General features: G+C 46.6%; 51 protein-coding genes and 2 pseudogenes (1 of these 53 running past the window's edge). 13 read left to right on the top strand and 40 right to left on the bottom strand.

Annotated features, from left to right (window positions below; translation table 11 throughout):
• From BM329_RS05530 to BM329_RS05505, 7 genes and pseudogenes are all read right to left on the bottom strand, one after another.
• Nucleotides 1-22, bottom strand: the start of a protein-coding gene (locus BM329_RS05530) for a hypothetical protein (protein ID WP_245759016.1). 395 nt of this gene lie to the left of the window's left edge; the window shows 22 of its 417 coding nt (coding positions 1-22); the start codon lies at nt 20-22; its stop codon lies off the left edge, out of view.
• A gap of 238 nt (nt 23-260) precedes the next feature.
• Entirely contained in the window at nt 261-614 is a 354-nt protein-coding gene (locus tag BM329_RS05525; RefSeq protein WP_281245137.1) for an antirestriction protein, read from the bottom strand.
• A gap of 732 nt (nt 615-1,346) precedes the next feature.
• A complete protein-coding gene (locus BM329_RS05520) occupies nt 1,347-2,870 on the bottom strand; it encodes a hypothetical protein (RefSeq protein ID WP_013185168.1) in 1,524 nt (507 codons plus the stop codon).
• Nucleotides 2,867-7,897, bottom strand: coding sequence for an AAA domain-containing protein (locus tag BM329_RS05515; RefSeq protein WP_092550075.1), 5,031 nt, complete (start codon nt 7,895-7,897; stop codon nt 2,867-2,869). Before BM329_RS05515 ends, BM329_RS05520 begins: the two co-directional genes overlap by 4 nt.
• A gap of 162 nt (nt 7,898-8,059) precedes the next feature.
• Nucleotides 8,060-8,974: an integrase domain-containing protein gene (locus BM329_RS05510; protein WP_092550072.1), complete on the bottom strand. Its 915-nt coding sequence runs from the start codon at nt 8,972-8,974 to the stop codon at nt 8,060-8,062.
• A gap of 839 nt (nt 8,975-9,813) precedes the next feature.
• Nucleotides 9,814-9,948 carry a hypothetical protein gene (locus BM329_RS15190; RefSeq protein WP_281245132.1) on the bottom strand — a complete coding sequence of 45 codons (135 nt, stop codon included), beginning with the start codon at nt 9,946-9,948 and terminating at the stop codon, nt 9,814-9,816.
• 303 nt (nt 9,949-10,251) lie between these two features.
• Nucleotides 10,252-11,293 (bottom strand): annotated as a pseudogene (locus BM329_RS05505) (IS110 family RNA-guided transposase).
• A 295-nt stretch (nt 11,294-11,588) separates the two neighbouring features.
• On the opposite strand from BM329_RS05505, the gene BM329_RS05500 reads away from it, so the two are divergent.
• Nucleotides 11,589-12,233, top strand: coding sequence for a pentapeptide repeat-containing protein (locus BM329_RS05500; RefSeq protein WP_092550069.1), 645 nt, complete (start codon nt 11,589-11,591; stop codon nt 12,231-12,233).
• Here BM329_RS05500 and BM329_RS05495 read toward each other — a convergent pair.
• The 7 genes from BM329_RS05495 to BM329_RS05465 form a co-directional block, all read right to left on the bottom strand.
• Nucleotides 12,213-13,427, bottom strand: coding sequence for an MFS transporter (locus tag BM329_RS05495; protein ID WP_177216195.1), 1,215 nt, complete (start codon nt 13,425-13,427; stop codon nt 12,213-12,215). The genes BM329_RS05500 and BM329_RS05495 overlap by 21 nt on opposite strands.
• Nucleotides 13,428-13,444: 17 nt before the next feature.
• Entirely contained in the window at nt 13,445-14,467 is a 1,023-nt protein-coding gene (locus BM329_RS05490; protein WP_092550063.1) for an alpha-ketoacid dehydrogenase subunit beta, read from the bottom strand.
• Entirely contained in the window at nt 14,468-15,427 is a 960-nt protein-coding gene (locus BM329_RS05485; RefSeq protein WP_092550060.1) for a thiamine pyrophosphate-dependent dehydrogenase E1 component subunit alpha, read from the bottom strand.
• Nucleotides 15,424-16,302 (bottom strand): hypothetical protein, encoded by an 879-nt coding sequence (locus tag BM329_RS05480; protein ID WP_092550057.1) that lies wholly within the window; start codon nt 16,300-16,302, stop codon nt 15,424-15,426. The genes BM329_RS05485 and BM329_RS05480 overlap by 4 nt, the downstream gene beginning before the upstream one ends.
• Nucleotides 16,299-16,604: a hypothetical protein gene (locus BM329_RS05475; RefSeq protein ID WP_092550054.1), complete on the bottom strand. Its 306-nt coding sequence runs from the start codon at nt 16,602-16,604 to the stop codon at nt 16,299-16,301. The genes BM329_RS05480 and BM329_RS05475 overlap by 4 nt, the downstream gene beginning before the upstream one ends.
• Nucleotides 16,582-17,781 (bottom strand): radical SAM/SPASM domain-containing protein, encoded by a 1,200-nt coding sequence (locus BM329_RS05470; protein WP_092550051.1) that lies wholly within the window; start codon nt 17,779-17,781, stop codon nt 16,582-16,584. Before BM329_RS05470 ends, BM329_RS05475 begins: the two co-directional genes overlap by 23 nt.
• 109 nt (nt 17,782-17,890) lie before the next feature.
• Nucleotides 17,891-18,085 carry a hypothetical protein gene (locus tag BM329_RS05465; protein WP_092550048.1) on the bottom strand — a complete coding sequence of 65 codons (195 nt, stop codon included), beginning with the start codon at nt 18,083-18,085 and terminating at the stop codon, nt 17,891-17,893.
• Nucleotides 18,086-18,422: 337 nt separating this feature from the next.
• Between BM329_RS05465 and BM329_RS05460 the strand changes: the two genes are divergently transcribed.
• Complete coding sequence (locus tag BM329_RS05460) at nt 18,423-19,238, top strand: aldo/keto reductase family protein (protein WP_092550045.1); 816 nt, start codon at nt 18,423-18,425, stop codon at nt 19,236-19,238.
• Nucleotides 19,239-19,473: 235 nt separating this feature from the next.
• Here BM329_RS05460 and BM329_RS05455 read toward each other — a convergent pair whose 3' ends face one another.
• Genes BM329_RS05455 through BM329_RS05435 form a run of 5 tightly spaced genes read right to left on the bottom strand, consistent with a single transcriptional unit; the run spans nt 19,474 to nt 24,148 of the window.
• Entirely contained in the window at nt 19,474-20,988 is a 1,515-nt protein-coding gene (locus tag BM329_RS05455; RefSeq protein ID WP_092550042.1) for a conjugal transfer protein TraG N-terminal domain-containing protein, read from the bottom strand.
• Nucleotides 20,985-21,329, bottom strand: a complete 345-nt coding sequence (locus BM329_RS05450; protein WP_092550111.1) for a hypothetical protein — start codon at nt 21,327-21,329, stop codon at nt 20,985-20,987. Before BM329_RS05450 ends, BM329_RS05455 begins: the two co-directional genes overlap by 4 nt.
• A gap of 3 nt (nt 21,330-21,332) precedes the next feature.
• The gene (locus BM329_RS05445) at nt 21,333-22,772 is read right to left on the bottom strand and encodes an integrating conjugative element protein (protein WP_092550039.1); all 1,440 of its coding nucleotides are present in this window, start codon (nt 22,770-22,772) and stop codon (nt 21,333-21,335) included.
• Nucleotides 22,773-22,784: 12 nt separating this feature from the next.
• Entirely contained in the window at nt 22,785-23,753 is a 969-nt protein-coding gene (locus BM329_RS05440) for a TIGR03756 family integrating conjugative element protein (protein ID WP_092550036.1), read from the bottom strand.
• A complete protein-coding gene (locus tag BM329_RS05435; RefSeq protein ID WP_092550033.1) occupies nt 23,750-24,148 on the bottom strand; it encodes a TIGR03757 family integrating conjugative element protein in 399 nt (132 codons plus the stop codon). Before BM329_RS05435 ends, BM329_RS05440 begins: the two co-directional genes overlap by 4 nt.
• Before the next feature lie 313 nt (nt 24,149-24,461).
• On the opposite strand from BM329_RS05435, the gene BM329_RS05430 reads away from it, so the two are divergent.
• The 5 genes from BM329_RS05430 to BM329_RS05410 all read left to right on the top strand — a co-directional run bounded on the left by BM329_RS05430 (nt 24,462) and on the right by BM329_RS05410 (nt 28,387).
• Complete coding sequence (locus tag BM329_RS05430) at nt 24,462-26,219, top strand: type VI secretion system baseplate subunit TssF (protein WP_092550030.1); 1,758 nt, start codon at nt 24,462-24,464, stop codon at nt 26,217-26,219.
• A 36-nt stretch (nt 26,220-26,255) separates the two neighbouring features.
• On the top strand, nt 26,256-26,804 hold the full coding sequence (locus tag BM329_RS05425) for a contractile injection system protein, VgrG/Pvc8 family (RefSeq protein WP_245759014.1): 549 nt from the start codon (nt 26,256-26,258) through the stop codon (nt 26,802-26,804).
• Nucleotides 26,804-27,439, top strand: a complete 636-nt coding sequence (locus BM329_RS05420; RefSeq protein ID WP_092550027.1) for a GAD-like domain-containing protein — start codon at nt 26,804-26,806, stop codon at nt 27,437-27,439. The genes BM329_RS05425 and BM329_RS05420 overlap by 1 nt, the downstream gene beginning before the upstream one ends.
• 99 nt (nt 27,440-27,538) lie before the next feature.
• Entirely contained in the window at nt 27,539-28,174 is a 636-nt protein-coding gene (locus BM329_RS05415) for a GAD-like domain-containing protein (RefSeq protein WP_092550024.1), read from the top strand.
• 72 nt (nt 28,175-28,246) lie between these two features.
• Nucleotides 28,247-28,387, top strand: a complete 141-nt coding sequence (locus tag BM329_RS05410; protein ID WP_092550021.1) for a GAD-like domain-containing protein — start codon at nt 28,247-28,249, stop codon at nt 28,385-28,387.
• A 111-nt stretch (nt 28,388-28,498) separates the two neighbouring features.
• On the opposite strand, the gene BM329_RS05405 is transcribed toward BM329_RS05410, so the two are convergent.
• Entirely contained in the window at nt 28,499-31,762 is a 3,264-nt protein-coding gene (locus BM329_RS05405; RefSeq protein WP_092550018.1) for an Ig-like domain-containing protein, read from the bottom strand.
• A 460-nt stretch (nt 31,763-32,222) separates the two neighbouring features.
• On the opposite strand from BM329_RS05405, the gene BM329_RS05400 reads away from it, so the two are divergent.
• The 3 genes from BM329_RS05400 to BM329_RS05390 are packed head-to-tail and all read left to right on the top strand — an operon-like array spanning nt 32,223 to nt 38,495.
• On the top strand, nt 32,223-32,516 hold the full coding sequence (locus BM329_RS05400; protein ID WP_218153255.1) for a hypothetical protein: 294 nt from the start codon (nt 32,223-32,225) through the stop codon (nt 32,514-32,516).
• A gap of 40 nt (nt 32,517-32,556) precedes the next feature.
• Entirely contained in the window at nt 32,557-38,154 is a 5,598-nt protein-coding gene (locus BM329_RS05395) for a two-partner secretion domain-containing protein (RefSeq protein WP_245759013.1), read from the top strand.
• Nucleotides 38,154-38,495, top strand: a complete 342-nt coding sequence (locus BM329_RS05390; protein WP_092550012.1) for a hypothetical protein — start codon at nt 38,154-38,156, stop codon at nt 38,493-38,495. Before BM329_RS05395 ends, BM329_RS05390 begins: the two co-directional genes overlap by 1 nt.
• A 38-nt stretch (nt 38,496-38,533) precedes the next feature.
• On the opposite strand, the gene BM329_RS05385 is transcribed toward BM329_RS05390, so the two are convergent.
• The 10 genes from BM329_RS05385 to BM329_RS05340 are packed head-to-tail and all read right to left on the bottom strand — an operon-like array spanning nt 38,534 to nt 46,322.
• Nucleotides 38,534-41,320, bottom strand: a complete 2,787-nt coding sequence (locus BM329_RS05385) for a conjugative transfer ATPase (RefSeq protein ID WP_092550009.1) — start codon at nt 41,318-41,320, stop codon at nt 38,534-38,536.
• Nucleotides 41,320-41,721: a TIGR03751 family conjugal transfer lipoprotein gene (locus BM329_RS05380; RefSeq protein ID WP_092550006.1), complete on the bottom strand. Its 402-nt coding sequence runs from the start codon at nt 41,719-41,721 to the stop codon at nt 41,320-41,322. Before BM329_RS05380 ends, BM329_RS05385 begins: the two co-directional genes overlap by 1 nt.
• On the bottom strand, nt 41,709-42,065 hold the full coding sequence (locus tag BM329_RS05375; RefSeq protein WP_092550003.1) for a hypothetical protein: 357 nt from the start codon (nt 42,063-42,065) through the stop codon (nt 41,709-41,711). Before BM329_RS05375 ends, BM329_RS05380 begins: the two co-directional genes overlap by 13 nt.
• Entirely contained in the window at nt 42,065-43,486 is a 1,422-nt protein-coding gene (locus tag BM329_RS05370; RefSeq protein ID WP_092550000.1) for a TIGR03752 family integrating conjugative element protein, read from the bottom strand. The genes BM329_RS05375 and BM329_RS05370 overlap by 1 nt, the downstream gene beginning before the upstream one ends.
• On the bottom strand, nt 43,476-44,312 hold the full coding sequence (locus BM329_RS05365) for a TIGR03749 family integrating conjugative element protein (protein WP_092549997.1): 837 nt from the start codon (nt 44,310-44,312) through the stop codon (nt 43,476-43,478). Before BM329_RS05365 ends, BM329_RS05370 begins: the two co-directional genes overlap by 11 nt.
• The gene (locus tag BM329_RS05360; protein ID WP_092549994.1) at nt 44,309-44,965 is read right to left on the bottom strand and encodes a PFL_4703 family integrating conjugative element protein; all 657 of its coding nucleotides are present in this window, start codon (nt 44,963-44,965) and stop codon (nt 44,309-44,311) included. The genes BM329_RS05365 and BM329_RS05360 overlap by 4 nt, the downstream gene beginning before the upstream one ends.
• Entirely contained in the window at nt 44,962-45,336 is a 375-nt protein-coding gene (locus BM329_RS05355; RefSeq protein WP_092549991.1) for a TIGR03750 family conjugal transfer protein, read from the bottom strand. Before BM329_RS05355 ends, BM329_RS05360 begins: the two co-directional genes overlap by 4 nt.
• A 10-nt stretch (nt 45,337-45,346) precedes the next feature.
• Nucleotides 45,347-45,724 carry a TIGR03745 family integrating conjugative element membrane protein gene (locus BM329_RS05350; protein WP_092549988.1) on the bottom strand — a complete coding sequence of 126 codons (378 nt, stop codon included), beginning with the start codon at nt 45,722-45,724 and terminating at the stop codon, nt 45,347-45,349.
• A 35-nt stretch (nt 45,725-45,759) separates the two neighbouring features.
• Nucleotides 45,760-45,996, bottom strand: a complete 237-nt coding sequence (locus tag BM329_RS05345) for a TIGR03758 family integrating conjugative element protein (protein WP_012989740.1) — start codon at nt 45,994-45,996, stop codon at nt 45,760-45,762.
• Nucleotides 45,993-46,322, bottom strand: coding sequence for an integrative conjugative element protein, RAQPRD family (locus tag BM329_RS05340; protein ID WP_092549985.1), 330 nt, complete (start codon nt 46,320-46,322; stop codon nt 45,993-45,995). The genes BM329_RS05345 and BM329_RS05340 overlap by 4 nt, the downstream gene beginning before the upstream one ends.
• A gap of 148 nt (nt 46,323-46,470) precedes the next feature.
• Here BM329_RS05340 and BM329_RS05335 point away from each other — a divergent pair, with 148 nt between their 5' ends.
• Nucleotides 46,471-47,163, top strand: coding sequence for a DUF5710 domain-containing protein (locus tag BM329_RS05335; RefSeq protein ID WP_092549982.1), 693 nt, complete (start codon nt 46,471-46,473; stop codon nt 47,161-47,163).
• Nucleotides 47,164-47,251: 88 nt separating this feature from the next.
• Here the strand turns inward: BM329_RS05335 and BM329_RS05330 are convergent, their stop codons facing one another.
• The 7 genes from BM329_RS05330 to BM329_RS05300 form a co-directional block, all read right to left on the bottom strand.
• On the bottom strand, nt 47,252-48,010 hold the full coding sequence (locus BM329_RS05330) for a TIGR03747 family integrating conjugative element membrane protein (protein WP_092549979.1): 759 nt from the start codon (nt 48,008-48,010) through the stop codon (nt 47,252-47,254).
• Between the two features lie 9 nt (nt 48,011-48,019).
• Nucleotides 48,020-50,083 (bottom strand): type IV conjugative transfer system coupling protein TraD, encoded by a 2,064-nt coding sequence (traD, locus tag BM329_RS05325; RefSeq protein ID WP_092549976.1) that lies wholly within the window; start codon nt 50,081-50,083, stop codon nt 48,020-48,022.
• Nucleotides 50,080-50,622, bottom strand: a complete 543-nt coding sequence (locus BM329_RS05320) for an integrating conjugative element protein (RefSeq protein ID WP_092549973.1) — start codon at nt 50,620-50,622, stop codon at nt 50,080-50,082. The genes traD and BM329_RS05320 overlap by 4 nt, the downstream gene beginning before the upstream one ends.
• The gene (locus tag BM329_RS05315) at nt 50,598-51,299 is read right to left on the bottom strand and encodes a TIGR03759 family integrating conjugative element protein (RefSeq protein ID WP_092549970.1); all 702 of its coding nucleotides are present in this window, start codon (nt 51,297-51,299) and stop codon (nt 50,598-50,600) included. Before BM329_RS05315 ends, BM329_RS05320 begins: the two co-directional genes overlap by 25 nt.
• Complete coding sequence (gene pilL2, locus BM329_RS05310; RefSeq protein WP_092549967.1) at nt 51,296-51,823, bottom strand: PFGI-1 class ICE element type IV pilus protein PilL2; 528 nt, start codon at nt 51,821-51,823, stop codon at nt 51,296-51,298. Before pilL2 ends, BM329_RS05315 begins: the two co-directional genes overlap by 4 nt.
• Nucleotides 51,824-51,931: 108 nt before the next feature.
• Nucleotides 51,932-52,216 carry a helix-turn-helix domain-containing protein gene (locus BM329_RS05305; RefSeq protein ID WP_092549964.1) on the bottom strand — a complete coding sequence of 95 codons (285 nt, stop codon included), beginning with the start codon at nt 52,214-52,216 and terminating at the stop codon, nt 51,932-51,934.
• 277 nt (nt 52,217-52,493) lie between these two features.
• A complete protein-coding gene (locus BM329_RS05300; protein ID WP_092549961.1) occupies nt 52,494-53,363 on the bottom strand; it encodes an aminoglycoside 6-adenylyltransferase in 870 nt (289 codons plus the stop codon).
• A gap of 327 nt (nt 53,364-53,690) precedes the next feature.
• Between BM329_RS05300 and BM329_RS05295 the strand changes: the two genes are divergently transcribed.
• Both BM329_RS05295 and BM329_RS05290 read left to right on the top strand, forming a co-directional pair.
• Nucleotides 53,691-54,782: an AAA family ATPase gene (locus tag BM329_RS05295; RefSeq protein ID WP_092549958.1), complete on the top strand. Its 1,092-nt coding sequence runs from the start codon at nt 53,691-53,693 to the stop codon at nt 54,780-54,782.
• On the top strand, nt 54,779-55,492 hold the full coding sequence (locus tag BM329_RS05290) for a DUF4276 family protein (RefSeq protein ID WP_092549955.1): 714 nt from the start codon (nt 54,779-54,781) through the stop codon (nt 55,490-55,492). Before BM329_RS05295 ends, BM329_RS05290 begins: the two co-directional genes overlap by 4 nt.
• Here BM329_RS05290 and BM329_RS05285 read toward each other — a convergent pair.
• The 3 genes and pseudogenes from BM329_RS05285 to BM329_RS05270 form a co-directional block, all read right to left on the bottom strand.
• Nucleotides 55,449-56,417, bottom strand: coding sequence for an IS110 family RNA-guided transposase (locus BM329_RS05285; protein ID WP_092549952.1), 969 nt, complete (start codon nt 56,415-56,417; stop codon nt 55,449-55,451). The two genes, BM329_RS05290 and BM329_RS05285, sit on opposite strands and share 44 nt — an antisense overlap.
• A 199-nt stretch (nt 56,418-56,616) precedes the next feature.
• Nucleotides 56,617-56,727, bottom strand: a pseudogene (locus tag BM329_RS14385) (IS630 family transposase); the annotation flags it as partial.
• Between the two features lie 313 nt (nt 56,728-57,040).
• On the bottom strand, nt 57,041-57,517 hold the full coding sequence (locus BM329_RS05270) for a PhzA/PhzB family protein (RefSeq protein ID WP_092549943.1): 477 nt from the start codon (nt 57,515-57,517) through the stop codon (nt 57,041-57,043).
• Nucleotides 57,518-57,671 lie beyond the last annotated feature (154 nt).

Below are 57,671 nucleotides of genomic sequence, written 5' to 3'. Positions count from 1 at the left end.
TGGCGGCGCTGCAAACGGACACGGTTTCCTCACGCAGCGGGAGCGCTTCCCCTGCTGCCGGGTTCGGGTATTCAGACAGGCCGGTGACCTGCACGGTAAAAGCAGTCTCTTCTGCCACGGGTAAAAAAATCGGATCCACGGTGTTATTCCTTGATTTAACGTCAATAAAAAAACACCCGCCCAGTGTCGGGAAGGTGTTTTCGGCTCCCCGGTCAGGCGCTTAAGAAAAGGGTTAACAGCAGCATCAATGTGCTGACAGTTCAGTTGTAGTTATTATTTGTACTGCGGGTCAGTGGTGTCTCAGACTCTTCATTAAAGTCACCGATATCCAGTATCCGGTGTATCAGGTCTTTCTCCGGATGTTGCAACGCGTATTTCCGCAGTTCACCGTACCGGTAAACCTCTTCATCCCGTTCATCAATCACCACGAGATGGGCAAAAACCGCTATCGTCACCACCAGCCCAAACGCATCCGCAGAGAGCGTGACTGTCAGACTTTTGCCCGGCAGGTACACCGCATAGTTTTCTGCTGCGGTGGGCACCATATAGGTCAGCGGCTCAGACATCCCCCGCTTTTCCCACTGCTCATACCGGCAATCACTACATAACTGCATGGCGGTCCGGGTAAGCAGAAAACTCAGGCACATCCGCTCCAGCGGGGTTCTGTGGGGAAACGTGGCGGACAGCGAGAGGCTGTTCAGCATGGTAAGTACATCTTTTGACATGATATTCTCCGATAAAAAAGACGGAGAACACCTTGCCCGACGGGAAACGTGTTCCCCGTCCGGGTGACTGGCCGGTTGGCCATGATGGATAAGATTAAACAACCTTCATCGCCATCAGACTGACGATATCTGCTTCCAAAGGTGTGCAGATGTACCACACGGTGGTGTACTCCCTTGCAGGCTACAGGAGTGTTGCTGTCGCTGCCCGAAGGTGATCCTCACAAGCGACCGGATCATTCGCAAACTTTTCCACGCTAATAAACGGAAAGTATAAGGTCAATGGGTAATTCATTTTCTGGGGCAGAAGATAATGTCAGGAAGACGATGAGCTTTAGGTTAGTAGGGAAGAAGGCTATCAATTCTCATTTCGCGCGTTGGCTCGGTAGTTCTCTCGAAAAATCGTAGTGTTCATAAGTAGAATTCTCACATAATAGCTATGAGCGAAAATGTATAAAAATCATTTTTAAACAATCCGTTAATAATAGTGTTTTTATCGATATGGCTCTTAAATCTTGATCAATCTGAATTATTTACCCTGTAATATGGCTATATGTTTACTGATTAAACTATATTTTTTAACCATAACTAACCCAACCCAAATGTGGATTGGGTTAACCTAACTTATGACTTTTTCAACCTGAGAATTGCTCTCGATGGTGTTTTATTTGATTCTGGTGTAGGCTCACGTCCAAGTATCTTCCAGTTAGATGGAATCAATTCAAATATATCTTTTCCACTTGATGGCCATGACATTCGAAGGCTTTCTATAGGTCCGAGACGTTCCTTAATTAAGGACTCAATAAGATTTAAACGTTCTTGGTTAACTGTCATGTATCCTATAGGAAGTGTTACAGCACTATCAATATTCGGCTGGCCATGGTATTGAACAAAAGCAAAGATACCAGGGATAATAAAAATCTCCATTCGATCTAAGTCATTAGGGGTCATAACACCAAATGGAATATTAAATTTATAATGCTTTTGGGAAGCTTTCGCATCATCAAAATTACAACCTTGGTGAATCATTGTAAAAGAAGACTGCTCGGTCCCCTTCTCCAATAAAGAAGCTAAATCCTCAGAAAAGGTTGATAGCGCATCACTACTTGCCGCCCAAAGAGGTATATCACTAGAAAGCCAAATCGCACGTAGTTCTTCATGATCACCTTTTTCAAGAAGTTCTTGACGTATCTTCTTTAGAACAGTTTTACGATTATCAGCAAGATATACAGGACCAAATAGCGCTGTTGTGTCAGGAGATCCATAGCCAGTTTTACGTTCTTCGCGTGCGACTAGCCAAGACGAATAATCTAACCTATACCCATTTGTAAACTTAATCAGAACCGAATCATCGACTAACCTACAATACTCTTCTGCGTCGATTCCCTTTTCACTGAGTACCAAGCCTCCGAGATAATCTGCTATATGGCTTTCTAATTCATTACTCAGTGGGCGTTGCAGAGTTTTATGTTCATAAGATGAGGTCCATTTCTTGGGTTCACCATGCTCAGTCGCTTGATATGTAAACTCAATATCAATTGGCAGTTGTAATATCCCATTTTTCTGGCAACCCATTATTTTATACAGTTGTGTCCGTTTCTTCTCATGGTCTTGAGTTTTACTGATCTCTAGGTAGCTCCTAAATTGGCGACCAAAAGCTTCCGTAATTTCACTTGTATTTCGCTTTCTATACTGTTCTAGAATTGATAATTCAGGCAAACCAAACATATTTGGACTTAATGCCTTTTCTTTCCTCACCGAAAGAGTAAAAACATCAAATACGACATTCTCTGTCTGCTCTATGTACTCCACTAACATCGGAGCTTTACCGTTCTGACCACTTTGACTCAACAATAATGGCGTAGGAATCATGAAACCTTGCTGATCCAACGTTGCAAGCCTTTTCTCCTGAAGACTATGAACTAATTCTTCTCGCTCACGATCATTCAGACCAAAGAAGTCTTGTATTTCACCAGGAAGCAATTTTTCAAAAATTAGTAGTAACCGACAAGAAAAAAGCTCTACCGCTGGTAAAGGCCGCTCTTTTGTCCAAGCGCAACTTAAAGAATATTTAAATGCTGGAATTAGTACAGTGATACGATTTCCAAGTCTCGGTATAGCCTTTGTTTCTGAGATTGAAGTGTTCATAAAGCTGGCTCTCCAAGAATATTCTCACCTTTTAGAACATGGTATTGTTCAGGCGTTTTTTTAGCTTTTTCTGAAATATATTCAAATACTTTTCCAAGGGCAGAGTCATTATTGTCTTTTTTCCACATTCGATTTGCTCCGAGTACAATTAATCTCTCTTGTGCCCTTGAAATTGCCACATTTATACGAGGTGCATCTTTCAGAAAACCTTGAAGAGCTTTATTGTTGTCTCTTACAAGGCTAAGAATGATAATTTTATTTTCCTGACCTTGATAAGAGTCAACGGTATCTACTTTGATAAGTTCGCGTAACGGCCCCATCCATTCAGCTCTACTTAAAGAAGACTCAATTTCCTCTTTCTGGGCGCGATACATCGTAATTATACCAATTGGATAAGGTTGTTCATTTGTGACAGTATCTCTTAAGTGTTTTACAGCACCACACTCCACTAACTGACGTAAGAGGTGGTTAAGTAGATCTATTTCTCGTGGATTAATATATCGTCCTTTACCTATTGATTTCTCTCCATTTGGAGTCGTACTATCAATCCATGAAACACCTTTCGACCAAGGAAATGGTAAATTATCATACCATTCTGGTGATGAGGATCTTCCTGTATGAAGCTTACCTATATCTTCTGCATAAAAACAGGCTGACACTAGGTCACCAATAGGTTCAATCATTCGGTATTGAGTATCAAGAGTAACCCCATCACATGCTTTATATGCTCTCTCAAAATCTGATTCATCAAATATTTCACTGTTAACTTCTAGCTTCTTGCTTGCTAAGCGTAAGTGCGCTTTGTGATAAAATGGAGGAAGCTGTTTATGATCTCCTACTAGGAGTACCCTCTTAGCACATTGCATAGCAACCATTAGCTCACTTGCTTGTGCTCGACCAGCTTCATCAATAATTACCCAATCAAACTGTGTGTCTTGTAACTCTAAAGAACGACGTCCTACACCAACTAACGTGCCACAAACCAGTTGTTTAGTTTTAAGCATAAATCTTTCATACCCAGCTTCACCACTTTGAAGTACATCCAGCCATTCCTGACTTAAGTCCAAGACGTCTCTTAGTCTTTGAAGATGATCAGGATTATTCACTCCATGACTTGCTGCTAGAATATCGAGCAATTTATCAAGTATTAATTCAGGTTCATGAGGTAGCTCCCCAATAGCACTATCGAATTGAGAACGGATTATTTTTTCTATTGTATTAAATACTTTATTCTCTTTTGCAGCCAGCGCTTCGAGCTTTGCTTCGCCAACCTGTGAGGCACCACCTATTCGAATCATTTGGTTACGCTCTCTTTTATACTGAGAAAGGATAACCAGTTGTAGATTTAGGCTACGATGTAACCGAGCAGCGTCCCTTACGAGTGGCAAAGGCAGGGAAAGTCTTTTGGACAAAGCTTCTATTCGAAGGTCATACTCCCTATGAAACTTATGCCTAATTTTTTGTTGTAGTGATCTAGTGTGCGAAGGCAACATTCGGCTATCTATTAACTGTTCGTGACCTATCCGCACAGTATCCAAGCTTAATCCTTGACCTAAACAAAGCTCCTGAGCTTTTATAGCTACATTATCAACAGCTGTGTGTTGTTGACCCACAAGTAAAATATTTGCGACCCCACATTTCACAAATAAATAATGAATAAATTTAGATACAAATGTTGTTTTACCTGTACCTGGTGGCCCTTGTAATACCCCAACAGGCCCTTGCTCTATTAACTTTTGAAAGGCTTCCAGTTGCTTAATATTTGTTTCTCGGCCCGGTTCATCATATAAATCCCTAATTTCTTCTATTTTTGGACAATCTGTCATTGAATGTAGAAGATTTTTCTGATTTGAATCAAAATAATTCATTAAATTTGGAATTATTGCTTTACCACTCAGAACTCGCTCTAAAGCACGGTGTCTCAATTCTCGAGACGATTTATTCCTAATTGACTCAATTTGGAGAATAGTTCCGGGTCTAATTTGTTTTAAGGCGGAACTATAATTTGGTTTAATTGCAAGAAATGTTGATGTAGTATCCTGAATATTAACCTCTCCAAACGGCTCATCTTTTCCTTGCATGTAGACAAGAAGGGTATCATCACACTCAATGTGCAAATCACTGCTATCCAAACATGTATACGGTAACATTGGATCCCCATTCAACGCTTCTTTATAATCTGTAGACTCTATAGTCACAGCTTGTCGAAGGTCTCCTTCAGTTTGAGCAAGAGCCTTCCAAAGGTCCATAGGTTTAATAGACAAGCGCTCTTCTTCTGTTAACGATTCAACGACATCTTCACCACTATATTTATCCACAATTGCATCAATTACAGGCTCAAGATTCATTAATACGTCAAGCAAAGGATGGCCTTCAGAAAGTGAACCATTTTGAACAGCTATCGGTCTAGTTAATACTGCGGTTGATCTGCGGGATGCAGATACAACATCACTTAGTGGTATGCCTTCAATAAATCGAATATTGATTATTTTTCGTTTTTCAACATCAATATTCACTTGTAAAAAGGCATTACTACCCGTGATATAACACTGAAGATGATCGCTGTACCCAGGGTTTCGGTTCCACCGACAGTTGACATAGTATCCATCTTCCACTGGTTCTAATAACTTGGCCTCAGACGGAAACGCAGAAGTACTCCAATAAACAACCAATGGTTGGGATTCTTCAGGAGGTATGTTGCTTTCTCCATCCTCTTGTTCAGGCAGCAACGATTGTTCTATCGCATCTAAGAGAGGCTTTAAAGCTATAGGGATACCATATTCGTTATCACGTGCATGATATATTTCAGATTCGATTATTTTTGGTAAAGTGTCTCCAAACAATTCTTCGACGATTAGAAATGTTGCGAATCGGTCTCTGCCAAATGCATCTGTGACTGCTGGATTTGATGGACCATAATGGGTATTGAAAACCGGGCTTTCAGTACCAAAATCAATTAGATCTAATAGCAGAATTTCTTTGTCTCTTTCACCATTATTTGAGACAAGAAGATTATCAACATGTAGGTCACCATGTGCAATTTGTAGCTCATGCATGTCCATAACTGATTTTACTAAAGTGGATGCTAAGGTTAGCTTATCTTCAACTTGAAGCTCACGCTGTGCGAGATAACTAGACCACGTTTCTCCATCAACATATTCTGTAGCAACAAATATTCCACTCTGTGCCATTACACCAAAATCGATCACAGCTGGGGTCAAAAGCTTACTGTTACGTATAGTTTCTATGCGCTGCATGAATTGTAAAACTCTTCGATTGACCCCTGTCTGCTCTCTTGTGATACTAATATTTGTCCAAAGTTTTACGAGTAATACTTTTTCTTTTTCTGATAAATATGTTTTTTTGTTACTTTGACTAGCCAATGCTGCAAATGCTTCTGACGCACGTTCAGGTAAAGGAGGAAAAGCATTTAGCATTACAAAAGGGTTCAAATCTTGTCGAATATAGGGGCTATGTATTAAACGATCAAAGACTGCATCAGCGTCACTGTGATGCTCTTCATTAGTAGCCGTTATCCCATTGAATGCTGATAGCATATCAATTGCACTATCAAATCTCTCTTCAGGCACCCAAGATAGCGCCTTTTCGAACCATTGATCCAACTCTCCATTGAAAGGATCTGTCTTTGGTCTTTTCCATTCAGGCACGTCATCCTCGGTAGGTAACGGTCCTTCACCAAAGCAAAATTGATAAGCAACAGAAGCCAACAAAAATACATCGAGCTTAAATGGATCGAGAATCTCACCACCCTCACTCATTTTATCTTCCGGCAGAGATATAGGGGTACTTTGTAATAAGCGGCGATGATCGGAAACTGTCCCTGCCTCTGGGAAGAACGCAGCTCCAAAGCCAGAAGTGAGTATAGTATTTTGATCTTCTGCGAACCAAAGGTTATGTGGATCAATATCTCGATGTGCAATTTTTAAACTATGCAAGTCTGAAAATGGAGTAATTAAAGCTCTGACTCTATCTATACGTGTTTCTTTATTCCAATTTTTGGCTTCACTGATAATGACATCATCTAAACGACTGTACGTTCTTCTCAGTTCATATAGTTCGCACGTGTCTTCAGTAATATCATCTTGCGACAAATCATTAACTGAGTGCAGTAAATAATCGCCTAAAACTGTTGTATTATCTCTTACAAACCTACCAATTCTTGACTCTCTCAATGCAATATCTGACCAGGTTGATTGCAAGGCATTTTGAGTTCCAAGTTTATTAAAGTCCCAACGTCTAATGAGGCCAGTAACTGAGGGTCTGTCACGATCTTGTGCTTTGAATTCTTCATAGATATAGTTTCTATGCTGGAACCAAGGTGCTTTCCTTTGAGCCACAAAATTACCAACCATAAGTTCTTTCGCTTTAACTTTTGTTCCCTCGAAAAACTCACAAATCACAGGTAGGCACTTTTCCGAGTTAGGTCTAGGTTTACCAGAATTCACAAAGAACTGTCCAATAGAACCTGTCTGAACTATAGCTTCATAATTATTTCTAAGAGCGAGAAATTCCCCCATAGTATGAACAAAAGGACGCTCTGATGCTGGTATATTTTCTGGTGTTGCATTGCCGCAAAGCACAACATGCGCTTCAACATTCAAAAAATAGCCAATTCTATGCTCAACCTCTTGCTTTAGTATATTTTTTAATCTTTGCGCCTGTTCTCTTTTTATTGCATACGGACTTTTGCCTCTATTCTTACCATTCTGAAACCATTTTCCTTTCTCGGTGGTAATAATGCCATTCCATTCTTTTAACTCAACTAAGAGCAGTCTATCATGAGTAATAATTAAACAATCAATTTCCATCGAACCTTGCTTATCAGCAACAACTAATCCCGCATATGCATGCCAGCTATTCTGAAATTCACTTTCCATTTTGCTCACAGCTTTGACCTCACTAGCATGAAGCCCTGCGCCACCAACGATCGTTAGATGCATTTTTTCTTCACTTATCAGTTTGTTTGATTCGATTTTAAGGTTAGTTGAGGTGAAAAAGAAACGCATTAGTCAAAGAATCGCCTATTAAGGTGATTTAACCACTAATCAGATACATACCTTTTTGCCGGAGTTCGGTATTGACCAGCCAAAAAGTGATGTGACCCTATGAGTTGCTCATGTTCTGATGGGCAGATCATTTTATCTAGTATGTGCCAATACATTTTATTATTAGCCCTCAATACCCTGGTAATACGCCTGCCTGATATAACGTCCCCGCCCATCGCCATGCCCCAAATCCATTGATACCAGTGCCAGCGCTTCCCGCTCACTAAAACCCTGTGCTTTATAATGTGCTCCGGATTGCCGGGCAAAATGATAGCGCATACTGTGTGGCGCTTGCTTACCCACCAGTCCGGCACGTCTGACCACATAACGGTAACGGTCTATCGCCTGATGGAGCGTAGGTTTATCAATTAATCTGCCGCTGCGCCCTGCCTGTTCGTGCTCGGCATAGGCAATAGCGTGTTGCAGCGTTTCCCGATCCAGTATGACCGTCTGCCTCGGCCGCCCGCCTTTGGTGCCAAACACCACCCGCACGGACGTATGACCGTTCTCCAGCGCTTTTTTCCAGGTGGCTAAGGATTTACCGGCTTCCACGGCTTCTTTGGTACGCAACCCCAGCACATAGGCCAGTTGCATCACTGATGCCACGCCCCGGTCTTTTTGCTCGACCTGCTGAAAAATTTCTCTGAACGCTGTCGGTGTCAGCGCAACCTTCGTGCCCTTGCGGCTCATATCCGCAATACCGAGTGCCCGGTTGCTCAGACGCGGATTATCCGGGGCGGCCAACTTAGGCTTTCCGGCCTGCGCTAAAATTGCTCTCAGTGCTGACATCTCATTTTGCAATGTCCTGTGACTGATATGGTCAGTCTTACGCTGAGCAATATAGCGCTCAATATATTTCGCTTTGAAGCTATCCATTTGCCTGAGTTTAATGCCGTTGTTTTTCAAATAGTCGAGGAACTGCCGGGCAATGCGCTCCCGGTCAGCGACCGTGGCAAAACTCCCGCCGGCTTTTCGGGCGTGAGTGATAAATTCTTTCCTGAACCGCTCAACTTTTGAACGTGATGATTTCTGTGCCATCTCCTGTCACTTTGCCTCTGTTTTTATTCATTTTTCATTCGTTTTTAAACAAGTCTCTGCGTGTCGGTTCAGGTTCACCGTTCCGTGGTGCGTCAGATAATGTGTAGCAGAGCGAAAATTGTGTTGAGTTTTTGCAGGAGCTCGCGACGTGCTCAGCACAGCGATACATGCTCCCCGTTCAGTACCTGATTCAATCAGGATGAACGCCTCATTATCTTGACGTGGATAATCTCTCCTTTTTTACGGCATCAGCCTGTTGCAAGGCATCGGGGTTAAAAAATAAACGGAATAAAGTAATTCAGAAGCAGAAAAGCACTCGTGGAAACGGGCTTCCCTGAGTAATACGTGGATCAAATGGGTTGTAAAGCCAGACCGGACGTGCTCTGGACGTTGGCCGCCTGACGGCGTCACTTGGTAATCGCGCTGCTTTTACGCAAGTGACGCCGCACAACAGTGGACGCTGAAATCATTGATGCCCTCTGATCTTTTCGCGCAATCGCGGTACAGAGATCAGGACGTTTATCGTCAGTGTTCAAAACGCAGGTTAATATTTTTCAGAACGAGGCAAAGAATGCGCTGCCCGTATTGCGTGATAAGCCGGTTGTGAATAACACCGGGTAACTTTCATCGCCGGACGGAGGGTTGTTGTCTGACGATATCTGCTTCCAAAAGTGCGCAGATGTACCGCAATCTTGCTCTCCCTTGCAGGCTACGGGAGTTTTATTTTCGCCACTCAGAAGAGGTGATCCTTGCAGGCGATAAGATCACAGATAGTCACATTCAGATGGTAGCGTGTGTATCTGGCGGGGTCAATGTCAGTGCTATGTAACCCGCTGCTTTCACGCCCTCTGGGGATCTAACACCAAAGCGCGAACCACATCAACAACACGTTGCTGATGAAGAATGACTTGCTGAACCGCTTCCAACTTGAATTCAGCGGAATAGTGGCATCTTGGCTGTTTCAATTTCATCATCACACCTCACTTTCACTGTTAATCAGATTAGCAGGCTTGTGAGGTGTCCGGAATTCTTATACCATATATGGACGCCCCCCGGTTGTGCAAGCATTGAGTCGATACGGTTTGCTACCATATATCCGGCGTCATTATGGGTTAAATCACCCGCGCCATGATGTCATCCGCACCCTGTTTCCTTCTCAGCCGTCATCGGTATGTAACTACCTAGGTTTTACTCAGGTTATTGCAGGGCCGATAGCCGTTTTTTCATCCGTGTTTGCAAACTCGGTTAAAGCGTCTGTTTCAATTCACTTAATTCAATTAATGGATAGCAAAAGCTTTTTCCATATCATAATCAACCTCATCTGTCAGAATACGCCAGATAATTCGGGTCAGCTTGTTAGCTAAAGCAACTATGGCTTTCATGGGGCCACATCGGGTAATCCGTGTTCTTAGCCACTCGCCTAAAGGATCATCCCGTTTTTGCACGCCCTGCATCATCGCTCGGGCACCCTGAATAATTAACGTTCGGAGATGACGGTTGCCATGTTTGCTCAGAGAAGAAAGACGGCTTTTCCCGCCCGAACTGTGTTGCCGGGGAACCCAAACCACACCAGGCTGATAACTGCCGGCCATGAGTCAATTGGGATGCGTTGACGTCACTCACGAAAGCCGCCGCAATCAGGGGACCAACACCGGGAATAGTCAGCAAGTGCCCATACCCTGCTTGCTGACGGGAAAGTGCCGTAATTTCGTTATCCATTTCATGAATGCTGACGTTCAAATTTTGCAGATCTTCCCACAGCGTATGCAATAAACGACGCAGCTCACAAGACAGAGCATTATCACCTTCTTCCAGAATATCAGGGAGGGGCTGTTGGAGTTTCTGAATCCCCACTGGCACAATTATTCCCTGCTCATGCTCAGCGAGAAAGGCCCTGATTTGATTAGCAAGAGCAGTACGCTGTTCCACCATGAGCTGACGGGCACGGCGCAGTGCTTTGATATCTTGCTGTTCTACGGTTTTGATGGGAACAAAATGGAGACCGGGCCGGCAGGCCGTTTCACAGATAGCCAACGCATCATTGGCATCGTTTTTTTGATGATGGCTGAAAGCTTTTACATGCTGGGTGGGAACCATTCGGACATGATAGCCCATAGACTGCAACGTCCGTCCCCAATAATGAGAAGTGGCACAGGCTTCCATAGCGATGAGGGTTTCAGGTGGAAAAGCCCGTAGGGTATCAAGAAATTTCTGTCGTGAAATTTTTCGGTTCGAAGCAACAGAACCGTCTTCCATCCAGACACAAACTTGAAAGACATTTTTAGCGAGGTCAATACCCACCACTTTGATCGTACTCATGAGATGTTCTCCCGAAATTCAGTGCATCGGATAAAAGATGGCACTATTTTCCATTGAAAAAGGGGGCGTCCATCACATCACTACAGATACCTGCATATTACCTCGTCGTTGTTGGCCCATGCTATTCTGACTGTCCTGCGGGTTGCCCGAAATTATCATGCAACTACAGATAGAGTGTGGTAGCTTATCAGCAACTCCTTTCCCACCCACATCACTTCGCATATTGCATTTTATTATATGAATTCGGGAGTCAGTTAAAATCAGTACTAAGACTTCATCATTAGGGGGCTGTTTTATGCTGAAAATTTTCCAAGACACTGGGACTGCCAGTCATCGTGATTTTTCAGGCAAGACTTTTGAGTCACTGGATTTCGCTCATTATGACTTCAGTTCAACAAACCTGAGTGAAGCTACTTTCATTGCTTGCCAATTTTATGATGAAGACCGCAGTAAGGGGTGTTCATTTCGCAACGGCATTCTGAGAGAAACAACATTTCTTAGCTGTAATTTATCACTTACCGATTTTTCATATTCTGATGTCTTTGGCGCTGAATTTTTACATTGCAAACTAAGCGGAGCAAGTTTTGAAAATGCACGTTTTGAAAATTATATAACAAGAAAAAAGTGGTTTTGTTCCGGAAAAATTGAAGGATGCAATCTCAGTAATGCGATTCTCGCGGGGATCATTATGGAAAACTGCATATTGAAAGGAAACAGATGGCATGAGACAGATATACAAAAAGCCGTATTCAGAGGCGCTGATCTCTCCGGAGGTGAGTTTTCTGGTATCCAGTGGACCGATGCTGATTTTACCCACAGTGATTTAAGGGGAGCCACTCTTCAAGGTCTGGATTTAAGAAAAGTGAATCTGACCGGAGTGAAAATGGAAGCCTGGCAGATTTCGTCCCTGATCGCTAATTTAGGGATTATTATCTCGTGAATGTTGGCAGGCTAAATGATGCTTTCGTATATTAAACAGCAGATAAACTGAAGCGGACAGAGTGACTATAACCATAAAAAACAGCATCAACTTATAAGAAATTAGCGTTGTCAGCACGCTGGATAAAAGAAAGGAGAGCGAGAAAGGAATACTGGTCACAGCTTCAAGCGATGTATTTGCTCTTCCCTGAATATCAGCCGGCAATGTTGTTTGTATAATGGTATCAAGCCCCACCATGGAGACTGGCGCACCAAAGCCGAAAATAGCACAACTGATATAAGTTATTGATATATCCTGCACGAAAAGTCCAAGTATTCCAATAGACTGGATAATAAATCCAAGACTGACTAACATAGCCGGTGTGAAACGCCGAATAAGCTTGATTGAACATATACCGCCAATCACCGCACCGAGTCCCTGAACAGAAATTAATTGTCCTATCAGGGACGTTGGTTTACCGATGTTATCCAAGATACTGAAAAGTATCATTTCATAAAAACCTGCTACCAGCAGCGTAACAGACAAACAGGTAATGCATACTCTGAGCAACCGATCTTTCCAGAGTCCATAAACGCCTTTCATTAACCCGTTTAAAGAAAATAGCTTGACCTGAGTATCTGTTTTATTACGTTCAGAATTATCACTCTTTTCGAAGTGATAAAATAGCAAGCAGGATAACAGTAATGCCAGACTGACAAAATACACAAAGATATCTGATCCAAATGTCGTGTAAATGTAAATGCCTAATATTGGAGAAGATAATCTTAAAGCCTCTCGTAAGGTACGAAGTACAGCATTTATTTTACCGATAAATCGCTCTTCATAATTGTTAACAACGAGGCATATGCGAGCTGCGTTGAACACAACGTACCCAAGACCATAAATAAATGCGGTAAAAAGGAGTAAAAGATACTGGTTGCTTTTATCTGAATAATGTAAAAGCAATATAGAGACTGCCATAAAAAGATTGGTCAGAACTATCATCCTGTCTTTTTTCAAACTGTCAATCACGTTACCTGTCAGGGGGCTGATTAATGAGGGAATGATAAAACAGAAGAAAACCAGACCGATACCTGATGTGCTTCCCGTAATTTGTTTTGCCCAAACAGCAAAAACAATATAGACAGAGGTATCAGCGATAACAGACAGACCATAGCCTGATAATAAACGACACATCCCTGGCAACTTTAACACAGAGTTATTCAACACCATTAAGAGACATTCCCGATACTGAAGATAGACTTTATTTTTTCAGTGATCTGCCGAACATTCGGCGAGTATACTTCTTCCAAGACACGGGTGTAAGGAACGGGACAATTTCTGGCTCCCAAGCGGATCACCGGATGGGCAAGAACAGCATGTAACTCTTCCGTAATAAGACACGAAATTTCTGCGCCAAAACCTCCGAATTGATTTGCAGCATGTACCACCATAGCCCGGCCTGTTTTTCTCACAGACGCTAAAATAGAGGGTAGATCAAGAGGCGTCAGCGTCCTGAGATCAATGACCTCACAGCTGATTGCATAAGTTTGCTCCATATACTCAGCAGATTCCAGACACCAACTTACCGCCCTTCCGTAACAAATCAAAGTCAGATCCGTTCCAATACGTTTTATACGCGCTTTCCCAAGCGGGATAACATAATCCCCTATGGGGACAGGACTGCACTCCTTTGACCACAATAATTCAATGCACTCCAACATGACACAGGGATCGTTATTTCTGATACAGGACAGCAGCAGGCCTTTGGCATCTTCAGGTGTACTGGGAATGACCACGTTCAGCCCGGGTATATGAGTCAGCCAGGCTTCCAGTGATTGTGAATGCTGTGCTCCCCCCATGGTTCCACCGCCAATATGCATCCTGACCGTCAGAGGAATGTGGCTTACCCCATTAGTTGTATATCTGAGTTTCGCAGCATGATTAACAAGTTGATCAGACGCTATGGTAAGATAATCCATCAACATTATTTCAACAATCGGGCGATGACCGACCAAAGCGAGTCCGATTCCCAATCCTATAATCCCCTGTTCTGAAATAGGCGTTGTGCGTACACGATGAGTTCCGTAACGTTCTTCGAGTCCCTGAGTCACCTTGTAGATACCGCCAGAAGGGGTGCCAATATCTTCACCTAACAAAACCACAGCAGGATCATAGGCTAAAGCTAAATTCAGGGCATTGTTAAGTGCCTCTGCAAAAGTCAGACAGATTGTTTTTTCACAATTAACGTCCATCTATGCCTCTGTAATCTGAGTTAATAATGCATCAGGAGCTGGCGGAGAAGCAATCATTGCATCCAGATAAACCTGATTAACAAAATCATCCGTTTCTCTTTCGAAAACCTGAAGCTCAGTTTCCCGGCCGCTCGTCAAAGAAAGTAAAATCTTTCTGAGAATTAGCAGAGAATCTGCGTTATTTAATTCCTCTTGACAGGGCAGATTCATGTAATCGGTGGTACTGCCGGCCATATGTCCGTGCAACCTGGGAGCCAAAATTTCGATAAACGCTGGCCCCTTACCTTTTCTAACCTTTTCAGCAAAATCTGAAACCAGATCGATAACTTTGGTAGGCTCGGACACATTCACACAGGTAGCAGGGATCTGGTAATTTGCAGCCTTTTTATACAGCACCGTATTCTTTGTTATCCGGCTAAGTTTTGTGTGCAAGGCATACATGTTATTTATACACAGAAATAGAACGGGAAGAGCCCACAAGCCGGCAATATTAAGCGCCTCATGAAATGCCCCTGTAGTGGTGGCCCCGTCCCCAAACGTCACAAAAACAAGATGTCCTGAACCGGACAACTTCATAGAAAGCGCCGTTCCGCAGGCTATTGGGAGTCCGCCACCGACAATCCCGGTGGTAGCAAGAAAGCCATGCAGGGGGGAGCTCAGATGCATGCAGCCTCCTTTACCGCCTGACAATCCGTCTGCCTTTCCCATGATTTCAGCAAAATAAGCATATGGGCTGACACCGGCGGCAATAAGATCACCGAGACAGCGGTAAGTAGAGATAATTTGGTCCCCTTCATTGAGGCTATAGCCTATAGACGCAGAAACGATTTCCTGCCCTTTCACAGGATAATGCAGGGCAAAAAAATCCTGGGAATGCAACCCATCCTGAATTCGGGAATCAGTGGCACGAATAAGATATGATGTTTTATAAACCCCAAGAATTCCGGCTAAAGATATCATTTGGCCTCACTTAACAAATAGCGTTTTTTTCGCAATTCAAAGGAGTCTTTCAGTATTCGGAAAGGAATCAATGGATTCGCTGAACAAAAAGTATCAGCCAGCATATCAATTTCATGATAATGCCTGGTATCCTCTAAATACATTTCGATGGCGCGAAACTTTGCATAAGGGCTGACATTGGAATTCATCAGCAACTTAATCATTTTGATGGCATGGCTATAATTATGAAGTTGGATAAATCCGTCAAGATAATCAAGGTATTTTGATTCACTCACACCTAAATCAGGGACAATACCCAGGCCAGACTCTTCAAAAATCATCCCGGTGAAACCAGGATCTCGATAAGTTCTGATAATGAATGTCACTGTTGGTCTTGATAAGTGGAGATTACGATGTATCAGACGAGAACCATTTAAGATAGTGCGGCTATCCCCGCGAGACAACAATTCATTCGTTTCAGATTTCAGAATCCCTGTTTGAAGAGTATCGTAGCCTCCTGTTCGTTCAAACGTAAAGGTTTCATGTTTACAGGTGCCTTCAAAGATTGAAAATGCGCCTGAAAAAGGATGATCATGGATGGTCATATCAACAGAAGACCATAAATACATTTCAATAAAAAAACGCTGTCCTGGTGAAACATATAATGTAAAAGGAGGTTGACCGAACTGAGAACCATGATTGAAGCGTTGTTTGGGAATGGCTGGATATTGAAGAAGATCCTCAGTCAATTGGTAGATATCAATAACTTCCTCGGGTCTTTTATTGAGAATAGTATTATGGGCCAGTTCAGGAAAAGCACTGATGCTGAAGTCTATACTTTCCCATTCTGCATTCAGACCTGCTCCCAAACTTTCGACATAACTCAAAATGTTCATTCTTTTTCCCTCTGACAGTGGAGGTTAATGTATTTTATGATTTTACCTTCCCATACTTCCCCCCATATTTCAGGAGAAATTCCTTCATCAGAAAGACTGACCAGAGCACAAAGGATAATGTCTTCTGACAATCCGGTTTCTAAAAAATCATGTTTTGATATATCAGATGAACTAATCACAAAATCAATGATTTTTGTCAGATCTTCATTGGCAAAAAATATTTTCTGATTAAAACGTAATTCAGTCCCTTTTTTTCTCGGAAGAATTCTGAGTGTATTTTTATTTTTGTGTAAATAATACATTCTCAGTTCTCCTTCGGTTATCTTTCTCAGCTATGATGGGGCACCATAAATCCAACCCTTTCAGATTACCTGTTATAGAAAGTGCACGAGAACGAGATCCTGCACCACATAATTCACCTATCTCACAAGTGGTGCACGGAGAACCTATGTCAGAAATTTTAATATTTCTTAATTTTTTCAGGGCAGCGGCGTTATACCAGATATCAGTCAGAGAGTGTTCCCGCAAATTACCACACAGGACAGTGTCGTTTCTTGACATAAGAACCGAAGGATAAACCATTCCGTTCCCACTGATATTCAGGTCTCCGACGCCACTGGGATCAGCAGTCTGATAAACGGACGAATACATTGGATCTGTCAGTGTTGAACGGTATCCCCATATATCCCATATTTGCTGTGGTGAATATCCGTTACGGATTAATGGCAGATAAATTTCCCATGGGGCTGAGACAGATATTGTCAGTTTTCGGAAATTATCATGGTTTCGGGTTAAATGAAGTATCATTGACTCCCACTGTTGATACTTCAGTTCTAACTCATTGAGCGCATTCTTTCCATAGCCCGCCGGAAAAAAACGAATAGCCGTGACACTTTTTGCGCCCAATTCTTCGGTAGCAAGCCTGTATACTCCCTCAAGTTCATCAGCATTCATACCACTCACAACAAAACTAACACCAAGCGAAAGGCCGGTAGCAGAGAGGGATTCTGCGCCAGAAATTATCTGTGAAAACAACAGCTCCCTTCTTTTTTGATCTCTGTTTTTTCTGTGGCGCAATATATCAAGTGAATCCGGTGTTGAACCATCAATGCTGATGTTAAAACTTATGTCTGGACACTCATTCGCTAACGTTTTTATTATTTTTTTGTTTAATAATGTTCCGTTAGTGACGACAGTGGTATATAAACCAAAACACGATTGCGCATGAGCCAAAATCTCAGACATATCAGGCCTGAGAAAAGGTTCTCCTCCAGCGAGGGTTAAATCAATAACACCTGATTCATGTAATTGACTTATTATATTTTTTATTTCTGCCGTAGTCAGTTCATTGTCCTGTCTTTTGCCTGATGCAGCATGACAATGTCTGCATGCAAGATTACACGCATTTGTCATATCAAAATCAACGTGAATAGGTGAAGAAAACAGAGGCTCATCGTTATCAGTAATCAGGTTCATCATTTCCTCACCAATCCAAATGGGATAAACATCCTGTGATTTATGAAGAACAATAAATCACAGGATAACCACAATAAAAACTATCGGATTTTATATTTTCACTTAACTAAGGTCAGTCTGTCATTTTATGACGAGGCCAGGCCATCGCTGAGTTTTCAACTTTAGTCAAAGCTGGTGTGGTGTGACGGGGCCATGCCATAGACTGGCTGTTTACTGACTGGAGTGCTGGTGTTACAGTTACATGACGAGGCCATGCCATTGAGTCATTGCCTACCCTATTAAACTGTGGATTAAGATTATTTTTCATTGAAAACCTCCAACTTAAACTTATCATTGTTTGAATAATCTTCTCAAAAAATTAAACAGAAAATAAACATTATAAATCAGATTTCATATAAATAATTAACTTATATCCTCTGTTAAATAAAGTGATTTATTATATTTTTTAGCTATAAAAAATAATTAACACAAGAGAAATAGAATATTTTTTAATTATTATTAACTCAACAGCCTTATATTTTTATTAATATCTTCATGGAAGGTTAATGAAAATAGATGGTTATTTAATTATAAGTTGCGGCCAAATTTTATAAATTTATCGTTTATTTTTAAAGAAATAATTCAACTGAATCGGAGTATACTTTATGAAGTTCATCACTTTTAATGATGGAAACAAAATGCCTACCCTTGGGCTGGGAACCTACCAGATAGATGAATATCGTATTCATGATATTTTACATTCTGCATCAGAAGCAGGATACCGCTTGATAGATACTGCATCACTATATGGTAATCAAAGTCATATTGGGCACTTTTTGCGAAGTACGCCGATACCCCGAAAAGAGTTTTTCATTACAGGAAAACTCTGGAATGACAGCCATTATAATGTCATCCATTCGTTATCGAAAACCCTGGATGAACTGGGATTGGATTATGTTGATTTATATCTGATTCACTGGCCTGCAACTCAGTCAGGAGATTATATTAAGGCCTGGACAGACATGATTACCCTGAAAGAAGCTGGACTCATAAAAAGTATCGGTGTAAGTAACTTTAGTATTGAGCAAATTAATACTATTGTCGACGCCACATCGTATTTACCCGTCATTAATCAGATAGAAATACATATCCGCCATCAGCAAATAAGTACAGTGACTCAACTATCTGAAATAGGAGTCGCTGTCCAGTCCTGGAGTCCATTATGGGCTAATGATCTTTCTAAATGGGAACAGCTGAAACTTAACTTAATTGCAGGCAATTATAACAAATCACTCATTCAGATTATCCTTCGGTGGCATATACAACGCGGACTCAGTGTCATACCTAAAACATCTGTGGCAGACAGGCTGAGAGAAAACATAGATATTTTCGATTTCACTCTCTCAGAAAGAGACATGATTTTTCTAACATCACTTAACCGAAACAAGAAAATCATGGAATACCCGGAAGAGTATATCTGATCACAATTCAATCCCCCATATCCATTATTTCCATAGGGTTAACGATGCAGAACCCAAGGGTTGAAGATGATGATTAACCCTATAAACCCGACTATGAATTAAGATTGAGGAATTAATAATATTTAATTTCATATCAGATAGTTAACATTACTGAAAACAGACATATTGAGCCATCGGAGTAACATTAATCAGGGAACAGTTACCCTACTCTTTATCACTTTAATGCTCCGTTCGGCTATTTTTTCCCAGACATCATCTTCTGCATCACTATCTGCCCGAACATGCCAGCTGACTGCCTGACCTGCCCCACGCCCTGGTTCATCATGCCACTGATATCACCCATCCGCACCCCCGCCCAGGCTAGTGCGCCCAGCCAGACCATCGGCAGGACAATAAACAGCATCCCCATCACCAGCGCCATAATGAGATCATCCGAGGTGTTCTGCAACCCGGCCAGATTAAACAGGCTGTGGGTGTCTGAACCGTACAGCGCATCCAGCAGAAAGCTGTCCAGCCAGCGGGCCAGCTCCCACCAGAAGGTGAGAAAATTCAGCGCAAAAATCACAAACGTCAGCGTCAGGACGGTCTTAAATTCATAGGCAGCCAACAGCAGGATCAACGGCAGCAGGATATACAGGGCCATCAGGAGAACGGCCTGCATCATCGGCAGCGCCTGCCGCACGGCATCCAGCATCGGGTACGCAAGCAGGCCACCCAACATCACCCCCGCAGAGGCCCCGACCCGGTTAGAGCCATCCCAGACGGTAAAATCAGCATTACCGCCATAACCCGCGTAGACATACCCCTCCTGCGATACCGTCAGGTTGACCGGACTGACCAGACGACGGATCACCGCCGCTTTATATTCACGGCTTCCCTTGCCCAGCATTTTCAGGGCCGCCGACAAACGCAGCCACAGCCCCGGATCGGCCTGTGCCAGTACCCGGGCTTCCAGTCCGGTTTGCGGGGCTGACCACCAGGCTTTACAGGTGGGATAGCCGCCCCGCCCGGTATTCGGCCAGCCGCTGTCCCGGCTCTCTATCCACGGGAAATGCGCCCGGGGTGTGCGTGATTGCAGCGTAGTGTAATCCCCCGACAGGAACGTCTGACTCCCCAGCCAGTCGATATCCTTCAGCACCACGGGATCACCGGTTTGCCCCTGATCGCGTTGTTTCCACTGATAAAGCGCCAGGGCATAGCAATCGTGGGTAAAATCCTGCAATTCCGCTGCCAGTGCGGCATTGGCAATACGGGTGTGCTGCACCTCAAAACGCAGTTGCCGCAAATCCGGCCGGCAGGGCACTGACGCGACCGCCGCCTGCGTCAGCCCTTTCGATAACCGGTGCACCACCGCCCACCAGACTGGTACAGCGGCCGTGTGTTCGCCCAGACTGGAAATCACCGGCGCATATCCCGTTTCCTGCGGTGATTTCGGCGTCCAGGTGCCGCAGGCCTTAGACCGGGACGGGTCATATTGCAGGGTACTGAGGCTCACCTGAACCAGCGGGACGCAACAGGCGATCATGACAAAGAACGCCCCATACAGGGTATTTTCGAGACGGGAGAGCGACCGGAGCCCCGCATTGCCCTCTTCCACGCTGTCTTCACGGATTTTCAGCCACAGGGCCATGATTTTGAACAACAACGGCACGGTAAACAGCCCGGTGGTAATCAGTACCTGCCACAGGCCATTATTCACCACCCAGCCGAGCAGGGTCAGAAAGTATTCCAGATAACTGTTTGTTGTCATGCGGTGCCCCCCATGCTGCCTGACAGGGCGTATTCACACAGCAGGATAAACAGCAGGCTGGCCGTCATCATACGGATCAACGGTGCCCGGTACGCGGGTTCGTGTTGCGTTGCCTGAAAAATCTTCCGGCTGCCCCAGCCCAACAGCGCATAAAGGCTTAACCGCCAGACCAGCCACAGCGATTGATGGTTTTCCATCCCGTGACGAAAGGCGGACAGGTATTCGGGATAGCGCATCCCCGCCCAGCCCGTCAGCAACGTAAGGATTATCACTGCCGCAATCGCCAGAGCGATGCCAGCGCCTTTTTTCAGCCTGGACGATGCTTTTGCGTTACCGGCCATCACTTACCTTCCCGTCGCCCGGTTTGCCGGATTTTCCAGTTGATAGAAACGCTTATCACTGCTTTCCGTCACGTGTTTCTGCGGATGTGTTTCAATCCGGTGGTTTTCCCGCTCAATAATGGTCAGGATGGCGTTGTGTGCCAGTTCGCGTTTCAATGTCATTTCATTTTTCAGGGCAGTGATTTCCCTGTCCAGCGCTGCAATCCGCCGTTCGCCTTCGTTCAGGGCTTCGGCCTGCGCGGCGGCATTGGGTTCGGACATGCCGGTCATAAGCATCCGGCGCATCAGCAATGCCGTCTCCGTGGTCTCTGCCATCGCCAGTTCACCCGCCAGACGGGCTGTCAGCGCGGCATTGTCCGGATCACGTTGCAATGCCTGGATCACGCCCCGGGTAACGGTCAGGCTGCCGGTTTTCAGTTTGGCCAGATTTGGCGCCGTCGGTTTTTCCGTCCCGTTGACCAGCTTCACCAGCTGTTCCATATTGGCCTGAGTCTGTGCTTCCAGCATCGGTGCAAAACCCGTGCCGGCAACCGTCGCGCCCGGTTGGTGCGCCTCGCCGCCGCTGATGCACTCCGCCGCGTTGGCACAAGTACGGATTGCACGGTCACCCAGCACGTTGACAACCACTTCTGCTGCCTCACGCGCACTGCTGAATTTGGTGCAGCTGCTGCCGCTGCAATCCTGATGCCGGATAGCGGCGGTGCTCAGTACCGGCTGATGGTTCATCATATTAAACCCGGCACTGGCTAAATCACGGGTCGGACGAATGGCACTCTGCCCTTTACCGCCCTGCTTCCGGCCGCCAATCCACGGATGCCCGCCCGTCCCGGTGGCTTTGGTGCCGGCATTATTGGCCCGCACCGCGTCAGCATCCCCGCTGTTAACTTGTGTCTTGTATTCCTGCATCGCCGCAGACTGCGTCCATTTGTTGTTTTGCGCAAAATTCCCCATCTTTCTGGCCATGTTCTGGCAGTTGAACTGGGCTTTGTCGAACGCAACATTGGCCTGTAACACGCCGTTGGTCAGCATGTCATACAGCCCCGGATTGGCCCGCTGGATTATCATGGCGGGGAGACTGGCGACCGCCCCGGTGGCGCCCTGAATGACTTCGCTCATCAGATTTTTCATGCCCGCCGTGATACCGTTGAGCTGGTTACTAACCGTGGTTTTCAGGTCAAAATTGCCGCACATCAAATCCGAACTCCAGCCGAGTTCCAGCCCGGCCAGCCTGGTTGACCCCGCGCGACTGGCCGGCTCAGAAATCACCGAGCCGCCACCGAGGGTATAGAACAGCGTATCGGAGACTGCCCCGCTGCTCTGTGCACCATACCCCAGTGCACTGTGAGTAACAGCCGGTAAGGAAACCGACCGTTCTGATGCCTGAACCTGAGCGGTAACGAGTGCCAGCCCGCCCGCGATCAGCAGTCCCGGTTTTCTTATCATTCCGTTTTTTCCTTATAGGTCCGTACTGCCGAGAAAACGTTGCCCGCGCCGCTGGCAACAGCTGTAGGGCTGCCACAGGGCATACGCCTGATTGCTGTCTGCCGCCGCTGTGTGGCGGCCATCCGGGAATACTGCACAGAACTGACTTAACTGTGGTGACAACCGTTGCCATTGGTGATTTTTCGTGCCGGTATTTTCTTGCACCGGCTCTGGCGGCCAGTAGCCGTCACGGCGTTGCCCGGCCAGTGGCTGATAAACATGGGGCTGCCCGGTACGGGTGATAATGTCCGCCACCCGCTGTGCCACCACGGCAGCGGCTTTATCCTCATCGGCCTGCGTGACAAAACCGGAACGGGGGTAGAGATTGCCCCACATATTGCCCGCCGGCTGGCTGCCCAGCTCACGCAGACCGGGGACAAGGGCTTCAGGATAAAGCGATTCCGGCAGCCCGCTGCGCCACGCGACGGTATCCAGTGTGCTGAGAAAATAGGGCATCAGCGGGGTGGCCGCACTGCGACAGGAATACCCCGGGATTTGTCCGCCAATCAGAGTGGTAGCGGGATGCCCGATGGCATCGGCGTATTTGAAACGCAGATGGAAACTCTGCTTCCCGGCAACCTGAACCGTGTGATTACCGCCGCCGGTGGTCAGGCCGGATAACGCCCCCGTTACCGCATTTTCCAGTCCGCCGGATAACGGGCTGATGTGAGCCATTTCAGACCACGGGTTGCCGCCGGGCGCATGATAGGTGGAAACCACTGCCTGCGGCAGGAAATGGGTCACTTTGACCGAGGTTTTCACCGTGCAGCCGTGCCAGGAACAAAACAGCCAGTAACAAATGCCGCTGACCCGCCATTGAATGCAGGATGGCGAGATACTACTTGCCACAATTTGGGCAGTATTGAGGGTGGCCTGTGAAAAAGGAGTAAACGCCGCGGCCAGCGTGATAACCACCGGAAAAGCCAGGCGTGACGGATTCATGGCTGATGCTGCTCCCTGAGCACACTCGCTTTGGCCATATCGGCCGTGCCATACACCACGTCACGATCATCAAACACCACCGCCGGGTATTTGCGTACACCGGATTGCCGGGCATGGACAACAGCACGATAAGCGTTGATAAGTTGCTGTTCCTGCTCACGCCACTGAGGAGACTGAAGGATGGCCCGGACCTGAGTTGCCGCCTGTTGTGAGTCTGCGGGAAGGCGGGCAAAGATCTGCCTTTGCTGTTGCTCCGGGGCATCCAGCCAGATTACCTGTGTCTCGGGGGGCAAATTAACCGGCGGGTGCTGACTGTCAGTATAGATCACCGTTTTGGCCCCGGTGGACAGTGACACCATCCATCCCATCAGGAGCAGTAAACCCGGCTTTTTCATCGTGTCCTTTCCATGTTATAAAACTTCAGAGCAGCGTGAAGAAAGCCGGCACAAAAGTCAGCAAACAATTCATTTTTGCAAAATGCAAAAAAACATCGGCCTCAGTGCCCTTGCCTTGCCCTCCCCGCCATAACGGGTAGCGTGGCTAAGATTTTTCCCAAATCATCAGAAAATTAAATTTCATTAAACATGCTAATTAATAATCCCGTACAATAATCCGCCATTTCTGACAGTGTGCTGATTTTATATAAACTTTACGCATAACATGCCGATTAATTATTCATCGGTACATTAGAATAAAAAGAGAAACCCAATGAAAAACAACAAGGAGTCTATGTACCTGCGGGAAAGAGCCTACCTGCGGGAACTGGCTCAACGCGTGGCGAAAGACTCGCCGCATTTGTCCGATTTTCTGACCCTGTCCCATGATCCCAGTATTGAACGGGTTTTCGAAGCATTTGCCCTGTTGATTGCCCGCTTACGGGATAAAATTGAGGATGATTTCCCCGAAATTACCCACGGCATTCTGTCCCGTATCTGGCCGTCAGCCCTGAGTCCCGTTCCGCCCACGACGGTCATGCAGTTTCATCCCACCGACGGAGAACATCAGGGTACCGTTGACATCCCGGCAGGCACGCCGGTTTCCGCTGATGTCAACGGGCAGTTACTCACCTTTAAAACCTGCCGTTCCCTGCATATCGAACCCCTTATCGTGCGGGACAGGACAGTGAAGAAAACCGGCACACACAGTGAGATAGTGCTGACGCTTTGCCAGACAGGCACGCCTTCCCTTGTCTGGCAAAGCGGATCACTGTCTTTTTTCCTCGGTACGGACAATGAACGGGCAGCACAATTAAGTTTGTGGCTGGATCAGCATATCTGTGATATGTACCTCAGAACGCAGGGAGAACAACGCAAACTGAATAGTTTCCCTTATGGCTGGCATAGCTTGTTCGATGCTCCCCTCCTGCCGATGAGAAATCGCACTTATGCCGGCCTGCAATTACTGCTGGAATATTATGCACTGCCCCACCTGTATAACTTTATGACGGTGGATATCAGCGACAGTTGCCGGGAAGTTCCGTTAAATGCCGACGGCAGCTTTGAGCTGGTTTTTCGTTTTGAAGGTGAGTTGCCGCTGGATAATGTCGACGATGCTTTTTGGCCTGGCTGTGTTCCGGCCATTCATCTGGAAACCCTGACCAGCCTTCCCCTGCCGCTGAGTGAGGGCAATCATCGTTATCCCCTGCTTCTTGGCGAGTCCGTGCAGTTGTTCCGGCTGCGCGATATTCAGGTGGTTCAGCAACCTGATGAAACACAGCAACGGGGCTCGCCCTGCCGCTATCTGTCCATCGGCCAGTTTACGCCGTCATCGCCCAGTCTGGCGGAAGACGGTGAGCCGGAGACGTTTTATTATTTGCTCCAGAACGAGCGTGATTTACTGGGCAGGCTCACGCACCAGCTGCATTTTTTTGACCTGACCGGCAAACCGGCTCAACACCTGCCCGTCCTGTCCGTCGTGGGGGATATTCTGGGTTATCACACGCAGGCCATCACCTTAAAACCCGGTGAAATTACCCTCACGCAGGAAGGTTCCCCGGCCCATCTCAACGTACACAATATTCTCCCCGTCTCCGCCGATTATCCGTCCCTGTTGCAGGACAATTCCGGCTGGCCATTGCTTTCCTGCCTCTCCAGCCCGCCGGTGTTGTTATTTGCCACCGACAGCCTGAAACAGTTTCTCCGCCTGTTTGACCCTTACCCCGAACTCAGTCGCCCGCTGAGCCGCCATATCCGCTGGCATATCGACGGCATTGTCCGGGTGGAAGAACACCTTACCGATCGCATGAAGCGGGGACGTCCTGTCCGCGGGCACTGGGTGGGACTCACGCTCAACCCTGACTGTTACCACAATCCGGGAGAAATGTACCGCTTCTGCCGGTTAATCCATGAAGCCATGGCGTGTTTTATCAGCCAGTCCACCTTCGTCAGGCTGGAGGTTTATACCCCAGACACGCGCGGCGTCTTGTGGGCATTTAAGGAAGTCTACGGAGCACGCAGGGAGATGTAAGCCATCAAACCCTCACAACAAGGAGTCAAGCAAAACATGATGAAGAATATCATTGACAGACTGCCCGCCGCCAAAAGTGGATTGCGGTTTACTTTTCAGGTCGCGGGGCTTCCCGAAGATACGTTCAGCGTGGGGGAGTTTTCCCTGCAGGAAGGGTTATCCGAGCTGTTTACCCTGAACCTGACACTGGTCAAAACCCACAGCCTGAATCCGTTCAAGCCGTTAGACGAGGTGGATTTAACCGCCTTGCTGATGCAGGAAGCCGTGTTGCAAATCTTTCACGGCGTACAGGTGCAGCGTAAAATCACCGGTATCATCTCTCACGCTGACTGGGCCGGCACCGACGGCAATAAAACCCTGTATACCCTGACCGTTCGCCCGGCACTCTGGCGCCTGACGCTCAATCAGGAGAGCCGGATATTCCATCAGCAAAATGGACCCGCTATCCTGAATGGTCTGCTGAAAAAGCACAAAAAACGGATAAAATCACTTGATAATGCAGCTAAAGAAGCTCTGGACAGTGGGTTAGGTGATGCCAAAATGAATGTACAATTAGAATTATGCCGAGGTAAGGGGAAAAAGTGATGCGTGATGAAGATTTCGAACTCTTTATTGAAGATATGGGAGAAGCCACTCAACACAGGGAAGTTCCTGCTGAAGCCATAGATAAATGGCTAGGGAAACTTCCAGGGCAGTTATTATATTATTGGAAACATGAAGGCTGGAACAGCTATCAAGATGGATTATTTAGCATAGTAAATCCCGATGATTATGAAGACATCGTTGATATCTGGCTGGAAGATACCCCATTCGAATCTATGGATTCTTATCATGCTATTGCACGATGTGGTTTTGGTAAGATCTTCCTTTGTGGTGAGAATACTGGAATTAACTTATCGATTGACTGTCTATTTAATACTCTTATTTACTCTAAAAAAAGAGCACACAAAAAAGAAAGGAAAAAGTTGGATCAAGAAATATCCTCCTTTTTTGGAATAAAGTCTCCTAATGATCTTGATTTAAAAGGTGGTACAAAAACAGGTATTTTTGCCAAAGCTGTCGAAAAACATGGCCCACTAGGTGAAAACGAAATATTTGGTTTTGAACCCGCCATTATTTTAGGTGGCGAAATCAAACTTGAAAATGTCAGGAAATTAGATATGCACATCCACCTTGATATTCTTCGCCAATTCGATGATCCTGATATATTTGAAATTTGATTTTCTATTTCGCTGATATTTATCTATTGACTAAGGTGGCTGTATAAAAAGCCACTTATTTTCTTATGTTAGAATTATGTCGGGATAAGGGAAAAAATAGTGCGTGACGAGTTTTTTGAGTATTTTATTGAGAAAATGGGAGAAGTCACTCAACACAGGGAAGTTCCTGCTGAAGCCATAGATAAATGGCTGGGAAAACTTCCAGGACAGTTATTATATTATTGGAAACATGAAGGCTGGAACAGCTATCAAGATGGGTTATTTAGCATAGTGAATCCTGATGACTATGAAGATATCGTTGATATCTGGCTGGAAGATACCCCATTTGAATCCATGGATTCTTATCATGTTATTGCACGATGTGGTTTTGGGAAGCTTTTCCTTTGTGGTAAAGAAACTGGGATTAATTTATCAATTGATTGTCTTTTTAATACCATCATTTATTCTTCAAATAGAGCTTATAAAAAAGGAAAGGATGATTTAAATCACGACATACTTTCTTTCTTTGGAATAAAGTCACCTAATGATCTTGATTTAAAAGGCGGCACAAAAACGGGTATTTTTGCCAAAGCTGTCGAAAAACATGGCCCGCTAGGTGAAAACGAAATATTTGGTTTTGAGCCAGCCATTATTTTAGGCGGCGAAATCAAACTTGAAAATGTCAGAAAATTAGACATGCATATTCACCTCGATATTTTGCGTCAATTCGCCGATCCAGATATTCAGGAAATTTAACTTTTGATAGTGTTATTTTTATAAAGTGACTGCGTATACAGTCACTTTAATTATCTTATCACAGGAAAAATAATGCGTGATGATAATTTTAGTTACTTTATTGAAGAAATTGGAGAAGCTACTCAGCATATAGCAGTACCCTCTGGAGCAATAGAAAAATGGAGAGGTAGGCTACCTGATAATTTACTTAATTATTGGAAATTTGAAGGTTAGAACAACTATCAGAATGGTTTATTCAGTATAGTAACCCCCGATTATTATGAAGGTATTGTCGATATGTGGCTGCTTAATACAGCCACCTGCCTCACCTATAATAGATAAATGCTATCCACCACACGCAAACGCCAGCCGATGCCAGGCATTACGCGTCCAGCTATCCGATTCTGCCCAGAATGCCCATTTTGTCTGCGCATCCATTGAACCGGAACTGCCAGAAAGATAATCCGTGGAAACCATATAAAATTCCCTCACCCAGCCTTCATAGTGATAAAAATTTCCCCATTCTTCATAAAGCCGTTCAAGTGCATATTTGGGCGCAATCTGGCTGCTGAGTGATTGGCAAATTTGCGTTGCATTAAAATAAAAATCTTGCGTCAGGCCTGAGCGCTCAAACCAGGTAGAGCTTGTTAAGGTCAGTACCACCTGCTGCCCTGCCTCATCGGTCCCTGTCAGTCGCACACCATCGGGACGTTGCTGTACGACCACCGTATCACCGGATACCGTGACCGCCGGAGAATCACTCTGCCAGTTCACCCGGCCTGTATTATCGGCGATGATGATGCGAAATTTCGCCCCCCGCCAGAAAACTGAAGGCCCACGAGCACCAAAGGCTTTCTGGTTGGCGTTACCGCCCTGACTGTCAACGGCGACGGTATCGGCAATACGTAATGGCGGGATAAAATCGACTGTGGGTGAAATAACCGCCCGATCATCAATAATGGCTGTCACTGAAGCGGTGCCTGCCTTCTGGCTGCTCAGTGTCGCGCGGGCTTCGCCGTTTTCATCGGTTTCAATCTGTGCGTCTGTAAAGTGACCGTTATCTGAACGCCACCAGACAGGAATACCCGCAGTGGGCTGTCCGGTCAGGTTTTTCACCGCCACGGTCAATATGACACTATCCTGACCATTGGCAATCATGCGGGTTTTATCTGCACGCAGGGTGGATGTCAGCACGTCATCAAACCAGAGCGTCGGGGCGGTCACCGTCTTATCATCAACCTGGATCCATACCCGATGCTCCCCGGCAACGGTGCTGGTCAGTTGAATTTGTACCTCCCCCTGAGAGTTGGTTCGGGTTTCTGCTGATGACAGGACACCGTTGTCGGTGTGCCAGATAACGGCCTGATCTTTAACCGGTAACCCCAGCGCATCTTCAACAATCGCAGTCAGTACGATAGCCTCCTGCCCGTCGCCGCTGGCGTGGGTTTTATCCGCAATGATAACGGATTTCAACTGACGCTCAAACGTGACCCCGCCCGCCGTGATGATGGTACCTGACATGTCAGCCCGGACACGGGCAACACCGGCTTTCCGGCTGATAATCCGTGTGTGGGCTTTTCCCCTGCTGTCAGTGGTAACCTGTTCATCAGCAATCTGGCCATGATCCGTTGACCAGACGATTTCCCTCCCTGCCACTGGCTGGTCAGCCGCATCATGCGCGTCAATCGTGCAAAGCACACTGTCCTGTCCATCAGCAATGGCCGTGCTTTTGTCACAGATCAACGTATGGGTCAGTGCGGGTAAAAATTCAACCGGTGATGCCATAAGCGTTTCTTCACCGATAGTCACCGACACCTCTGCGATACCGGAGGGCAAACTGACTAATGCAGCAGTGGCCTGCCCGTGATTATTGGTTGTTGACGAAGAACTCAGGAACTTGCCACGGCTGGCTTGCCACTTAACGGTCTGATGAGGAACGGGAACGCCGGCGGCATCCTTGACGGTAACGGTAAACGTCACGGCATCCTGACCATCCGCTTTGGCCTGTGTTTTGTCTGCGGTGATAACAGGTTTCAATACCGCACTGAAGTGCACCGGCAAAGCCACAGTGACATTATCACCGACCGAGACCTGTACGCTATGCTCCCCGTGATGATGGCTGCTCAACAACACTGCCGCCAGCCCCTGTGTATCAGTTTTCTGTGTGGTTTGTGAAAGTTTGCCTTTGTCACTTGACCAGCTCACCGTTTGATCGGGAACAGGCTCACCGTCACGATCTTTCACCATCACGGTATACATCACACTGTCCTGACCGTCCGCCCTTGCCTGCGTCCGGTTTGCGGTGACCTGCACATGGGTTTCCGTCGGCTGGATAAAAAGGGTGGTTTCCGATGGCCGGGAACGATTGCCGTACTTATCAATGGCAATGCCGGAAAGCCGGATCATTTTATCGGTGGCTTTCGGTAAAAGCAGCATAACCTTATCAGGCATCTGGTGAATAATTTTACCGCCGGCTTGTTGTAGTTCATCGGCCCGGAGTTCTAAACGCGCAAGGGGATATTTGGAGGTAATCCGTGGCGTAAAGGTGATGATTCTGCCTGCATCGCCTTTAAGCTGAGCGGGAAAGTCCAGTGTTATCAGCGTTTGCTTGCGGTAATCCAGTACCATATCATGATTCCGGTTGACAAAATCTGTCCGTCTGAATGTCAGGCTGCGTAATGGCGCGACGGCACTGGGATCAAGCTGTTGTGCCAGCGGGACACCCAACTGGTAATTGAGTGCCAGCGTAAAACGGTTATCCCAGTGATCCTGTTTTCCCTGCCGGACATCCGCGCCCAATGTGACTAACGGCACCGGTGTGTATGTCAGCCCGGCCGTCAGGCTGTAAGGATTATGCTGACGTTTGCTGTTACCAAATAAATCCACTTGCTGCCCGTAGTACTGTTCAAACATCACCTGCCCGCCCCAGTGTGGCAACGCAGGTAACCCGCCTTCTACCCGGATATCCCAGCCATTGGCGGGGCGTGCATCATAATCGCTGACTTGCCGGGACGTTTTCCAGCCGGATAAGCGCTGGTAAAGGTTGGCAGAGAGTTTGAGGTTATCACGCCACGCTTCTGCCCCGATGCTGTAGCGATGGTGTTGAGCCGGCCACTCAGCATCCCAGAACACATTAGCCCCCCAGAGCCAGTTATCACTCAAATAGCGGTATCCCATACCAAAATGGGTGGTCGTCTGACCGTGCCCGGTTTTAACGCCCCACTGGCCGAATGCGGTGTAAGCCGGAGTGGTATACCACGGCAACATCCAATCCAGTGCAGCTTCTTTTAACGAAAAAGCGTGATCAAAGGGGAGTGAGATCCGGGCATTGCCGAACTGGTTGAGCAACGGGGTTAATGTGGCAGTGACTGCCGATGACAGCTGCTGGGCAGCGATTGATTGTGCGGCTTCGGTGGGGGATTGCGATTGGTGAAGTTGGTGTCCTAATTGTGAAGTGATTTCAGCCAAGTTATAAACTGCATGGTTATCTTCATTTTGAAGTTCTGATATGGCTTGGCTGTGAAAACTGAATGAAAGGCTCAATAGGCCAATAATCAGAGATTTTGAACCATCAAACAAGGATGAGTGCGATTTTTGATATACTGGCATATTACCCCTTCCATACTTCTGGAAAAGGACAACATAGCGAATGGAATAATAAATATGCCTTTTAATTCTATTTTGAATTTTTAGAATTAATAAACCCTGATTAGATTAAAGATTGTTTTATAACTGCTTAATAAAAGACTATACAATTAAAAAAAGCACATATTTTTACATTTACTAACCTGCATTTATTTTTACGTAATGAATTTTTTTAATAAAATTAATAACCTAATTATAAGAATAACGAATAATTTCTAACTAAAAAATTAATATATTAATATTAAGCATGAGAATGGATTTCAATATAAACAATACAATTGGTTAAATATAGACCAAATGAAGATTATTTTTCACATTGAAATTAAAAAAACAGCCCAGAAAAACACAAAACTATAAGAATATTGTTTTAAATTTACATTTATATATAATGCAACGCCATTCTTACCCTGCATGTAATTTAATTATGCCTCTTTATTCTTTAAGCAGAATTTCTGCTTATTTTTCAGGTTTATTGATCTTTGCTCTGTTAATTATTTCAGGAACATCAGCGGCGGCATCGTTTATCAGCCCGGTTGATCAAGATGCCATTACCCAGCAACAAAAAGGCTTGTTACAACAAGCTGAACAACAACGTGATGAGATCCGCAATAGCATTACGTTATCACCGCTCACAGCACCGGCATCTGATGATGAGGGATCGTTTTGCCATTCTGTTCATCATATTCAGTTTGAAGGTACAGAAAATCTCTCCATATAATGCACAGACACAGGTACACAACAATGGCAATGTGCCGGTAGTGAATATTGCTGCGCCCAATCATGCCGGCATCTCTCACAATACCTATAACGAGTTTAATATCGGCACTCAGGGCGCCATATTAAATAACGCCACACAAGCGGTTAACTCTCAACTGGCCGGTCAAATCAGTGCCAACGCCAATCTGCAGGGAAAGGCGGCCGAACTCATTATCAACGAAGTCATCGGCAGCAGCCGTTCTGAACTGCTGGGGCAACTGGAAGTGGCCGGTCAGAAAGCCAACGTTATGATTGCCAATCCGAATGGTATTACCTGTGATGGATGTGGGTTTATCAATACTTCCGGTGCCATACTGACGACGGGTAAACCGCAATTTGATAAACAGGGTGCACTGGAAGCCCTGAAAGTGACAAAAGGCCAAATCACGATTGGTGGTAAAGGGTTAAATGGTCAGTCAACAGATTATGTTGATATTATCAGCCGGGCGACAGAGCTGAATGGAAAAATTCAGGCCAAGAATCTTGCACTGACTCAGGGCGCTAATCAGATTTCCTTCACAGACGGCACGGCAAAGACCATTGCCGGAGAAGGGAACCGTCCACAGTTAGCTGTCGATACCAAAGCCCTGGGCGGGATGTATGCCAATAAAATTCGTCTGGTTGCCACGGAAAATGGGGTTGGGGTCAACCTGAAAAATATTACCAGCCATCAGCAGGATATTACGCTTAGTTCAAATGGCAAAATGGAACTGGGCAATATTAAGGCTAAAACCGACTTAAATGCCGGGGCTAAAGAAATTAATATCGGACCGAATTCTCCCGTTCAGGCAGAACGGGATATCGTTCTTGCCAGCAGCAAACTGAGTAATAAAGGCAGTGTGACTGCCGGGCAAGATATGCGGATTTATGGTGACACTATCAGCAATGCAGGGGCGCAAGCACTGCTACAAGCCAATAACAATATGTGGATCCAAAAAAATGCAGAAGGGTACAAAAACGAGTTAGTTGAAAATAAGTCCGGTACCATAAAAACAAACAGTGGTGACTTAATCATCAGAACTCAAAACCTAGTTAATGAGAAAGAAAATGTACAAGTCACTAAAACAAACCACCAAATAAATTCTAATGCTGGCTATGGAGATAACCCTAAATTCAAATTTGATTTTAATAAACCCATTCTTATCGATAGTCGCCATAAAGATATTAAACTGGAACATGCTGATTTTGTATCAAATGTTGATAGCAAACAGGCGGTTATTGAATCAGGTCATGATGCTTATTTATATGGGGAAAATTTAACCAACAAAAATAGTAATATCTCTGCAAAAAATAATTTAATCCTGACAGGAACACATTTAAAAAACAGTGGAATTTATTTTGGATTATTAGAGAAGTATAAAGAATATTTTCATTCGGAAGATAGAGAAAATATTTTAAATAGAGATATATTAATATGGAAAAACAATGGTGTTTTTCAATCAATATTAAGTGCTAAAAATAGTTTGGTTGCTGATTTTAAAGAATCAATATCTATAAAAAATGAATTGCCGAGTGAAGCTAACAATATCAATCAAGTAATTTATGGTAATAATTATGTAGCTTTAAATGCAAAAAACATTTTGCTGCATGCTAAAGATGTCTATCTTTCAAATGAAACAAAAGCAGATAAGGATGTGAGTGTCATTGCTGATAACGCAGTTAAAACATCATTAGCTGTGTTAAATTCGGGAGAAAATATATCTATCGCAGCACGTTATGATATTAATTTATTAGACAGTAATTTAAAAAGCAAAAATATTTCCTTAATCAGTAATAATGGTAACGTAAATGTAAAAAATTCATTAAGAGCTTTTTATTCAGATAATACTCGCTTATTGAGTAAATTAGATGCTTCTGCCGATTTAAGTATTTCAGCCGGGAAAGATATTTATCTTAAAGATACATTGTTTGTATCTAAAAGTAAAAATATCGCATTCAATGCAAATAAAGATATTACCATTGAGCACACTGATGATTTATTAAACCACCATAACCCAATTCAACAACTTTCAACTGACCAGGAAGCAAAATTATTTGATAGTTTATCCCCTACTGCAAAATTAGATTCATCAGGGTCTATTTTAATCAACAGTGGTGGAAACCTGTCCTTAAACAGAGTGAATTTAGATGCTGAAAAAGATATTGATCTATATGCTGGCTACAATATCAATCAATATTCAAAAGAATTTGAACCAAACCATTTCAGTGTTTCCACGGTAACTAAAGCACCTAAAATTCAAACTCATATCAAATCCGGAAACAATCTATTAATTAATGCACAACATGATATCACCTTAGAAGGTTTAGATATTTCCACTCAAGGTTCAACAAATTTATTAGCCGGAAATTCAATAAACTTATTAGGTATTCCCTATTTTTTTGAGAATAATGGGGTAGAAGTCTTAAAATATTCACTCCCCGTTATTGCTATACCACCAAATAAAAACATTATTACAACCATTAAAGCCCATAAAGATATTAATCTAATATCTGGCGGTGAAATTTTAACTGAAGGTTCAAAATTATCGTCAAATGGCAATATTTTAGTCTCTTCAGAAAAGAACATGAATTTTGAGTCAATCACCCTTTATAAAAATAGCTCCAAGGATGGTTATAAAATTCAACAAATAGCCAATGAAGTCTCTGAGTTAACTGCAGGTGGAATATTAAAACTCTTTACTAATGGGAGTATTTTATTTGAAGCCACTAAATTAACTGCCAAAGGATTAGGCGCGGTTTGGAAAGACCCTATTCCAATGTCAAATCATAGTGGTCCCGTAATTAATGCAGAAGCTAATATGAGATCAGCTCAAGAAAAGCTTGAAATCATTGCAAGAGAAAAATCTCCTATAGAGAAAGAAGTCAATGAATTAAGACAAATCATTAAAAATGAAGAAGATCGATTAATTAAAATTTATGATGGAATCCATGATGAATTTAAAAAAATAAACGCAATGAATGCACAAGCATATACAGCTCTTATAAAAATGAGGGACGACCGAATTGCAAGAGCAACCAAAGAAGACAGAGAAAAACTAGCACCTAAACAGAATAAATTCAATGAAATAGAGTCCAGATTTAATCAGGCTAAAAATATTTTGGCTACCGCGAATAATCAATTGGCTCAGGCTAAACAAGAGGCTAAAAATAAAGGTGACTCTGAAATAAAATTACAAGCGGATATAGATGCCCATAATAAGGCTGAAGCCATGCGTATCGGCACTATCGATGTGGCGGCTAAAGGGGGATATTTATACGCCAAAGCACAACAGAATTCAGAAAAACGTGAAATAACCCGAAAAAGTTCAAGTGGTGGTTTCTTTGGGGGCACTAAAACAACGACTGAAATTAGCCACAAAACGGGTCATGACGTCGGCGAATTTATTGCTGCCGGCAATATTACCATGCTCAGTCATGATGACAGTACGTATGAAGCGAGTAAAATAGAAGCCGGTAAAAATATCCGCCTTATTAGTACACATGGTAAAGTTAATTTTACTGCCATGCCAAATACGTCGTTTGAGCAAATAACCAGTAGCTCGAAAGGTTTATTCATCAAACAATCTAATAGTGGACATAATAACACCACCTGGACATTACCAGCGATATCTTCGGGGAGTTTATTTACTGTCGAGGCTAATTCAGGCATTAACGCTGATATTAAAACACAGAAAAGCCAATCTCTGAAAACGGCATTAAGCATTCTTGGCGAAAATCCAGAAGCAGCCTGGTTAAAAGATTTAAACAACCGACATGATATAAAATGGAATGAAGTTCAGGATGCGTATTCTAATTGGGATTATAGTCATCAACAATTAAGCCCGGTAGCCTCTGCGGTTATAGCAATAGCAGTAGCGGCAGTGACCGCGGGATCGGGTTTAGCTGTTTCGGCTGGCGCATCAACAGCGTCTACAGCGACGGGAGTGGGTGCAGCGACGGCCGCAACAGCAACGACTACAGGTGCTTTTGTTTCCGGCGCAACCATTGCCGGTATCTCATCTTTAGCTTCTAAAGCAGCAGTGACCCTGGTTAATAATCAAGGAAACTTATCTAAAACGTTTAGAGAGCTAGGCAATAGTGATACGGTAAAATCAACCATTACTTCCATGGCCATTGGTGGTGCGTTGGCCGGATTCGATCAAGCCATGGGCTGGAGTGCGGCGAAAGATGGGGCTAACGCTGCTGCTTCATCAACCCACTCAAATATCCCGCTATTAAGTAAAGGTGCAGATTGGAGCAAAGTCGCCCAACGTGTTGCTGGACAATCCATTATCAGCTCCAGTTTAAATACCACCATTAATGGAGGCAGCTTTAAAGATAATTTCGCTACAGCATTGCTTGCTAGTGCTGGAAATCAAATTAATGCGGAAGGGGCAAATGTTATCGGAGACTATGGCAAAGTACTCGGTACTCCTGGCAAGGCCATTAGTCTTGCTGCAGTATCGGCTATTGCCGCACACATTGGTGGCGGAGATGCCAGAGGCGCAGCCGCTGGCGCACTCGCCGCTGAACTTGGTGCGCTGACACTGGCTAAGACATTTAATGATCCCGCACAAATTCTGGCCGGTGGCAAAATCATCGGTGGTATTGCCGGTGCATTTGCTACAAACAGTGCACAAGGCGCTAACAGTGGTGCAAATGCCAGTGAAATCGTTCTTGAACATAATTTCTTTGCACATGAGTTGATTGAATTAGATGAAGCAATCAAAGCAGCAAAGAAAAAAGGAGAAAACACTGCTCCTATCTTTGAAAGAACGCGCAATAAACTGGCAGAACAGCGAGAATCTGTCAAAGCCGAGTGTCAGGCCAATCCGACTATGTGTGCTGTTACACTTAGCGAATATGCCAATCAGGCACTGGAATCCGTCGAGACCTTTATCGGCAGACTGTATTTTGATAATAGCGTTATTGCATTCACACATGAAGAATCGGCTAAAGATAACGCCGTTATTGAAAATTATACCAATGGCTCTGGGCAGATACTAGCGTATGCCGTTAACGGTGCGAAATTTCTGAGTGGCGAAGACACTAAATTTTCGATGACCGGAAAAAGCATCAGGACGCGGATCCACAATCAACAGGCCAATCAGCCCAGTACTTCCTCTACAGGCCCAGTGATTATTGTAGACTCAGGTAAAAAAAGAGCCTGGGATAAACAAATGAATAACCCGGTACCTAATGCAACTTACCATGTGGATGGGAACAAAACCTACCGTACTGACGCCTTAAGCCGGCCGGTTAGCGTTGAGGCGTCATTAACTCTGTCAAGTAATGATCGCAATTACTATCAGCAACGTAGGGTCGGTCACCAAGGTAATGCAGGAGATGATGGCGGTCATTTGATAGGCACGATTTTCAATGGCCCGGGTGAAAAATTGAATATGGTGCCGATGGAATCCAGCTTAAACAGATATGGCGCATGGAGAAATATGGAGAGAACTTGGGCTGATGCGTTAAAAACGGGTAAGACAGTTGATGTAAAAATACAGCCTAGATATAGTGATAATAGTGCTCGTCCTAGTAGTTTTGATGTAAGTTATACTATAGGCAAAGATAGGCCAATTGAATTAAACATTAAAAATGCAGCAGAGGGTAAATAATGAGTTTGGATGATAAGATATATGCTGAAATTGGTCAGATACTATACAATGCAGCCCCTAATGATGCAAAAAAAATCATAATGGATACAGAATTATCTCCTGAGGGAGATTGCTGTCAGTTTAAATATGATTATATTAACTCAGCTGATGAGATGAATTGGTTTTCCCCTCAAGGGAACGATGGATTAACAAATGAAAGAATTAGAGAATTGTTAGTTTCACTAAGACAATTCTTTGTTGAAAACATTCATTCGGAACAACCACCTCATTGGTCAGGTTGTATAGTGACGGTTGATGTAGAAAAAATGAAGCTCAATGTCGACTTCAAATACGAAGACTAATCTGAACGCTATCCCAGCCACCGTGCTGGGATAGCGCATCAACCTGCTACCATTGGCATTATTTGTACTAGCTCAGAATTAACCTTCAATCCCCGCGCAATATCCATTTTTCTGGCAACCAACTTCGCAGCTTCCAGTTCACTGCACTGATGTTCACGCATCAATGCCCGTCGTTCCGATTTTTCTTCTTTTTCTGTCATACCCAGTGCCAGATACAGGCTCGGGGGCACGACCCGAAATAACGCCTCGATTTTTTTCGCCAGCACCACGCCTTCGGTATAACAACGGGGCAATTTACTGGCAGAGAGCAGCACCGCTTTCTGCTCTTCCGTCAGTTTTTTAAAGCGGGCGATTTGCTCCACTTCATCCGGTGGCATGGTCAGGCACAGCCACCATTCGGCCATATTCAGCATCTTTTCAGCGGTATCAGGATAGTCCGCCAGGTTTTGGGTAGCGAGCCACAGCCAGGCGCCGAGTTTACGCCACATTTTGACCACTTTAGTCATATAGGGTGATAACAGCGGGTTGGTGGTGGTGATATGCCCTTCATCGATGACCAGTTGCAGTTCGCGATCCTGATATTGATCCCGTTCAGCCAGATTATTGACTGTGTTGATGAGTGACACCATCGCCAGTGCCATCTGGGCCGAGTAGTTCTCCCGTGCCAGTGTGCCCAGATCAATCAGGGTGACATCCACTTCCGGCCACGGCGTACCGGGACGGTTAAATAATTCTCCCTCAAACCCCTGGGTAAACATCGACATGGCGCTGGCCATTTCATCTGCCCGTGCCCGTCGGTGAGCAGTGATTAACGGCTGGCCGTGTTCATCCTGCTGATGATTACGGGCGATGGCATAAAGCGCATTTTGTAAGTCTGAAGCCACCATCTGACGCGCCTCGTCGAAGCTGGTCCGGGCTGCCATCATAATGGCTTCACGAATAAGACCACGATCAGAGCGGGTCAGGCGTTCTTCCTCCCTTTTTTCACCGCCGGTGATCATCAGTCGGGCAGCAATTTCCATTTCGCCCAGAATATCGCGTTGTTCATCACCCTCTTCCTGTCCTTCATCGGTATCAGGGATATCGGCTTCCTCAATGCGCAATTGCCGGGGACTCAGTTGCAACAGCTGATGGGCATCGGCAAACAGGGCCAGACTGACCCCACAGCCCGGCCTGATGCCGATTTTATTGACGGTCAGCCCCAGGCTTTCGTAGTAATCGGCCAGCAGGCCAAAACTGTTACCGGCTTCGACAATAAACAAGCGCGGTCGGTGTATCGCCATTAACTGGATAAGCGCGGCACACAGGGTGGCGGATTTGCCTGCGCCTGTCGGGCCAAACAGCAATAAGTGGGCATTCTGGGTGCGATCCTGTTTGTTCATCGGATCGAAGGTCAATGGAGCGCCGCCCCGGTTAAAAAAACTGAACCCCGGATGCCCGGTACCGGTTGAACGGCCAGTGACCGGCAGTAACCCGGCCAGATGCTGCACCCAAGTCAGGCGGGTATACCAGTGTTTTTTGTCTTTCTGCGGGTTAAAACACATCGGCAGCGCCCGTAAATAGGCATTCAACGGGGAGACACTGAATTCGGGCCGGACAGGCTGCAATCCTGCTGTCAGCAGAGTGGAGGATAACTGATGCACCCGATGATTCAGGTCAGCGACGTCCCGGCCGCGCACCAGAAAGGTCAGTGCGCTACGGTACAGTTTATGCCGTCTCCCCAGCAACGCTTTGACTTCCTGCACATCCTGCCGGACGCGCAGCGATTCGGTATTTTCCCCCACGGCATTTTTCGCCAGCCGGGTAAAATCCTCTTCCAGTCGGTCCTGTGCCTGCGCCACAATGGTCAGCGAAACGACCGTCCCTTCCGGCATAATGTCCATCAGGGCATTGATATTGTCGCCCCGTTTCACTTCGCCTGTCAGTGTTCCCGGTTCCGGCGGACGGCGCAGACGCTCAACCAGCACCGCTTTATGCGGCAACCCGTCAAACCACCAGACGCCCGCGTCGGGATCAGACACCGGCGGGGTGAGCCACAGGCTTTCGGCAAAGTCATTACTGACGGGGAGATCCGATTGTGTAGGGGCTTCATAACTGACGGTACGGTAAAAATCGGCTTTTGCCATCCCCCAATCCGGTGCCGGATTAAAATGACGCAGCAACCAACGGTGGATCTGCCCGCCATGTTGTCGGCGGGCAATCACACCGGCAGAAGCCAGTGATGAAACCAGCCGCTCGCAGACCTGATTGAGCGCAGCCACCGCCGATAAGGTCAGATGGTTGACAGGGGATCTGCGCCCGTCAGGCAGCCATCGGTAAACCACCATACGGGTCTGGCGTTGCTGGCCCCGCCACGGCTGACCGGTGATTAAGCTGTCCTGAAATATCCCCTCAGGGTGGGCAATGCTGTTCAGGTGGCGCGCCGATTCTGCCAGAAAGGCGTCAGTAAACGGTGTTCCCTGTGCCCAGGGTTTCACATAGCCCTGCAGGGTGTTGAGATAGTCAGCAGGATCATCGTCATCCTGACAAAAGAACTGCACCACCCACGGCGAAATATCGTCCTCTTCCAGACTGTCCTGGATCGCATCTTCCAGTTGATCCCGGATTTCAATCAACCGTTCAGCAGGACGGCCTTCGGTGGCGATGGGTTCAATTTGATAAATCGCCCCGACGGAAATCCCGTCATCCAGCAGCAGGCATTGTTCTTTTTCCAGATATTCCACCCAGGGCAGGTAATCAATAATAGAAGGATTGGCCTGATAAATGGCGGCTTCATCCGCTTCACGCAGCTTGCCAGGGCGGTTCAGTGCCTTGGGTTTTTCCATTACCCTGCCTCCGTGCGTTCACCCGGCAGGGCATACTGTGCCTGCTGATAAAACGGAAATACTGTACTGTAACCCGGTATCGGCGTATTGCCGGCGACCAGATGCGGAAAAACATACATCACCATATCGGGATTAGGTAAGCGGGGAAACTGCTGGCTGATTTCCTGCGCGGCTGAACGGCTGTAATGATAGGGTTCTTCCAGTGCCCTGAGCCGTTCGGATGGAGTTAAAGCCCGGTGAAGGGTCTGCCTTGCCGATACGGTCGCATGACCGGCCTTATTCCCCTGCCACATTGCCAGCACTGTCTGCTCCCCGGCAGGGAGTAAGGCGTCTTTCGACGTGGTACAGCCGGCCAGTAACCCTGCCAACCCCAACAGCCAATAATATTTTATTTTCCGCATACGGCTGCCTCCGGGGTGCCAAGGACAGTAAACGTGGCAAATTCAGGGTGTACTGCCAATTCTGATAAGGTAAAGGGCAAACGCGCCCACTGTTCAGGCGCCATGCTGATTTTACCTTCAACCACCGCCTGCCACTGGGTTTCGGTCAGACGGAAGACGGTAAAATCACCGTCACTCAACGGCTGACATTCACTGCCGACTGAGAGATACAACCGGCATTCTTTTTTACGCACCGCACGCCAGTAAAGCTGCACCCGTGCGGGTTCAGCCCGTGATGTCACCGGCACTTGCAGGCAATACGGGGAACCCGCACTGAATATCCACTGAGAAGGGGTCTTTTCCATTAATCTAATGCTTCCTGATTGTCACGTTGGGCGGCCTCACTCACGCCGTAGCGCACCTTACGTCCTTTCGTTTCGTAATCAATCGCCAGGCGTTGTGTGATATGCACCACAACACGGGCACCGGGCGGGACGTAAACCGCATCAAACGTCTGGCTGTAGCGCTGTCTGAGCCATTCGCTCAGGTCATTCATGCCACCTGACATCGCTTTGCCTAATGCCGCCTGTCCGGCATTGCCCGTTAACGCGGTCGTGATACCGCCTGTGCCGCTGGTCTGGGCGGTACGCTGACTTTCACTCAGGGCATCGCCGGCCGAATTCATGGCCGAGAGCGCAAACAGGGTCGGCAGATAAGTGCTGGCATTGGATTTGCGCTCACCGCTGATACAGGGAATCCCGTTTTCATCAGACAGCCAGCCGATACCGTGAGTGTTTTGCCCTGCGCCCGGCAGGGTACGCACCGTGCCGTCCTGAAAAACAACCGTGATGGAATTAACCTGACCGCGCACGCAGGAGAGTGTCCAGTCACCACTGGCTGAGCCGGACACCACTGCCCCTTCCACCTCCGGCAGTTCAATGCCGTTGGCCGTCAGGTTGTCTTTGCCGATAAGAATTTTGAACGGATAAGGGTCGGTGACCGTGCCATTCACGGGGACACGGCCTAATAATGCGGTCATGGCCTGACTGCCGACTAACGTGGCATTTTCAGGCAGGGTATAGACCGGTTTTTCGTTTTCTTCCTTAAACGATGGGTTTTGGTCCGAGGTATTTTGGGGTTTATTGTGCCCGGTGACGGGCTGTTCACTTAAAAATGAGGTCGGGAACTGTGCCGTGGCTTTCCCATTGCCGGGGATTTGCATGTCTGCCGGTTTTTCATCGGCCGGTGTTATCCAGATAAGTTCATTCTGCCCTGTGCCTGCATTGGCAGAATACGGAATACTTCCCGACCCAAGCGGTATCGGACTGTCCGGCGCAGACAGAGGCGCTGAATTCAGCCGTTCCGTCAGTAAATCAATCTGCGCCAGCAATCCCTGCTGTTCATCCTGTAATTCACGCCGGCGCTGTTCATCACCCTGCCGGATGGCGGCCACCGCCGCGTCTATCTGACCGGCGACATCGTGACGCTGATTTTTTAACTGGTCATTTTCTTTCAGGATATCGGCATTCTGCTGACCTAAACGCTGCTGCTCTGCCCGCACGTTATTGAGCGTCCCCACCAGCGTACGCAGAGTATCTTCCGGTGTATCGCCGCCGACACCCAGCGCCTGTAGCTCCTCCGGTGACAACGTGGCCAGGACATTATTCTGGGGCGTATCGGGTGCGGTACTGTCTGTTGAACTGCAACTTTTGATGCCGATAAACCCGCCGACCATCAGCACCGCCGGCACCAGGATTTTCACCAGACTGTTGGATTTAACCTGCATGACGGCCTCCCGGTTTCACCGCTACCGGCTCAGGGATAAAGGCATGATCCGGCTGTCCTCGGGTCACAAGATACAGCACTGTGGTATCTTCCGGTGTCCCTGCTTCACCCAGCCAGCGATGCTGAAACGTTGCCGTAACAAACTGCCCCTGCAAGGCCCGTGGATCGAGTGTAATGTTGCGTTTGGCCGTATTACGCAGTTTCAGGGCTACCACCGTGTAATTTTGCACGCCCCAGCCGGCCAGCGGGGAAACCGCAATCGGCTCTGAAGGGTAGAGTGTCGTGATAGCGTCGGCTAAATGCAGACTGACCGGGTGGATCCCCGTAACCGGTTCGACGGTGCGCAGCGGTGCATAGAGCTGCTGAGCGGCATAGCGGGTTAATACCACAGGCGCGGGAGCCGAAAGTGCTGATTTTCTCTGATGCCGGGGTTCCTCTTTAGAGGCAGAACCTTTTTCACCCGGATAAAGAATGCGGACCGGCTCTGTTGACCCTGTTTTAGCGGCAGTGATATCCAGTAAGATAATTTCACCATTTTCACTGTCCTGCAATTGCAGACGGGTTGGCGGAAAAGACTGGCTGGCTTTCAGGTAAACTGCGCCGCCTGCGCTCTGTACCCGCAATTTATCGTTGAGGGACGGCGGAAAACCAACACGCATATTTCTGTCCGCAAAAATAATCCGCTCCTGACCTATCTTGAGGGCAATGGATAACGGAATGCGTTTCCATTTCATCAGTTCATCGGCCTTTGCACTGAGGCTGAACAGCACGAGGCTGACCAGTCCCAGCCAAAAACAGGCAGAAGAGCAAGATGGATATCTTTTCATTGGAACACACCCTTTTTCTCTTCCACAGGTTGTGGCATCGCTTCCAGTCGCTGTGGCATCCCGTCGTAACAATCCAGTGCCAGTCCGAAAGGATTACGCTCCGCATCACCCTCCCAGCGCACCACTTTCAGGGGATAGCGCACCAACGCCCGTTTGACGGGTTCGGCGTGATAATACTCATCGGCCACCAAATCCAGCCGCACCACCCAGTGATCCCGGTTACGCACCGTCACACTTTTCGTCTCATAACCCCGGCCGGGAATTTCATACACTACCCGTACCCGGTCGAGCAGTTCACCACTGTCGGCCCGGATTTTAGCATCTTCCCGCAAAAAATCCTGACAGGCGGGGGTCAGATAAGGCGACAAAGCCACAATTTTGGCCGGGTAGTCCTGTGCCCCGTTTTTCGGCCAGGCGTTCAGTTGCTGGAAAAGATAAAAGGCAAAACTGTAGACACTCGGCGCAGGGACTTCCCACCACGGGCGGGTGCTGCCGCTGCGTAAGTCCGGCGGATTATGAATGGTGAGATTGCGCGGTGAGGCCATCCAGCCCGTGAGCGTGATCAGCAAGACCAGTATCAGCACCCCGCAGGCAAGCCGCAGGGTCAGGATATGCTGGTCACGGTTTTTCAGCGCATGACGAAACCGGCTCATCGCAGGCTCCCGTTACGATGAGACAGCCTGCTTCGGCGCAACGACCAGCCCTGAGCCGCAATAATCAATGCCGGATCACCGATGCCCAGCCGGCGTTTTTTCTCTTCCAGCTTCAGCCAGAGATAATTTTCCGGTTTTCCGCGCTTAAACTGAGCGAGCCAGCGACCGCCAAAGCTCATCAATAACAAGGGCATGAACAGCATACCCGTCGGTAACATGACCCAACCGGCTAACGGGATAAAAGGAAGGCTCACCATCAGCCCGAATGCCAGCCCCAGCAAAGCGGCCAGCCCCATTTCCGGTGTGGTGAATCCCCGGAATACGATCGGTTCGGCATTTAAGCGATCGGGTAAAAACGGGATCGTCTGCATCAGCGGTACCTCAAAAGATAATGCCGGCCGATTTCGCCAGCAGCCAAATCACCGCAACCAGCAGCACCACACCCACCACGATGATCGAGCCAAACTGTGCCCAGGTGGCTTTGCCGTCCCGTACTTCGGAGAAGGTTTCAACCGCCGCCGAGGCGACCTTAAAAAACGCGACTGCCGAAAGGATCAGCCCGCCAATCACAATGCCATCCTGCGCATAGCCTTTCACCTGTCCCAGTAATCCGCCCCCGCCGCCACTTTTTGGCGGTTCGATAGCCGGCAAATCGGCCCGGGCTGATTGACAGAAAAGACCGGACAGCAAAAAAACGGTACTTATTCTGGTTATCAGATTCGCACTGATACGACGGCAGACGGTAAAAATTGGCTTCATGTTCAATTCATTCCTTTTTCATTATGTTCGTTGCATCAGCTGGCAAACATCCAGACTGCAACCACCAGTAAGATGGCGGTTCGCATGGCAAACTGGCTGATGGTCTGGTTACGTACTTTTTCATTCGCCCAGCCGTTCCAGACATCCACCGCGGCCCAGGCCGCCCAGAGAAACAGGGTGGCCAGGAAAAATCCGACACAGACCAGATACAGAAAAGTGATATCAAAATGCCCCGAGGCCACGGTAAAAGCAGTGCGTTGTGCTTCAGTCATTGCGGATGTTCCTGACGGTAATGACCGGATAGCACGCCTGATCCCTGCTGCTGGGCACGGGAAGGGGTCAGATAGTGATCAATACCGGCTTTGATGGTGCTGAGATCCGCTTTGATACGGAGGTAATCAAAGTCATAGCGAGGGCGGGTTGGGGTGTCAGCCTGCTTTTCAGCGAGGTTTGCGCGCTCCAGTGCCATCTGCACCTGCTCAATCAGATTTCTTGCACTCGCCAGTTCGTCTTTCTCGGCCGCCTGCGCAAGCGGTACACACATCAGGATCAGACTCAGCAGACAGGCAGAACGGGACAAAGAAAAGCAACAGCGCATAAACACTCACCTCATCATGGATTTCAGGAGGCCGAGGATGCGGGGTTTTTTAACTCCGATCAGCAATAAACTCTTTATGCTTTGGTGAAAATTAGCTAAATAGTCTGGCTAACTTATTCAGCCAAAACTTAATGATGAAGGAAAACACATGCTGCGGATTGATTTAAACGTCCCTGATGATGAATACGAACAGGCACGGAAGCTGGGTGCACGCTGGGATGCCGCCGCTAAAATCTGGTATATTGACAACAGTTTTGACCCGACGCCGTTTATGAACTGGCTGCCGTTCTACAATGTGCATGCTGAATACTGGTATCTCGCCCAGACCCAGGCATCCTGCCCGCACTGTCATAAGCACACCACCGTGACGGCGTTTATGCTGCCTGCCGGACACCAGCTACTGGAAGCGGATAATGGCGATGAACCCGGCACGGAAGTTGACTACACAGAGCAGGACAGCCCGGCGTTTTTGTTTTATATCGCCGATATTCCCTCTATCGTGCGTAACGTGCTGCCCGGTTTTCACCACCGCCTTCGCCAAGCCGTCAGTCAGCGGCTGCGCCGGCAGCACTGGATAAACCACTGTGAGCACTGTGACGCACAACAGGATGATACCGACCTGTTTGCCGAAATGGGCGGGGCGTTTTTCCCTGCCTCCAGGGAACAAGCGGCTGCCATTCAGTTGCATCGTATCGATCAGCCGTTTGTGGGGTATTGTGAAGATATTTCGCATCATTACTACCATTTTGACCCGAAGCAGGATAACCGTATCTGTAAAGCGTGTGACTGGTTTGAGTGGATGACGCAGGTGGTGAATGCACCGTCAAAATACCCGCATTAGCCTGAAAGACTGACGCGCCGCCATGCGGCTTGTCTGCTGACGCTGGTGTGCAAAACAAAAAACGTTTTGCACACCAGCGCCCAGCTTCTTACAGGTATTTCTTAAACATGGAGGTTGTTATCACGACCACCATGCCCAGCACTATCGCCGCTGGCAACAATATCACCGTAGGATACACCACATCCGGCCACGATAAATACAGCACACAGGGAATGGTGCAGGCCGGTTTAATCCCCCGTTTGGCATGGTGATAAACAAAACTGGATTCATACCCTGCCCCGTAACGCCGTAAATCCCGACGTCCCAGCCCGTCAACCAGTGCCACCAAAATCACCATCACAAACAAGGGTACAGATAACAACAAAATTGCCAGCCGGATCAGCGTCACCATCGTGATAAACATCGTTGCCAGCCAATACTCACGCAAATGACCCGATACACCCTGTAATACCACATTAAATTCACGCATAAAATCATTGCGGCTATGGAGCTGATAGTGCGATTGTCCCTGAATCCAGTTGATAAAACCACTGTCCACAAACAGCCATTGATAGGCTTGCGCCAACCCTGCCGAAACGGTTTGTGAGGTTTCTGACAGCAACAGGCTTCGGGTAAATTCAGTGGATAAAAATTGCAGCTCCGTTTTCATCATATTCTGACTGTGAGTGGCACCCTGTTCCGGCCAGAAAAAAGCCATACCGAGATATTCCAGTAACAGGCTGAACAGCCACGACATCACCATAAACCCAATGAGTTGCCACGGCCATTCCCATAACAGACGATACAACAGTCCATGCTTACGGGGCGGCTGAGAAGGTTGGCGGGAGGGATTTTCGGACTGTGCCATGTGCGGTAACTACCCCTTCTCTGTCCACCAGTTTTCACTGGTGCGGTAGTGCCGGCGCATCTGTTCGGCAATGTGCTGCAAACTGGCCGGCATCAGGGCATCATCCTCATCGCCTGTGGGCAACGGCATGCGGATTTTCCACAGCTGCCCGCCTTCCAGCAGCGCAAACGCCTGCCCTTTCGGCAGATTAATCATTTCGGCGGGCGTGACAAGCGGCGTTTTAACCGTCCCCACCCTGTCCTGTGTGGACGAGGTAAAATCCTGCCCCTGCTCCACATCGGCAATATCCGAATGCCCGGAGACCAGCGTCTTGCTGTAGATTTCCACTTCAGGTAACTGACTGGTGAGCAACTCCGCCGTCCGGTTATCGCGCACCCGCAGCATAATCAGGGTATTGAAGTTACCCATCACCTGTGCAGTTTTAGCCGGGCTGCCGATACGGGCTTCGATATCGGAGGAGGTCTGGGTATAAGCCGTGACCTGCATGCCTGCCCCACCGCCTTTGTTGATCAGCGGAATAAATTCATCCCCCATCAGTTCATTGAATTCGTCACAATGCAGGTTAATCGCCAGTTTGCCATCATAACGTACCGGCAATCCAGCATTCATGCCATATTTGTAAATCTGCCCGGCGACACTGACCAGATCCGCAAACATGCTGTTGCCCACCGCCGAAGCCACATCACTGTCAGACAGCGCATCCAGCCCGATATAGACAATCCCGTTCTTACGGATCACTTGTTCCCAATCGAAGATGGGTCGCAGGTCAGTCATATTGAGATAATCCGGCGATAACAGTTCCGCAATTTTGCCGGTGGTCAGTTTTTCCAGCAGCGGCAATAAGGACGCGACAATTTTATCAAAATAGGTACGGTCATAACGCACGGCAGAACGCAGACCATCCAGAATCGGGTCATAGAGTTGCTTGCCTGCGTCAGAACTCAGCGTCATTTCCATAGCCCAGAGCCGGAGGGCATCGGGCTGCCCCTGCATATTGCGCGGAATGTCTTTTTCTTTCAGTTTGCTGAGGGAATGATTGATTTGCGCCAGCAGATCCGGTTGTCTTTCCTCCATCATTCGGGTGGCATAGCGCTGATACAGTTCGCTGATATTATTGACGTAGCGGGTGATGAGCTGGTAATCCGGCCGGTGCCCCAGAGCCACCAAAGCACGGGCGACAATATTGACAAACCGCCAGGCAAATTCACGGAACGCGGCGCTGTTGCCTTCGCCGCTGAGCTGACCGGCCAGACGGGAAGCGACTTCGGACACCCGGCCAAACCGCCCGACGGCGTTATAACGCGCCGAAATCTCCGGCCAGCCCAGATGAAAGAGGGAGAGTTCATTGCCGCGACCCGCGCGGTGCGCTTCTGCCCAGATGCGCCTTAACAGATCAGCGTCGCCTTTGGGATCAAAGACGATCACCACCTCGCCGCGCCGGATATCCTGCGTGATAAGCAGTTCAGCCAGCCGGGTTTTCCCCACCCGTGTGGTACCCATCACCAGCGTATGCCCGACCCGTTCGCGCAGATCCATAAAAACATCAGCTTCCTGTGGTTCAATACCGTGGATAGCAGGATTACCGCCCACAGGCGGCAGCGGGCGTACCGGATTAAATGGCGAGTCTTTGCGTAATAGCGCAGATAATGTCGGCCAACGGTATTCAGTTCGGCGCTCCAGTGCGCGGGCAAACTGATATATCCGGGACGGTTGTACGAATCGCTCGACTTCCGGTCGGCGGGTATCCTGCAAACGCTGAGTATGCTTCTGCTGCCAGCGAAATCCCCGGCCCAGAAACAACTGCCGGTGACTGACAGGAATGTGCCTGATGCTCATCTGGTAACGCGGCAGGCGGCGCAGATTTCTGCGATAACGGATGACCTGAATACCCTGCCATGTGCGTATCATTGCCAGTACGGCAAAACCGCCTGCCATGACATAGCTGACTGAAGGTGCCAGTGCGATGGCCCAAGGCGCCCTGATACAGACAAAAGCCGCAACGACTGAGACCACCGCAGTATTCAGCTCGACGGCAGGACGCAGCAGGGCTTCAACCACATAACGGCGGCTCATGGTGACAACTGTTGGGAAAGTTGAGTTTCCGTGATCAACACCGGATAATGTTGCAGTTGCAATCGACGAGCCAGCTCGGTGCCGGAAGCAGGCGATAACAATAAATCCGGTGCCAATGCCCGCAGTGACTGCAAATCCGCCATTTCCCTGACATTGACGACCAGACCCACAGCATGCCGTTTCGTCAATGTGGCCGCATTCTGGCTTAACCACTGGCGTGAGTCCGAATCATCCCCAATCAGAAACAGGGCACCAATCCCCGGTAGTTGCAGTCGCCTGCTGACAACTTTCCCCGGTGTCAGCGTGGGTGTCTTCACCGGCAACATGGCGGCTTCATTTGCCCTCTCGGGCGAGAAAGCCGGTGCTGCTGGCAAAGGTTCAGCTATTGGCTGCGCATTAATGCTTTCATAAAAGGGCGACGCATCTTTACCGCCTAAATCCGCAATCATATTCAGTTCGGCATGACAGGCACTTATCCATAACAGGCCGATAACGGGGAGTACGATCAGCCGTTTCATTGTAATGCGGTGATTTGCCATCCTTGTTCCCCCTGCCGCAATAAGACCGGCATAACACCCTGCCCAAACCGGAACCAGTACCCTGCATCATGATTCAGGGTGACTTGCCGGTTGCGCACCCGTTCAACGGGGATGCGGTGTTTTTTGGCCCATTGCCGTAGTGTGTCATCATTGCCCTTGCTGTCGACCAGATAGATGTCAACCGGTTGCATCAACGCCAGGACTTCCGCTAAACGGGCGTTACACGGCGGGCAATCGTTGATTTTGACAAACAACGCCAGACGCCCCTTGGCCTCACCGGATTTCGCCATATTGACCGGCAACACACTCGGAAATAATCGCTGCCAGGCCGCGTCCACTTCCCGCTGAAAATGCAGTTCTTTTTCAGTACGGACAAATTCCGCCTTGACCCGCTGCTCAGCATAACGGCGGCGTTCAGCATCACTTTCCGCTTCAATCCCCAGGGTTGTCAACGGATCAAGCCCCGGCGACTGGATTCCCCTTGGACCATTCAATAATTGCTGATAACGCTGATATTCATCCGTATTCAATCCCCATTGCCCGGCCTGTGTTTTTAGGGACTGTTGTTGGCTTTCTGCTGCTAGCGTCTGCTGCGACGTTAAGGGTACCAGTGTTTCTGCCCATGCCGGACTGCTGAGCACTATCCACGTTACCAGACCGATTTGATGCAGTCTCATGGCTGCTTTCCCTGCCGGGGTTGTGGAAGCTGATAACTCGGCCGCAGATGGTGACAAACCTCACGTTGCACCTCATCCACCTCCAGTTGCCAGGCCGGGCCTGCCATAAACTGCAACGCCGTGCGCAGCCGGATGGGAGCTAACTGATAATGCACCGACGGCAGCGGCTGACGATATAAAATGTCATTGGTTTTTTCAGCGGTGCATAACGAATAGCCCGATTGACGCAGCACGTAACGCAGAGCATCGGCCACGGTGGGATTCTGGGAAACAGAGATACGAACATCAACCAATTGGGAAAGAAGGTCACGCTGTGCCTCTGTCGGATCGGTGCTGACCAGCAGATAACGACCGTGACGGACAACTTCCGATGTTTGTTGATAAATATCGGGTGAGACGGGCTGAATATTGCGCGTGAGCTGCGTTGCTGAAATGGTCTCGGGAGTACATTGAGGTTGCTTGGACGGGGCATGACAACCCGTCAGGATAGTGACCAATACACCCATTAATACGGTTATTCTCATTCCTGTTATTCCTGCCCGACAATAAAATGCCCTTGACTGTGCAGGAAATAACAGGATTTATTCAATCAACAACTGAAACTGCCTTTTAGGAAATAAAAACGTTATCGCTTATTGCTCTGAAGATTCTGCTGAAACCGCTTTGCGCACGGTGCGCTCAATCAACTGACCATATTGGTCAAAATAACGGCTCGGCCAGATTTCAGAGGGATGAACATCAAGGTAATTCGCAATGATCCATTCCCCTTTTGGCCAGGCGCGGGGCAGGGTGTTGGCGAGAGTTGAAGAGCTTAATCCGGCTTCGCGGGAGACGGCGGCGAGTGTTGTACCACGCTTGCGTAATGCACAAATAATTTCGGCTGGGTGCCAGTCTTTCTGAGTGTGAGTCATAGTCATACCTGCTTCCCCTTCTTTTGATTATTGGTGGTAGTTCAGACAGGGTTAGCAATACCGGAGGTCAATCGATCCGGCGAGACGTGAGTCTCCCCTGCCTGAACCACCATTGAAAGGATGATAGCAGGCACACTGGTAGAAACTACCTACCAGTGGATTGACCTTTCAGGGTTGCTAATCCCCGACTATCGAATTTTGCCGATAGCTTTTCTACTTTAACGAATTACGTTATCTAATTCAATAATCGAATGTGTAAGTTTAATCAGTTAATTAAATATAATCAGAATACCCAGCCCATATATTGAGACAAAACCGTCTGGTTTATTTCAGTGATGCGAGTTTCACACTCTTGTGGATAATAGAGTCCAATGTATTGAGCAACTTCCCGACCAAGGCGTCCATAAAGTTGAGTCATTGCGTTAAATGAGCGCAGAGCATCAGATGCATCAAACCGTCCAAAGGTGCTCTGTAATTCATCCCAGGTTTGTGGGTCTGTCCATTCTCTTACATGCAGACCATTGTGCCATATATCTATTGCGCTGCTATGCCGGGCAAGTGCATGCCATTCCAGCATACACAACAATAATTCCTTCATTGTATTGTCACGGAGCTTAACCAGCCAAAGCTCGCCACGAGCCAAGTATTTAGGTATATGGAAGGCTTCAAACCAAAATTCTTCAACTGATGCTGTGAACTCGCTCTGTGAGGGAAGCATTCTTACCGGAAATTTGTAGGCTGGGGCCGGAATCCCCTGAGTAACCGATGACTTGTCGAGTAAAATTTTGTACCCACGTCCATAAAGATCATCAAGTATTCCTTCATCAGCCATGTGGCGAACACGCTCAATACCAGCCAGCGTGAAATCAACTTTTACCCCATTGCTATAAATAGCAAGGCGTGTGGCCCATTCCTGATGCTCATCAGGATCAAAACTAAGCACAGTAATTAACTCACCAAACTCATACAACCACCGCCCATCTTGCATCAATAATGCTGGGTTAGATGTAATAATTTCAATATCAATATCTGAAAGATCATCGCTGGAATTATCCTTTCGGGCCAGAGAGCCTGTTTGAATCAGAGCTTGAACATGATCTACACTTTCTGCCCATTTGATAATGCCTTTCAGGCAGTTATCCCGCAATTCCATATTACTTACCTCATTTCACTAAATATATAATTAAAACAACCGGCAAAAACCTGAAACAGCCCATATCATGTTAATTCATCGCCAGCATCAGAAACGTTATTAACCAGACGCTAGAAGAGATATGTCAATCAGATATACGTGATTGCATTAAAGTTAAAAATTATTTTCGCAAGGACTATTGATATATAATTTTTTCATTCACTTATTCGCTTATGATTAGCGTCTAAACGCAGCAGAGCAAAAATTTGGCAATCAAAGCAGTACATACACAAGTTTTCCCCTAAGATAGGGCATATTTGAATCGCATAATGCTGAAAAGGCAAGATTATGAAACCAGTAACCAATAATGACCATTTAAGCCGGATAAAGATATCAGGCTACAAATCTATTGCTGAATGTGATTTACCAATGGGGTGTCTGAATGTCCTTATTGGGGCTAATGGTGCCGGAAAATCTAATTTCATCAGTTTCTTTCGCCTGATTGCCATCGTACTTGATCATCGTCTACAGTCTTTTGTTAGCAAAATGGGCGGCCCTGATACATTGCTACATTTTAGCCGTAAGAAAACTGAATATATGAGTTCTGAGCTTTATTTTGGCCACAATGGCTATCAATTTGAACTGGAACCCACCAATGACAATCGTATGATGTTCCGGCATGAATCGCTTTTCGGGGATATCAAAGGTGACTATGATATCGGCTCAGGTCATTTTGAATCTCAGGTCAGTAAACATCATACGGGCATCAACGATGATGCATTACCTGCCATGATCCGTTGGCGGGTGTACCATTTTCATGATACAAGTGATAGCGCCAGAGTTAAACAAACCCACCGTATTAATGACAATGATTATCTGCGGGAAGACGGGGCCAATTTAGCGGCATTTCTGTATAGACTAAAAAAACATCACCCACAGCATTACAGGCGCATTATCAAAACTATTCAGATGGTTGCACCGTTTTTTGGTGATTTTTACCTGCGACCTACGCCGGATAATGCTGACTACATTCAACTCGAATGGACAGAAAAAGAACAGGATATCCCTTTTAAAGCCAGTGAATTATCTGATGGCACTTTGCGCTTTATTTTATTGGCTACCGTATTGCTGCAACCCGAAAATTATATGCCCGGCTCAATTATTATTGATGAACCTGAACTCGGACTCCATCCCTATGCCATTAACGTACTGGCAGGTTTGATCAAAAATGCCAGCAATAAACATCAAATTATTATTTCTACCCAGTCGGTCGAACTGGTTAACCAATTTGATGTTGACGATTTGATCGTTGTGGACAAGCAACAAGGTGCTTCCACCTTTAAGCGCCTGAATAACGAAATGCTTTCTGAGTGGCTTGAAGACTATAGCCTCGGGGAATTATGGAAGAAAAACTTACTCGGCGGGAGGCCACAGCGATGATCCGCATCAATGTTTTTGTCGAAGGGCAGACTGAAGAAACCTTCGTACGGGATGTATTGGCCCCTTATTTTTTTGCACAGCAAATCTACCTGTCCCCTATATTGGCTCAGACGAGTGCCCGCCAGAAAGGTGGGATCACAAGTTATGGTAAAGTCAAACACCAGATTACCCGCTTGTGCCGGCAAGATCCCGGTGCGTTCGTCACCACGCTCATCGACTACTATGGCCTGCCGACTGATTTCCCCGATTACAACGAACAACGGGATAATGCTGCCAGCGAACGGGTAGTGAAGCTGGAGCAGGCTCTTGCTGATGATATTGGGCAGGCCAATTTTATTCCCCATCTGTTATTACATGAATTTGAAGCGCTGCTATTTTGCCAACCCGAAAAATTTGCAGACTGGCTTGATGACAGCGCCCCGATTGCTGCACTACAAGCCATCAAAAGTGAATTTGCTACCCCGGAGGATATTAATAACAGCCCGCAAACGGCACCATCCAAGCGGATTCTAGCCATCATCCCTTATTATCATAAGACCTTGCATGGCCCACTGATTGCCGGTGATATAGGTTTAGATACCATTCGCTCTCAATGCCCGCATTTTAATCAGTGGTTAAAAACGCTGACTAATTTGATAACACGTATTCAAGATACTGTGTTTCCTGTCAAACACCATGTAAGCTTTGATCGAAGCTTTTCTCTGTTTTAAGAACCCCAAACGCAACGTGGATGAGCTTGCGCATCATGGCTCCGATTATTAGCTTTGGTGCCTTTCCGGCAGCGGTAAGACGGGCATAAAAATGCTTCCCCCACGCCGTTCTAAAAAGTGTTGTCATTGCTGGCATATAAAGGGATTTGCGTAAAAATGCATGTCCTGTTTTGGATAATCGCGGTCGCCCCTTCACACTACTGCCAGATTCATTCAGCCGGGGATCAACACCTGCATAGGCAGCTGCCTGCCGCGCATTGACAAAACGACCCGGATGAATACCAAAAGACAACAATACAGCCGCAGTTTGCACACCCAGCCCGGGGATGCTTTCCAGCAGTGTTTTCTTCTGTTTCATCTCTGCATTTCCGTTAATCAGAAGCAACATGTCACCCTGCAATATCTCGATTTCATTATTAAGCCATGCGATATGGTCTGTAAGGCTTTTAGTGACATTCTCTCTCGCTACATGGAGGCGGTTGTTCTCCTGCGTTCGCATCTTTTGCAAAGATTCCAGTCTTAATACCAGAGCCCGTAGACTCTGTTCTGAAGCAGAAGGCGCCAGCCATGCTGCCGGTTTTCGTTCGAAACAAAAATCACTGATCACTCGGGCATCTCCCCGATCGGTCTTGCTTCTGACCAGTAAAGATATGCTGAACGCTTTGATTTGCGCAGGATTAATCACGCTGACGGTCAAACCTTTATCTGCCAGATATTCAGCAAACGCTTCCCAGTAAATCCCCGTCGCCTCCATACAGATATGGACATGACTGAAACCATGATGAGCCAGCCAGTTGATAAAAGTACTAAATCCTTCAGATTCATTTTTGAATACTTTATCTTTATACTTTCCATTATTCAGGCGAATTGCGCAATCAAACTTGCTTTTAGCAATATCAATACCACAGTAATAAATCTGTTCCATAAAGCTCCTCCGGTTATCAACCTTGTTAATGCGGGCTACCCGTACAGCAGGTGCCAGAGATACTGTTCGATATACTGAGGATGAATGGCTGCTGCAAAATCTGTCTTACTGGCTCATGGCCAAAGTTGCTCCTGTCATCCAGCCATCCGGGTACTACACTACGCAACGATTTTAAAAGCAAACCAAACATACAAGTTGCTTCTGAGGCCAAAAGCACAGCCTTGATGCGGTCACGCACACGTCCGTCACGAGTCGTATCATGCATCAATTCGAGGGCTTTCTTTTGGTCATTTGTCAGATTAATTTTCATGGGCGAAATCATGTTCTGGATCGAGTTAAAAATCAAGCATCTTCAATTACGATTGGTATACAAAGTAATTCTGCATGTCGTGAATTAATAAAGCACACGTTTCTTTCTTTATTTCCCAATTTAAAGGCTGACAAGAATGAATATAAACATTGTTTATATCACAAGGCTCAAATTTTAATTCTCTGCTCATTTTCAACTCTGTTTTTATTTTATTTTTGGAATTATTTACCGCAAAAACATTTATACCAAAGCTAATCATCGATATATCAATCGATAATAACCAATCGTTAAAATGTTTTTATTTTTTTAATGACTAGGTTGGAATCCCTTGTCGGTTTATTTTCGGCACAATAATATCAAGTGCTTTTAGCTGATTAACTGGATTCATAAATTCTCGATTACGTATAATAAACCCATCACATAATTCAAAAGAATGAATAAAATGATTTTCATAGTAACATTCAGGATAACCAGAGAAACGAATAATACCATGACCATCACATTCAACCCATATATGACCAGGGTTGTCAGTAGTAAATATCTTAATATTGTACCATTCCCAGTCAGGGAAACATTGAAGCGACCAGTGAGCATGACGTGCTAAGTTCTCAATACCTCGTATAATAATTGGTTCGCCTGTCTCTGTAGTCCACAATCCGCTTTCTGCGTTTTCTGCAAAAAGTTTATGTCTTTCTAAGCGTGCTTCACCTTTAGTAAATTTTAAATATTTTTCTACAATCTTGCGGTTATTTTCGCGAAGCTGATCAAACTTATCATTATATTTAATCATAAAGAACCTATTGAAATAGTTATATAAAAATAGTTACTTCTTTTACTTTATAAAAATACTTGGATTCACATATTAAGCGCAACACCGTAATGGACGAAGTAAATGAGTGGGTATTCCTTTAAATAACTCATTCGGTGTTTTGTAATCTCGTGTT

Origin of the sequence: Xenorhabdus koppenhoeferi (assembly GCF_900116635.1) — a bacterium.
In the GTDB taxonomy this organism is placed as follows: Bacteria; Pseudomonadota; Gammaproteobacteria; order Enterobacterales; family Enterobacteriaceae; genus Xenorhabdus; species Xenorhabdus koppenhoeferi.
This window is presented reverse-complemented; position numbering and strand designations above follow the sequence as displayed.

Excerpts from the sequence above, each read along its gene's own strand:
- BM329_RS05330 (WP_092549979.1), bottom strand. The coding sequence starts at position 48,010 with ATGGCACAGTCCGAAAATCCCTCCCGCCAACCTTCTCAGCCGCCCCGT.
- BM329_RS05450 (WP_092550111.1), bottom strand. The coding sequence starts at position 21,329 with ATGGCCGGTAACGCAAAAGCATCGTCCAGGCTGAAAAAAGGCGCTGGC.
- BM329_RS05380 (WP_092550006.1), bottom strand. The coding sequence starts at position 41,721 with ATGCGGAAAATAAAATATTATTGGCTGTTGGGGTTGGCAGGGTTACTG.
- BM329_RS05520 (WP_013185168.1), bottom strand. The coding sequence starts at position 2,870 with ATGAACACTTCAATCTCAGAAACAAAGGCTATACCGAGACTTGGAAAT.
- BM329_RS05435 (WP_092550033.1), bottom strand. The coding sequence starts at position 24,148 with ATGAAAAAGCCGGGTTTACTGCTCCTGATGGGATGGATGGTGTCACTG.
- BM329_RS05315 (WP_092549970.1), bottom strand. The coding sequence starts at position 51,299 with ATGAGACTGCATCAAATCGGTCTGGTAACGTGGATAGTGCTCAGCAGT.
- BM329_RS05475 (WP_092550054.1), bottom strand. The coding sequence starts at position 16,604 with ATGTATTATTTACACAAAAATAAAAATACACTCAGAATTCTTCCGAGA.
- BM329_RS05390 (WP_092550012.1), top strand. The coding sequence starts at position 38,154 with ATGAGTTTGGATGATAAGATATATGCTGAAATTGGTCAGATACTATAC.
- BM329_RS05455 (WP_092550042.1), bottom strand. The coding sequence starts at position 20,988 with ATGACAACAAACAGTTATCTGGAATACTTTCTGACCCTGCTCGGCTGG.
- BM329_RS05285 (WP_092549952.1), bottom strand. The coding sequence starts at position 56,417 with ATGGAACAGATTTATTACTGTGGTATTGATATTGCTAAAAGCAAGTTT.
- BM329_RS05425 (WP_245759014.1), top strand. The coding sequence starts at position 26,256 with ATGATGAAGAATATCATTGACAGACTGCCCGCCGCCAAAAGTGGATTG.
- BM329_RS05460 (WP_092550045.1), top strand. The coding sequence starts at position 18,423 with ATGAAGTTCATCACTTTTAATGATGGAAACAAAATGCCTACCCTTGGG.
- BM329_RS05420 (WP_092550027.1), top strand. The coding sequence starts at position 26,804 with ATGCGTGATGAAGATTTCGAACTCTTTATTGAAGATATGGGAGAAGCC.
- BM329_RS05405 (WP_092550018.1), bottom strand. The coding sequence starts at position 31,762 with ATGCCAGTATATCAAAAATCGCACTCATCCTTGTTTGATGGTTCAAAA.
- BM329_RS05345 (WP_012989740.1), bottom strand. The coding sequence starts at position 45,996 with ATGACTGAAGCACAACGCACTGCTTTTACCGTGGCCTCGGGGCATTTT.
- BM329_RS05485 (WP_092550060.1), bottom strand. The coding sequence starts at position 15,427 with ATGATATCTTTAGCCGGAATTCTTGGGGTTTATAAAACATCATATCTT.
- BM329_RS05290 (WP_092549955.1), top strand. The coding sequence starts at position 54,779 with ATGATCCGCATCAATGTTTTTGTCGAAGGGCAGACTGAAGAAACCTTC.
- BM329_RS05340 (WP_092549985.1), bottom strand. The coding sequence starts at position 46,322 with ATGCGCTGTTGCTTTTCTTTGTCCCGTTCTGCCTGTCTGCTGAGTCTG.
- BM329_RS05370 (WP_092550000.1), bottom strand. The coding sequence starts at position 43,486 with ATGCAGGTTAAATCCAACAGTCTGGTGAAAATCCTGGTGCCGGCGGTG.
- BM329_RS05490 (WP_092550063.1), bottom strand. The coding sequence starts at position 14,467 with ATGGACGTTAATTGTGAAAAAACAATCTGTCTGACTTTTGCAGAGGCA.
- BM329_RS05480 (WP_092550057.1), bottom strand. The coding sequence starts at position 16,302 with ATGAACATTTTGAGTTATGTCGAAAGTTTGGGAGCAGGTCTGAATGCA.
- BM329_RS05335 (WP_092549982.1), top strand. The coding sequence starts at position 46,471 with ATGCTGCGGATTGATTTAAACGTCCCTGATGATGAATACGAACAGGCA.
- BM329_RS05515 (WP_092550075.1), bottom strand. The coding sequence starts at position 7,897 with ATGCGTTTCTTTTTCACCTCAACTAACCTTAAAATCGAATCAAACAAA.
- BM329_RS05355 (WP_092549991.1), bottom strand. The coding sequence starts at position 45,336 with ATGCAGACGATCCCGTTTTTACCCGATCGCTTAAATGCCGAACCGATC.
- pilL2 (WP_092549967.1), bottom strand. The coding sequence starts at position 51,823 with ATGAGAATAACCGTATTAATGGGTGTATTGGTCACTATCCTGACGGGT.
- BM329_RS05500 (WP_092550069.1), top strand. The coding sequence starts at position 11,589 with ATGCTGAAAATTTTCCAAGACACTGGGACTGCCAGTCATCGTGATTTT.
- BM329_RS15190 (WP_281245132.1), bottom strand. The coding sequence starts at position 9,948 with ATGATGAAATTGAAACAGCCAAGATGCCACTATTCCGCTGAATTCAAG.
- BM329_RS05445 (WP_092550039.1), bottom strand. The coding sequence starts at position 22,772 with ATGATAAGAAAACCGGGACTGCTGATCGCGGGCGGGCTGGCACTCGTT.
- BM329_RS05385 (WP_092550009.1), bottom strand. The coding sequence starts at position 41,320 with ATGGAAAAACCCAAGGCACTGAACCGCCCTGGCAAGCTGCGTGAAGCG.
- BM329_RS05320 (WP_092549973.1), bottom strand. The coding sequence starts at position 50,622 with ATGGCAAATCACCGCATTACAATGAAACGGCTGATCGTACTCCCCGTT.
- BM329_RS05400 (WP_218153255.1), top strand. The coding sequence starts at position 32,223 with ATGCCTCTTTATTCTTTAAGCAGAATTTCTGCTTATTTTTCAGGTTTA.
- BM329_RS05270 (WP_092549943.1), bottom strand. The coding sequence starts at position 57,517 with ATGATTAAATATAATGATAAGTTTGATCAGCTTCGCGAAAATAACCGC.
- BM329_RS05470 (WP_092550051.1), bottom strand. The coding sequence starts at position 17,781 with ATGATGAACCTGATTACTGATAACGATGAGCCTCTGTTTTCTTCACCT.
- BM329_RS05510 (WP_092550072.1), bottom strand. The coding sequence starts at position 8,974 with ATGGCACAGAAATCATCACGTTCAAAAGTTGAGCGGTTCAGGAAAGAA.
- BM329_RS05365 (WP_092549997.1), bottom strand. The coding sequence starts at position 44,312 with ATGAAAAGATATCCATCTTGCTCTTCTGCCTGTTTTTGGCTGGGACTG.
- BM329_RS05295 (WP_092549958.1), top strand. The coding sequence starts at position 53,691 with ATGAAACCAGTAACCAATAATGACCATTTAAGCCGGATAAAGATATCA.
- BM329_RS05360 (WP_092549994.1), bottom strand. The coding sequence starts at position 44,965 with ATGAGCCGGTTTCGTCATGCGCTGAAAAACCGTGACCAGCATATCCTG.
- BM329_RS05300 (WP_092549961.1), bottom strand. The coding sequence starts at position 53,363 with ATGGAATTGCGGGATAACTGCCTGAAAGGCATTATCAAATGGGCAGAA.
- BM329_RS05465 (WP_092550048.1), bottom strand. The coding sequence starts at position 18,085 with ATGAAAAATAATCTTAATCCACAGTTTAATAGGGTAGGCAATGACTCA.
- BM329_RS05375 (WP_092550003.1), bottom strand. The coding sequence starts at position 42,065 with ATGGAAAAGACCCCTTCTCAGTGGATATTCAGTGCGGGTTCCCCGTAT.
- BM329_RS05525 (WP_281245137.1), bottom strand. The coding sequence starts at position 614 with ATGCAGTTATGTAGTGATTGCCGGTATGAGCAGTGGGAAAAGCGGGGG.
- BM329_RS05350 (WP_092549988.1), bottom strand. The coding sequence starts at position 45,724 with ATGAAGCCAATTTTTACCGTCTGCCGTCGTATCAGTGCGAATCTGATA.
- BM329_RS05440 (WP_092550036.1), bottom strand. The coding sequence starts at position 23,753 with ATGAATCCGTCACGCCTGGCTTTTCCGGTGGTTATCACGCTGGCCGCG.
- traD (WP_092549976.1), bottom strand. The coding sequence starts at position 50,083 with ATGAGCCGCCGTTATGTGGTTGAAGCCCTGCTGCGTCCTGCCGTCGAG.
- BM329_RS05410 (WP_092550021.1), top strand. The coding sequence starts at position 28,247 with ATGCGTGATGATAATTTTAGTTACTTTATTGAAGAAATTGGAGAAGCT.
- BM329_RS05305 (WP_092549964.1), bottom strand. The coding sequence starts at position 52,216 with ATGACTATGACTCACACTCAGAAAGACTGGCACCCAGCCGAAATTATT.
- BM329_RS05430 (WP_092550030.1), top strand. The coding sequence starts at position 24,462 with ATGAAAAACAACAAGGAGTCTATGTACCTGCGGGAAAGAGCCTACCTG.